The organism is uncultured Imperialibacter sp., from assembly GCF_963974565.1.
In the GTDB taxonomy this organism is placed as follows: domain Bacteria; phylum Bacteroidota; class Bacteroidia; order Cytophagales; family Cyclobacteriaceae; genus Imperialibacter; species Imperialibacter roseus.
Genome location: NZ_CAXBCJ010000015.1, coordinates 1 through 57,671, shown reverse-complemented (window position 1 = coordinate 57,671; position 57,671 = coordinate 1). Strand labels below are relative to the sequence as shown.

Here is a 57,671-nt window from a genome sequence, read left to right as displayed (position 1 = left end):
GTGTTTCGTCCGGCCGCTGATTTTCACCCGGAAAGGGCTGATAGAGGTGAACTTAACCGTGTCACCAATTCTGTATCTCCAGAGCCCAGCGTTGGTGGTGATAATCATCGCATAATTAACCCCAATTTCTACCTGTTCCAACGTTAGTGCCTTGGGGTGATCGTTGCCAATTTCTTCAAAAGGGACAAATTCATAAAAAATGCCGTAGTCGAGCATCAACAGCATCTCGTCGGAGTTCCTTTGGTCTTGTATGCCAAAAAAGCCTTCGGACGCATTATAGGTTTCCATGTAGCGCATGCCATCGGAGGGAATGAGCGCCTTAAAGAGGTCTTTGTACGGGGGGAAAGCTACTGCGCCGTGGAAGAAGACTTCCAGGTTTGGCCACACTTCCAGGATATTGGTTTTGCCTGTTAGTTCCAATATTCGCTGTAGTAAGACGACCGTCCATGTGGGCACGCCACTGATGCTGGTCACGTTTTCCTCCAGAGTGGTGGTGGCCATCATCTCAATTTTTTCTTCCCACTCGTCCATCAGCGCAATTTCCATGCTTGGTGTGCGCACAAACTGAACCCATAGAGGAAGGTTCTTGATGATGACAGCGGAAACGTCGCCATAATAGGAGTTGGCGTTTTTATCAAACTGATTGATCTGCTGACTGCCGCCAATGGTGAGGCCCTTGCCTGTAAAAAGCTTGGATTCGGGGTAGTTGTTAACGTAGATGGAAATGAGATCTTTGCCACCCTTAAAATGGCAGTCTTCAAGTGCCTCGGGAGAAACGGGGATGAATTTGCTGCGTGCATTGGTAGTGCCCGACGACTTGGCAAACCACTTTACCTCGCTTGGCCAGAGCACATTTTGCTCCCCCTTCATTAATCGGTCAATGTAGGGTGCCAGTTCTTCGTAAGACACGATCGGCACCCGCTTTTGAAAGTCCTCATGATTTCGAAAATCCACAAAGCCGTATTTGTTGCCGTATTCTGTGTCCTTACCCCGCTGAATCAGCCTCTGGAAAAGCTCCTCCTGCACCTCAAAGGGATACTTCATGAAAAGCTCGATCTGGTGGATTCGCTTTTTCATGACCCAGGTCATTATAGAATTGAGAATTTCCATTGGTGTTGTTGACTAAACTTTTCTTTTCAACTCGAAGTGCTTGCCCAGGTACACCCTTCTTACCTGTTCGTCAGCAGCCAGCTCTTCTGCAGTCCCTGATTTTAGCAGTTTTCCTTCAAACATCAAATAGGCCCTGTCAGTTATCGACAGCGTTTCATTCACATTGTGGTCCGTGATGAGGATTCCAATGTCCTTTTTCTTGAGCTGTGCCACAATAGTTTGGATCTCTTCCACAGCGATTGGGTCTACCCCTGCAAAAGGCTCATCTAATAATACAAAATTGGGATCAACTGCCAAAGCCCTGGCAATCTCCGTCCTTCTTCTCTCTCCTCCGGAAAGCACCATGCCGAGGTTTTTGCGCACATGCCCGAGGCTAAATTCCTCCAGCAGGCTCTCAAGCTTTTCTTTTTGCTCAGCCTTCGGAATATTTCTCATTTCGAGAACAGCCATGATATTTTCTTCCACACTTAATTTTCTGAATACGGAGGCTTCTTGTGCTAAATAACCAATGCCAAGCTTGGCTCGCCGGTACATCGGCAGGTCGGTGATGTTCTGGTCATCCAGAAAAATTTCCCCGTCGTTGGGCTTTATCAAACCTACGATCATGTAAAAGGAAGTCGTTTTTCCGGCGCCATTGGGACCAAGCAAGCCGACAATTTCTCCTTGCGAAACCTCAACCGACACATTGTTGACAACGCTTCTTCCTTTATACTTTTTTACCAGGTTGTGTGCACTTAGTTTCATTGATCCTTTCAGGTATTAATCAAGCTTCAAATCTTTGATGTGTAATTGCATGGTTTTGTTTCCCATAAAGTCATTCTCTTCAATAGTATAGGCCACATTGAAAGGTGTGCCATTTGCAATAGCATCATAGTACTCGCCAAATCCAAAAGCAATAGCCTCAAGGGAAGCCTTGGAGCCTTCCTGGCTCAAAAACATTTTCAGGTGTATGTCTTTCAGCTGCTTTACCGATTTGGCAACTACGTTGGTGGAGACAAACACCGGTTGCATGTTACCTGGCCCAAAAGGAGCCATTTGCCTTAATATATTGAAAAACTTGTGGTTGATACCCTCTATTGGAATCGCCAGGTCGATGTCAATGATTGGCTCCAGCATTTCTGGCGTAATTCTTCTGGCCACCACCTCTTCGAACCGTTCCTTAAAGGCCTCAACCTTATCCAAATTCATCGTTAGCCCGGCGGCGTACTTATGGCCGCCGTACTGATCTAGTAAGTCAGCGCATTCTGCAATGGCTTCGTACACATCGAAGCCAACTACTGACCTGGCACTGCCCGTTGCTTTGCTATTTGATTCAGTCAGGATAATGGTTGGCCGGTAAAACTTTTCTATACAACGGGACGCTACAATGCCTATAACGCCCTTGTGCCAGTTTTCTCTATAAAGCACGGTCGAAAAAGATTTCTTGAGTTGATCTTCCTCTTCAATTATTGCCAGTGCTTCTTTGGTAATATTTTCGTCAAAGCCCTTTCTAAGGTCATTTTTGATGTCAAGCTGGGCTGCCAGTTCTTCGGCCTCTTCCTCGGTTCTGGCCAGCAATAGCTCCACTGCCGCACCGGCGTGATCGATTCGCCCGGCGGCGTTGATGCGAGGCCCGATGCCAAAAACTACTCGGGTCACTGTAACGTCTCCCCGGATACCCGAAAGGTTTTTCAAAGCTTTCAGACCAGGCAAAGGCGATTTATTAAGCTTCTGCAAGCCAAAGTAGGCCAGCACCCTGTTTTCGCCTACAACAGGCACGATGTCGGAAGCAATGCTGACAGCCACCAGGTCGAGGTAGAGATAAAGCTCCTGAATGTCGACAGTGTTCTGAATGGCAAAGGCCTGCATGAGCTTGAAACCTACTCCACAGCCGCTGAGCCCATCAAACGGGTAATCGCAATCGAGGCGCTTTGGGTCAAGCACGGCAAATGCCTTGGGCAGCTCCGGGCCCGGAAGGTGGTGGTCGCAAATGATGAAATCGACCCCCAGGGAATTGGCCAACTCTACTTTTGAAACTGCTTTTATGCCACAGTCAAGCGCAATGACAAGCGTAAAACCCTGCTCGGCTGCCCAGCGGACGCCAGTTTCTGAAATGCCGTAGCCCTCATCGTAACGGTCGGGGATGTAGTAGTCAATATTAGAATGATACTTGCGGAGAAAGCCATAAGCCAGTGCCACAGAAGTGGTGCCATCCACATCGTAGTCACCATAGATAAGTATTTTCTCTTTTTTGAAAATCGCCTCACTCAACCTGTTCACGGCCTTTTCCATGTCCTTCATCAGAAATGGATCGTGTAGCTGGCCGAGGTGTGGCCTGAAGAAGGCACGGGTCTCTTCGAATGTGGAATAGCCTCTTTGCACCAGCAATGCTGCCAGGGTATCGCTTACCTTGATGCCTGAAGCCAGCGAATGCACTGTTTCGGGATTAGGTAGGTCTTTGTATACCCATCTTTTGCTCATTTATTGCTGCGATTGAAGTACTTGGGAAATATGAAAAACAGGTTATTTCCAAAAATACAAATTCAATCGATTGATGAGCGATAGTCTGTAAAGAAATGAGGAGAATAAGGTCACATGCCCGACGGAGGCGTCGGGAGGGAGTATCTTAATTCGAAAAAATATCAAAAGTCCAGCTCGAACTCTCTCTTTTTGAAGTAAGTATCGAACCAATATTCATAGTTGGAATAGTCGATACAGTCCTCAAGCTCAACGCCGTCGTTGATCAGGCGCATGATACTTTTACCTGGCAGCCACGACAACAAAGCGTTGGCCTGGCGCATTGGCAACTGAGAAAGTTGAATGAACTTTTTACCGTTAAGGTAGATGGGTTTTAACTTAAACATGACCCTTTGATTTATTATGCAAGCATACTATTTTATTTTTCCCAGGACGTTAAAATCATGTTAAAGGTTGGTTAATTTTAACGTGTACTCACCTGAAAGACAAGAAATTATAGCTAATCCCCTAAAGCCTGCGAAAATAAACTATTGTGAGGGAGCGTTTGACTCCAACTCGGCGATCCACTGACGGATAAGCGCCACTCCTTCTTTGTGAGGCAAAGACCTGCCAAGTTCTGGCATCATTATACCAGGATCAGTAGACTCCATTCTGAACACAAGAATAGACTCTTCCGGTTTGCCAGGCACTATAGCGTAAAGCCGCCCGCCTGATCCCTTGCCTGCTGCAACGGGTTTTTTCATAATGCCATACTTGCTTCTGTCGCTGACGTCAAAGGTGAGGAATAGCCCCGACGTGTTGGCCGAACCTTCCGGGTGATGGCAGGAACCACAGTTGGCGTCGAGATAGGCCCTGGCGGCCAGACTGACGTTGGCATGTGCGGAGTTCCAGTCAGGAAATGCCCCCAATGCGGCGGCTTCGTCCCGAAGGTCAAGAAGTCCCTTGCTTTTCCAGTAACTCAATTGATTTTGAGTAGTGCCTTCGGGGTAGGTGTAGTCTCTATTTAGCTGCGAAATTTTTGGGCCGAGTGGAATCACGGCGTTGGATCGGCCGTGGCATGTTTTGCACTGATTAACATCTGGCACAGAGTAGCTTACCTTTTGCAGCACGCCATCTTGCTCTAGTTCAACATCGATATTTCCGCCAGCTACTTCAAGAAAAGCTTCCGTTTGTTCATCGTTCCAAATATAGGTCAGGGCCTTCCATTCTTTGTCCGTCTTTTCTATCACCCTCGTTTCCATCAGCTTTCTGCCAGCCTCGTTTTTAGCGGGATAGTGGAAAGTTTTGATGAGCCTGGTGCCAACAGGAAAATCAAGAGAGCCATCGTCCAACACTGTGATTACTTTCTCTGGAGGCAAGGCCACAAACCTGCTTTTATCGGCATAGTCAGAGAACAATGGCATGTTGAGGTCGTAGGGCACAATGCCTTTGCCTGGCACCAAATCCGATAGTTTTCCTTCGAAGAACCCGAACTCCGACAGCTTGTCGGGGCCAAGTGAAAGAGGTTGCCTGTTTTGCCGGATATTGTCGTTGTTCGTTCTTAAAGAAGCAGGGACAAGTCTTTGACTTGCTTCTTTTTTCTGGCCTGAGTCACAGGCAGCAAAAAAAGCAAACAAGAAAAGGACTGGAACAAAAAACCTCATAGCGAAGCAACTGCTTTTTCTAAAACGACGGGTGGAAGCACATTTCCTGAACAGGTGTGTGCATCAATATCCCGGTTGCTGTCTTCAAAATCATTGGCTGCATCCATATTGGCAAACGATGCGTCACCATTGGCTTGCACGCAAATGACCTTGTCAGAGGGTGCGGCGGTAATTCCATCCCAAAGGATGTCAGGAATGGAGAGTCCGAATTGCCATACGAGCAGATAGCCAATATCACTTTTAAGAGAGGGCAAAGTAAAGCTGTTGGCGATGCTGTTATCGTGGATAAAGACACCAGAGGGGATAGGGTTGTAGTTTTTGTCGGCCTTATAAGCAGCTTCATTCTGCGACATCTGTGCATCGCCGTCATTCGAATCGTCCATGGCTGCTGCTGCCATCACAAAGTCATAGCTGATAACAGACACTCCTGCCGTTCTGTTTTCAGATACTTTATTGTTAAAAATTTCTACTGATGTCATTGCCAGCACCATCACGCCTGTGCCGGGAGGCACCGAGGCCACTATGTTCCCTTTAGGGGCGAAGTTTCGGAAATTATTGCTACTTACTTTGTTGTCGAACACTCTGACGTTTCCCCCTAATTGGGAAAGACCCGGCAGGTCGAAAACAAGGATGCCTCCGGTATTGTCGTAAGCTTCATTGTTGAAAACGTCTGCGCTCGTGGTATTCTCTATTTCGATGCCAGCCACGTTATTGTAGGCAGTAGAGTTGCTCACTATAACGTTGTGCGACTGCCCCACATAAATGCCAGCATCTGAGGCGCCAATGGCGACACACCGGTCGATCAAAACATTTTTGCACATCACAGGGTAGATCGCATAAGCGCCGTTGGTTTCTTCAGGCTCACCTGTCCATTCCGATTTCACGTTGATCAGCTCCAGCCCGTTGATGTCTTGTATCTTGATATTGTCGCCAACGGCATCTCTGATCGTCAAATCTTTGAGCACTATCTGGTTTCCGTTTTGGATCCTCAATCCCTCAGCTCCTTCTGTTTGTTCATGAAAGGAGAGAATGGTTTTGTCCATTCCAGCGCCCATAATGGTGATGCTGTCTTTTCCTTCCAAAGTAAGGCTCCTTTTAAATACATAATGGCCGGGTAGTATAACGATAGTATCCCCAGCTTCGGCCATAATGAGCCTGGTCTGCAGATCCTGAGAAATATCCTTGTAGTCGGTATCTTCAAAGGGGATAGCCCTTGTAACAGGGTCGCCACAGGAGGCGACTACCAAAGCTATGAGGGCCAAATAAAAAAAGTGCTTCATGAGTAAGTGTTGTTCAAAATGTTTCTGGGCGCAGGGTAAAAATAAGAAACATCAGCAAAATTGACACGGCTGTAGCTATGAATGAAGCCCCACTTTTTTCTTTTTGCTTACCTTCCTATCTTTCCAAATGCCTATGAAACTTGATTTCGGTGAGATATGGCCTTTTCTGAAAATAATTGGGGAAGAGGCATCAGAATGGTCTTTCAATCTGGTAGCGGGAAATTTTGTGAGTGAAAAGGTTTCCCTAGCGCTCATTCATCAGCTTGAGAATGACCCTTATTATGATGCAGAGATGCTCCCGAATTTATTTACGTTCAGAGAAATATTTTGGCAGCCCAATGTGTACCCCACCTTGAATGCCTGCCTGACAGGGCTGAAACTGGTGGCTAACTACAGCAATGAGCTGACCGAAGAGTATGCGAACTCCACTCGGGAAACGCAGCAATTGTATGTTCATTTGGTGAAACACATCGGCGAACTCGCCCGGCAGGCGAATGAGCAATTGGCGGGCAGCGAGCAGGCGAATGACCAGATTCCTTCGGTTTTGGGGGAGTTTAGAAAGCAGTCTTTTCCCGTTATCATGCTGTTTATTCACCATCCGATGAATAGGGTCGACTACAAGGAAGACGCCTTAAGAAGGATCAATTTTATGGTGAAAACGCTGATAGAGCAATATCAGCTCAGGTTCAACGACTTGCTGCTGCCTCATTGGGAGCTGGACAGGCTTTCTGGCTCGAAAAAAACCGACAGCAAACAGACTGGCGATCAGTCACCCGAACCGTCTTCTGAAGCAAGCACTGAATCGCCCACCTGAATCACCCCCTCCTGTATTACCTTTGCTGTGATGCCCCCATGGCCTCTCATGGCATTGTAACCACCAAAGCCCAATGCCTTCTCCATTTTTGAGCATGGATGGCACAAGCCGGTCATCTCCAGAACAGCAGTGCCAATGGCAAAGGTTTTATCCTTTAGCGCCAGCAGGTTGATGCCCTGCACTACAATATTTCTCCTTAACAACCCCGGATCAACACTTTCTTTGTTCATCATGGAAGCCACAGTTGCCAGATGCTCAGCCTGAATAAGCGTCACCTGCCTGGGGTTGTTGGCGGGCCCTTTGAACCGATCACCCTCCAGCCCCTTTCCGGGTGTTGCTTTCACATTTTTAACTGATAAAACGGCTTCATTCCTTGCCGGACGAACGCCAATCCATGCTACAGTGCCCTTTTGGCTAAAGTGCCTCATAAGCTCTGCCATTGGTGTATTTTGATTTAGCTCTTTCACGGGCGATGGGTAAGGTGAACCGAAGTGCTTCAAACTATTCCAGCTAAATTCAATGAAAGACTTTGAATGATAGTGGAATACAGCTTCTGATAGGTAAATTTATGCAATAGAGTTCTATTTTTGTAGTGAGGAAAACATTGAAAAACTTGTTGAATAAGATGAAGAGAGTGATTCTGGTTGTAGTTCTATCAATGGCGTTATCCTGTTTTACCAACGCACAAACGGCCCCGCCCATCCCCCCATTCCAGCATGTGAGTGTCGAAACAATTGACTACTCGGGCATCAAGGATATGTTTCAGGTGAGTTTGTACGCCAGAAGATGGCTTACCATAGAGCAGTTTCACTTGATTGGAGACACCCGGGAGAATTGGGATGCCGAGATCAGGCAGGACTCTTGCAGTGTAATGACATTCAAACTTGAGACACACGAAAGGATAAGTGGAAAATACCATACATCGCTGTACCTGGTAGACTGCAAAAGTGACACTGTTTATCAGAGCGATGGCAAGGCCATGGGTTCCTCACCGGCACAAGGCTTCCAGTATGCGGCGGAAGCTGCTCTGAAAGACTTTAAGAAGGATTGGGAAAAAGGTCAGGAGCCAGCCAAAAAGTCGAAGAAAGGGAAGAATTAGATGTCCGTTATTCATTTTGCTCATTCCAATGGGTTTACAGCGCTCACTTACCGCTATTTCCTTGAGCAACTAGCGCCGAACGATGTGCAATATTTGGAAAAGTTTGGGCACGACAAGAGGTTCGAACCCAGGTTTTCCTGGGCACCGTTGACTAATCAGCTCATTGAATCAATTGAAAAGCAACGGAAGCCAGTCATTGGCCTCGGTCACTCACTTGGGGCCGTGGTTACACTGAACGCCTACTACAAGCGACCAGACTTATTCAAAGGGTTGATCATGATGGATCCACCATTTTTCGGCAAAAAAATGCGCCTCCTCTTATTAGGCGCAAGGATAGTTGGCGTTTCCGGCAAACTTGTGCCGCCGGCTGTAAAAGCAAAAAAGAGAAAGTGGGAATGGGAGAGTAAGGCGGTGGTTGCTGAAAGTTTCAGAAATAAGCCACTGTTCAAAGATTTTCACCCCGAGGCTTTTAAAGACTATATTGAGCACGGTCTTGTAGAGACGGAGCAGGGCAGGGCGAAACTGGATTTTTCAACGAAAGAAGAGTACAGGATTTTTAAGCACACACCATTTTCATTAGGAAGCGGGAAGATTGATGTACCAAGTTTTTATCTCTACTCCAGCCGTTTTGAAATAGGTTCTGCAGCTTCCATTGAGGAGCACAAAAAGAGGTTCAAGCAAACTGAGTTCATCGCTGTGGATGCTGGTCATATGTTTCCCATGGAGCAGCCAGAAAAAACGGCGCAGCTGGTAAAAGACCTTATTAAACGGGCAATGTAATCGTGAACCGACTGCCGCTGCCAGGCGTGCTCACCACTTCAATGTTGCCGCCGTGTCGCTCAATAATGCCGAAGGTGATGGACAAGCCCAGCCCTGTGCCTTTTCCATAGCCTTTGGTTGTGAAGAAGGGTTCAAATATCTTGTTCTGAATGCCGTCCGACATCCCGCAGCCGTCGTCTTCTACATAAATCTTTACCTTATCGCCAAAACCTTCTGTTCTGATGGTTACGATGCCTTTTTCTGCCACTGCGTCCAGTGCATTTGAGATAAGGTTCATAAACACCTGATTGATTTGGCCGGGAAAACACTCAACTGGCCTCATCGAATCTCCGTATTCCTTCTTTATCCGAACCCTCTTTTCTTTGATCTTTGGAGAAAGTAGAACCAATGAATTGTCGATGCCTATATGAAGGTTAGTCAGCTGCTTATCGCCCTTATCGTTCATGGAGAAGGTTCGCAGCCCATGGACTATCTGCGACGTTCTAACAGCCCCCTCACGAATAGCCTCCACCACCTGGAACATGCCCTCTTTGGTTTCATTGAAATACAGCTGCTCTTTAAGGGCGGTTATTTCCTGCAAAAAGGCAGGCGAAATATTTGGCTCGTCTGACTCCTCCAGCTCGGCGTACTTGTTTAGCACCGTAATAAGATCTTGCAGGGAATTCTTAAGGCCATCCACACCTGCGTAGACAAAGTTGACGGGGTTGTTGATCTCATGAGCAATGCCGGCAGTAAGCTCACCCAGGGAAGCCATTTTTTCAGCTTGAATAAGCTTCGCCTGTGCAGCCTTCAAATCCATCAGCGCTTTTTCAAGGTTGTGGGTCTTTTCAGCAATTTGTTGGTAAGCCGAGGCATTCTCAAGGGCAATGGCCACATGTAATGCCAGGCTTCTCAGTATATTGATCTGATAGGTTTGGTATTGCTCGGCTTCCAGGTGCTGCACTGTTAATACACCTATGCGCTTATTCTTCACCACAAGCGGGAGATAAATCACCGATCTGTAAACCGAATGATTGGCAGAGAAGCCCACGAAATCTGGTTGCAGGGTTGTGTCGAAGAAAATTTCTTCCCGTGAATTTTCAAGACAAGCAATGGCTGGGTGATCAGCCTTTTTATGCGATACATTTATCTTTTCTATTGAGGCAGAGCCTTTGCTTATCACCTGAAACTTCAGCTTGTGGCTGTCTTCTTCAAAGAGACCCACCCCGGCAATTGAGTAGTCCATCAGGCCATGTATATACCTGAACACAATTTGGACGATATCGCTTACCGAAAGGTGAGAGTTGATTTCTTTAGCCACCTCACTTAGGCGCTTAATGTCATTGTAAGATTCTTCGAGCTTGTCCTTTTGGGTTTCAATTTCCTCCTTTTGGTAGTTGATCTCTTCGTTCTGGCCTTGCAGCAGTTTTTTGGCTCGTGCATTGATGCGGTAGCTCCTCAGAATAAGGAATAAAATGACCAGCACAAGGGAAGTGACGCCAATGAAGAAATTTCTCAGGCTTTTAATCTTGGTCAGCTCAAGATCCTGAATGGCCTGCTCCTGAAGGAGGATTTCGATCTCTTTCTGGTTCTCTTTTTCTTCCAGCTCCTTTTTCTTGAGAGCAAGATCCTGGATGAACTTGTTTTTTTGCAACAACTCTATGTCGTTGTCTTTGTTTTGTGCCTCTAGTCTGGCCTGCTCCAGCTTAAGTTTCTGTTCTTCCTGGATTTTCTCTGCCAACTGTTTTCCCAGAATAATCCGCTGGATTTCATTGTCACGTTGCAGCAGCTCAATGTCCCTTTGCTTTTCCTGAGATTCGAGCTGAAGCTCTTTCAACGCCAGGTCTTTGATTTCCTTTTCTACCATCAGCAGCCTGATCTCATTCTCTTTTTTGTCGAGCGTAAGCAGCTGATTGAGCTGAGACTTGGCATGTAGTTGTCGGTCAGTGGAAATTGAATCGGACAACCAGGCAAATTTTTTGAAGAAACTCAGAGACTGTTTGTAATCGCCAAGATGTTCGTGAATGTCGGAAAGGCGCTTGTAGGTGACAATAAGGTCTTCGGACTTTTGCGGGAGCTTCTCCCCAATTTGAATGGCAGTTTCGGCAAATGTTCTTGCTTTTTCCCACTGATCCATTTTCATATAGGTGGCCACTACCTCGTTGTATAGCGGAAGTGTCTTTGAAGGAGTCTTTCGTGCTTCGTTCGATTTGATGGCTTCGAAGAAGTAGTTCAGCGCCCTGGAATTGTCGCCCATGTCATGGTAAATGCTCCCGATATTTGCGAGCAGCACCATGTCTCCCACATAGAAAGGATCATTGTTATGATGCTTTAGGTCAAGTTCGAGCGACTCTTTGAAGTATTCCAGCGCCAGCATTTTTTCATCGAGGTACTGATAGAGGTAGCCGATATTATTGAGAGAGGCGATGATGCCGGGAGTATCTTTTAAAGCCTGGTAAATCGACAATACCTGCAGGTCGTAAGCCAGGGCGAGTGTGTGTTTCTTTTCGTCAATATGCAGAAGGGCAAGCCTTCGCAGTAGGGTCAGCTCAGCTTGTTTGTCGTCGTCTTTAATGAGTTGAAGCATGAGCTGATAATTCTCAATGGCTTTCTGATTGTTTCCGGCCAGCTCAAACGCCGTGGCAGCCTTTCCCAGGCTATATTTCATCCCCAGCGTGTCGCTGATCCCTTTTTTCTCTTCGTAGGCCTTCATGAAATATACCCAGGCTTTCTGTGGCACTTTCCATTCGTCGTATAGCTCGCCGATAAGGTCATTGCTCTGCGATGCTTCCATATGTTTACCCAGGAGTTCAAACTCACGCAGGGCAACGAGATAGTGATTAAGTGAGGAAGCGAATTGTTCTTTCTGCTTGTAGCTGTCGCCGATCACAATATTGCTTCTTGCAATGAGGCACCGGATGGCCCTCGATTCCGCCATGGCGAGTGCGTTGTTGCCATAAAAAATCGCTGAGTCCAGTCTCTTTTCCGAAAGGGCTATTTCCGCTTTTAGCAAGAAAGAAGTAGCCTTCAGGCTATCTTCTGTGTAGGGATAGGGGGTTTCCTGAGAGAAAGCTGTTTCCCACACTAAAGGTGCTAACAAGAGCAGTATGTAAGCTTTTCTAAGCAATTTCCTTTTGGGTTACAACCTCATAGAGAGGAAGGTATACTTTTACTTTAGTCCCCTTGTTCACGCTGCTGTCGATAATAAGCTGCCCGTGCATTTTTTCTATGAACTCCTTGCCCAGCCTGAGTCCCAGGCCAGCCCCTTTTTCATTCATCGTGCCCCTTCTTGGCTCACTCCAGGTATTTCCCTGTAGCTTTTCTATCAGCTCTTGCGGGATTCCCACGCCAGCATCGACAATCGAAATGACAACGGCGTCTTTCTCTCTCCTGAATGACAAGTGAATTTCTCCCTTTTCGTGGGAGTATTTGATAGCGTTGCTGATCAGGTTTCGCAGCACCAGACTTACCATATTTTCGTCCACCATTGACCACAAAGGACTTCCGTCAGTTTCCATGACGATACGGATGTCTTTCTGTGAAGCCAGAAAATCAAATAGGTCCACCTGACCTTTGGCCACCTTCACGAGGTCCGTCTTTTTATTACTGATTTTAATATCGCCAGTTTGCGACAATGACCAGTGAAGCAGATTGTCGAGCAGTTGAGTAACGTGTTGGAGGTATTCCTTTGCTTTTTCACCCAGATCATGCACTTTTTGCTCATCAAGCTGGTGCTTAAAGCTGAGCATAATTTCAAGCAGGATGTTGAGCGAAGCGATGGGCAGCTTCAGGTCATGAGAAATGATCGAGAAGAATTTGTCCTTGACTTCATTGAGAGTGGAGAGCTCTTTGTTTTTTGTAGCCAGCTCCTGTGTGCGCTCAATCACTTTTTGTTCGAGGTTGGCCTTGGCCTTGCCCAGGTCGTCAATCAGGGCTTTGTTTTGAGTGCTGAGTTCGTATTTCTGTATAGCGTTGTTAAGGGTGAGCAGCAGGTGATTGGAATCCCATGGTTTGAGGATGAACTGATAAATGCCGACCTCATTGACAGCTTTGAGTATCACGTCAATATCGCTGTAGGCTGTGAGTATCATCTTGATAGAATCGGGCGATATCTGGTTCGCTTTCGACAGAAAATCGATACCAGTCATGCCCGGCATTCTTTGGTCAGAAATGATCACCTGAACCACCTCAGTCTTCAAAATATCCAGGGCCTCCTCCGCTGAATTGGACGTGATTACCTTAAAATTCCTGAAAAAGGCGTTGCGAAATACGATGAGGTTGTTTGACTCATCGTCTACATATAAAATAGAATACTTTTTTTCTTGCAAGGTGGTTTGATTAGGTAGTTGCTAAGTCTTAAACATTCAGACGGAAAAGAACCCCCATATTGTTACAAAACTTTAGCTTTACTACCTTCTTTTTAGCGAATAGTTAACGTGTACAGCAACATTTTTCATTCTATTCATACTTTTTTTGGGCAATGGTGATAATAATGGGCAAACTAACTTTTATGTTTGCCCGGGAAGAATAGACCAGGTATGAACAGACAAGGTTTTCTGCTACAGAATCTTTTAAAGGGCTTGGCTTGGTTTGCCCTTTTGGTAGTAGTTTACCTCGTGGTGAAGCGATATGTGGATGTTGACTACCTGGATTGGTTGTCTCCCATTTACGAAAAACCCCTCTACGTATTTTCCATTTTCACAGTCTCCGAGGTTGTAGTGGGCATTATTCCCCCCGAGGTATTTATGATCTGGTCGCTCAGAGAAGGAGTGGCAGCCATTTACATCTCCAACGTTTTGATTTTGGCGGCGTTGTCCTACGCTGCGGGGGTGATTGGATACTTTATTGGTTCGTATCTCAATCAGACCCAGTTCTACAAAGCGCTCGAGAAAAACTTTTTTGGCAAGTACACCACCTACCTTGACGAATATGGCGGCTTTTTGATCATTGTCGCTGCGCTCACGCCACTCCCTTTTTCAGGTATTTGTATGCTGGTGGGAGCGGTGAAGTATTCCTTCAAAAAGATGTTGCTGTTTTCGCTCACCCGCTTTATACGCTTTAGTGCGTATGCTTATGTTATATGGGCCGCCCACAACTTTTGATTTGGCTCTAGTTCATAGAATTTATTTTGTTGATAATGGCCACGTAATCTTCAACATCCTTAGGCTTGATCTTGTTGGCCTTGGCATACGCTTTTAATTCATTTTCTTTTCCCGGCAAAAGTGAAAACACATTTGAGTTCTTGCCCTTGGTTAGCTCGATAGCTTTGCCATCTACAATGGAGAGGTAAACAGGCTTTTTCAGAATTTGATCGTTTTTGTTGCCCACATTGAGGGCTACGTTGTAGTCTGCTTTCTTAATTGTGATCTTTTCATAAGAATAAAGCGGCACAGCGCCGTCAAGGATCACCTCCAGAAAAATATTCGTTGGCATATCGTCACCACTACCCTTGAGCTGATTCACATTGACATACCTTTTGTACTTATTGGTAGAAGTTTTCAGGTCAAAATATTTTACCTTATTTCCGTCAAGCCCTCTTACGCCGTCGTCATAGTTGATTTCAATAAGGTTACTCCTGAGGTCGTATCTGATCACCATATCATCATAAACTTTGGGAGACACGGTCAATTCGAAGCTTCCTTCTTTGAACTCTGAATCGAGATAGAAATCGCCTTCAAGAGACGCAGGGGGCAGGGGTATTCCGAAAGTTGCCGTGTTGGGGTTAACCGCCGCAAGTCGGTCAACGGCATTTTGCTTTTGCAGGTATTCGTTGCCCGCTGTGGAGGCGGTATTTCCAACATTTGAGCCCTGAGCGAAGGATGAAGAAACTGCTGTGGATAGTACGAGTGATAGCGTTATTTGAGCTACGTGTTTTCTCATGATTGCATTTTGTTTAACTAAATTAATTAAAAGAATTCGGCAACCATCCTTAAAAAATCCTGTTAGTCTATAAATTTGAAATATGAATAACAAGAAAGGGAAAAAGGGAGTGTTGCTGGTCAATTTAGGAACACCAGATCAGCCAGATACCCCTAATGTAAGGAAATACCTGAGAGAATTTTTAATGGACGGCAGGGTAATTGATATTCCTTTTGCCCAGAGATGGATGCTTGTTAACCTTATCATAGCTCCTTTTCGTGCGCCCAAGTCAGCGGCGGAATATCAAAAGTTATGGGATGAGAGAGGCTCTCCGCTCAAGTATTATGGGGAGGATGTGAGAGACTTGCTTCAGAAAGAACTGAACGGCGATTACGTGGTGGCACTGGCCATGCGATATCAAAATCCGAGTATTGCATCGGGGCTGGACGAGTTAAAAAAAGCGCATGTTAGCGAAATAATTGTGGTGCCTCTTTTTCCACAATATGCCTCCGCCAGCACCGGCTCAGTGGCTGATAAAGTAATGGAGCTTGTTCGGAAATGGCAGATTATACCCAACATTCGTTTCATCAACCAGTTTGCGGACGACCCGATGTTCATAGAAGTGATTGCTCAACGGGCAAAGAAGTGGATGGAGCAGCATGACTACGATCACTACTTATTCAGCTACCACGGGTTGCCCGAAAGACAGATTCTCAAAGGGTCGGTTGGTTCACAGTGCCAGCTGGGCAAGTGCTGCAACAACTGCCACGATAAGAACCGGTATTGCTACCGTGCTCAGTGTTTTCTTACCTCACGGTTAATCGCTGAAAGCCTGGGTATTCCTGAGGACAAATATACCGTTGCGTTTCAAAGCCGGCTGGGGAAAACTCCCTGGATACAGCCCTATACAGACGAGAAGCTGGTAGAGTTTGCTGAAAAGGGCTACAAAAAAGTACTCGCCTTTTCTCCGGCTTTTGTGTCGGACTGCCTCGAAACGACTGTTGAAGTAGGAGAAACCTATCAGGAACAATTTTTAGAGGCTGGCGGAGAACGCTGGGACTTGGTGGAAAGCCTCAATGATCACCCGCTCTGGATAGAATGCCTTAAAAACCTGGTGTTGGAAAAAGCTTCTTAGATCAGGCTCTGACAGCCACAAGCTCAGTCAGTTTTTGAACGGTGAAGTCTATGTCTTGTTGGGTGGTGAAGCGGGAGAAAGAAAAACGGATATTTCCCCGCATGGGATCTACTCCCAAAGCACCCAACACATGTGAGCCAACGTTCGAACCGCTGGAGCAAGCGCTGCCGCCAGAGGCAGAAACCCCTTCAATATCAAGGCTGAATAGAAGCATGTCGTTGTCTTCGTTGGGAGGAAGGCTGACACTGAGCACAGTGTAAAGGCTGTTATTGAGATTGGCCGAGTCGCCGTTAAATGTGATGCCCTCAATGTTGGCGGATAACTGGCGGATCATGCTTTCTTTCAAGGCTTCCATGTGCTTTCGGTGCTCGTCCATGTGCTCATAAGCAAGGTCCAGTGCTTTGGCCAGGCCAATGATGCCCGGAACGTTTTCAGTGCCCCCCCGCATATTTCTCTCTTGTGCTCCGCCATGGATGAAGGGATGAATCTTGCAGTTATGGTTGATGTGCAGGAAGCCAACGCCTTTTGGCCCGTGAAATTTGTGAGCCGCACCCACCATCATGTTCAGGTTGAGCGCCTGCAGGTCGTGGCGGTAGTGCCCTACTGCCTGCACGGTATCAGTATGGAAAACGGCTTGGTACTCCTTAGCCAGCTGGCCTATTTTCTCAATATCATTCAGGTTGCCAATTTCATTGTTGGCATGCATCAGGCTGACCAAAGCCTTGCCGGGATGGTCTTTCAGAAACGCCTCCAGGTGATCCAGGCTTACATGACCTTTTTCGTCAAGCTCCACATAGGTTAGGTCAATCTTGCCCTGCTCGTGAAGATACTCAAGTGTGTGAAGCACAGCGTGGTGCTCGATTTTTGACGTGATGGCATGCGTGAGGCCATAGGCTTCAATTGACTTCGTCAGCGCAGTATTGTCAGCCTCGGTGCCGCCGGAAGTAAAAAAGATTTCTGAAGGGGAGGTATTCAGTAGCTCAGCCACTTTTTTCCTTGACCTTTCAATCGCCGACCGCACCAGTCTCCCATGCCCGTGTATGGAACTTGGGTTGCCGAAGTGCTCGGTCAGGTAGGGTAGCATCGCCTCCAGCACTTCTTTATCGAGTGGTGTGGTGGCAGCGTTGTCAAGGTATACTCGCATGGCTTCAGATTTTTTCTGAAATAATCTCTTTGATGTCCATCATGATTTTATGGGCCAGGTGCTCGGCTGTCGCCTGACTTTCTGACTCAGAATAAATCCGGATGATGGGCTCGGTGTTCGATTTACGAAGATGCACCCATTCTTTGTCAAATTCAATTTTGACACCATCCACAGTATTGATCGGCTGACGCTGATATTTGTCTTTTATCTCGTGCAATACAAGATCAACATCCATTTCAGGGGAAAGCTCAATCTTGTTTTTCGAAATATGGTAGTTAGGATATTTTGACCGAAGCATCGACACGCTTTTCCCAAACTTGGCCAGGTGGGTAAGAAAAAGGGCGATGCCTACGAGCGCATCCCGACCATAGTGAAGCTCAGGAAGGATCACTCCGCCATTGCCTTCGCCACCGATCACAGCGCCGATTGCTTTCATTTTTTCGACAACGTTCACTTCGCCGACTGCAGCCGCCTCATATTTCTGTCCGTATTTTTCGGTCACATCTCGCAATGCTCTGGTTGATGAAAGGTTGGAAACGGTTGACCCTGGCTTTTGCGACAGCACATAGTCAGCAATGGCTACCAGGGTGTATTCTTCGCCGAAAGTATTGCCGTCCTCGCAAATCAGTGCAAGGCGATCCACGTCAGGATCGACCACAATACCCAGATCGAACTGGCCATTTTCTATTTCACCACAAATGTGGGTAAGGTTCTCAGGCAATGGTTCGGGGTTGTGAGGGAAATGGCCATTGGGTTCACCGTAGAAAACTTCGACCCGGTCTACTCCCAGTTTCTTCAGCAGCATGGGTACTGCTATGCCTCCTGTTGAATTCACTGCATCCACAGCAACAGAGAAGTTGCGTAGCCTGATGGCTTCAACATCTACCATCGGCAGCGCAAGAATTTTTTCGATGTGTTTTTCTATGGTGCCTTCTCTGAAGGTGTAGCTGCCGAGTTTTTTAACGTCAACGAAGTCGAAGGCCTCTTCATCCGCTATAGATAAGATGTTTTCGCCGTCACTTCCCGACAGAAACTCTCCCTTGTTGTTAAGCAGCTTAAGCGCATTCCATTGTATCGGGTTGTGGCTGGCAGTGATAATAATTCCCCCACCGGCTTTTTCTTCCACTACCATCATTTCTACAGTGGGAGTAGTTGAAAGACCGAGGTCAATTACATCGATGCCAAGCGACTGTAGTGTAGACGCCACGAGGCTGGAGACGATTTCGCCGGAAATCCGTGCATCTCGTCCGATCACCACCATTGGATGAGCCTTTTGTGTCAATAGCCACTGGCCATAGGCCGCGGCAAACTTAACAGTATCCAGAGGAGTCAAGCCGTCACCAACTTTGCCACCTATTGTTCCTCTGATTCCAGATATTGATTTAATTAAAGTCACTTTTCCAGGTTTAATTACTTGCGGGCGCAAATTTACTGAAAAAATACCGTGATAAAATGGTAGAATTCAAAGATAGTGCCTTTCGCAAGGTGGATACCACCGTTAATCGATTGAAAGCCTTAAAATTTCGACAAAACTTTGTTGACTTCTGAGTCTGGATTCCCCCCTGCAGGGTCAGCGCAAGCATCTCCGGGCTGTAGATTCTTGCCGCAATAGCCACATGTTACACCTTCCTTATTTAGGAACGGGCTCTGTGAAGCACATGTGCCCTTGAACTCTCCATTTTTTAAAAATATCAGCCGTACCGACATCAAAATGAAGAACAGTGCTATAAATCCAATCCCCAATAAAACTGTTACCATGGCATTCTATATCTTTATGCAAAGAAAAAAGAGCGGCTTTACAATACCTAATCAGCCGCCTGTTTGTTGAACAAGTCGCTGCAAAGGAAAATTCATTTGATGGAAAAAATACCCGCCCCAGATTTACGAAGAGAAGAAAAATTGAAAGCCTTTGACAGGTTGCTTACCATTATGGATGAGCTGCGTGAAAACTGCCCGTGGGACAAAAAGCAGACCTTTGAAACGCTCCGCCACCTGACAATAGAGGAAACCTATGAATTGTCAGATGCCATTCTGGAGGGAGATAAGGATGAGATCAAAAAAGAGGTGGGTGATTTGATGCTTCACCTGGTTTTTTACTCAAGGATTGGGTCGGAAACTGGCAGCTTTGATGTGGCCGATGTCATTGATGCATTGTGTGAAAAGCTAATCAACCGGCACCCACATATTTATGGCGATGTGAAGGCCGACAACGAAGAAGTAGTCAAGCAAAACTGGGAGAAGATCAAGCTAAAAGAAAAGGGCAATAAGTCTGTGCTAGGTGGCGTGCCAAAAACCCTGCCTGCGCTGGTAAAAGCGATCAGGATCCAGGATAAAGCCAGAGGTGTTGGTTTTGACTGGGAAGAGAAGCAGCAGGTGTGGGAAAAGGTTGAAGAAGAAATGCAGGAGTTCAAAGAAGAATTCAATGTGAGCGGCGAAAAGGAAATTGACAGGGAGAAGGCACAAGGTGAATTTGGTGATTTGCTTTTTTCACTCGTCAATTATGCACGATTTATTGATATCGATCCTGAGGAGGCCCTGGAGCGAACCAATAAGAAATTCATTAAGCGATTCCAATACCTCGAGCAGGAGTCGGCTAAAGAAGGAAAGAGTCTTGGGGAAATGACGCTGGCAGAAATGGACGAATACTGGAACCGGGCGAAGAAATTGTGATTCGGGTAAAAATGGTTAATTTGATATAGCTTATCACACTAACCTACTTACTATGAAAATACTGAAAATCAATCACTGGGCCATTTTGGTCATTGTTGTGCTTGGTCAGGTTATTCCTGCCCTGTGGTATGGGATGTTTGCAGAAACCTGGATGCGGCTTAATAACCTTACCGAAGCTGATGTGATGTCGGGAGGATCCACGCCCTACATTTCGAGTGTAGTTACTGCCGTTGTTTTTGCCTATGTGTTGGCATGGCTTTTCAAAAGAATGAATGTCGGGTCGGCTGCCGATGGCGCAAAAACAGCCTTTATTATGGCTGTTTCGTTTTCGCTGCTCATGCACATGACAGTAAATTTCTTTTCGATGAGACCTTACGGCTTAGCCTGGGTCGACGGGGGAGCGGATCTTGTGGTTTGGACGCTAGCCGGCACTATTCTGGGCGGCTGGAGAAAGTACGAAAACTAGCTTTCAGCAATGTTGTTGCAGCCTGATATGCCCTATACCGAATTTCGTCCGAACCTCAGGCTGCAGCAGTTTGTAGAGTGCTATTGGTGTGTCAAAAGTGCCACTCAGCTCAGTAGCTTCAGGCCCGTGTTTCCCGACGCCTGTTCCGACGTTATTTTCAACTTCTCTGCCCCACTTCTCTACGAGGAGCATGGCAAAATTTCCTGTAACAAGTTTCAGTCCTTTTATGTCGGCATCCAAACCGCACCTATTTTCACAAAAGCAGGCGGTGCAACAGATTTATTGGGTGTGAGGTTTAAAAACCAGGGAGCGTGGAGGTTTCTGAGGCGTCCGCTGGCGGAATTTAGCAACAAGACCGCCTCACTTAAGGAACTGGACGAGGGTGATTTGCACAACCTGACTGAGCAAATGGCTTTTTTGCCGGTTTCAGAAAGGATCAACCTGATTGAGCTTCGATTGCTTGAACGATTGGGAAATGAGAGCCAGTATGATTTGGTGGATCAGTTCTTCAACAGGCCATCAGAGTCGATCCATGCATTTTGCAAAGCAAATCACCTGAGTGAGCGAACTTTGGAAAGAAAGTCCCGGGAAAGGGTAGGCGTGTCTCCAAAAATGTACCAGCGCATCGTTCGCTTCAGAAAGGCCTCCGGAAAGCTTTCAGGCTTCGATGGGTCGTTGATGGAATTTGCCTGGGATATGGGCTACTACGATCATGCTCACCTTGCCAAAGATTTCCGGGAATTTGGACACTTTTTGCCATCCAGCCTTATGCATTAATTCGTCAATTGTCGGGTTTTTACAAAAGCTGATGAGCTGGCTAGCCCTAACTTGTGGCCACAAACAAACCATTAGAAGATGCAAAAATTTCAACAGCTTTCACCAAACATGATGGTCGCAAGTGTGGAGGAGTCCATGGCCTACTATTCGACAATTTTTGGCTTTAGCGAAGGGCCGAGCGTGCCTGCCCCGAGCGGTGGTCTTCAATGGGGAATGGTGATGCATGGAGCGGTGCAGCTCATGTTTCAGACCGCTGCAAGTATTGGCGAAGATCTTCCAGGCTTCAATACTGAAAAAACTGGCGGCAGTCTCTCGTTATTCATCGAAGTGGACGATGCCGCTGCGCTGTTTCGGGAGGTAGAGGCAAAAGTGGAGGTCTTTATGCCACTAAAAGACACCTTCTATGGGAAGCGGGAATTTGGTATCCGTGATCTCAACGGATACCTGTTGGTGTTTGCAAGCGACATCAAGTAACTGCTAGCTCATCTTGATGGGCAGTTCTTTGCTTCTCTTTCCTGTAGCCGCAAACACGGCATTGGCCAGAGCAGGCGCAAAAGGTGGGACGGGCGGTTCTCCCACACCTGTCGGTTTTTCGTCACTTTCTACCAGGTGAACAAATATCTCTTTGGCGGCATCCTGCATGCGGGCCACTTCAAATTGGTCGAAGTTTTTAGCGACCGTTTGTCCATCTTTGAAAGCAATACCCCCTTTCAGGGCAAGGCTGGAGGCAAATGTTCCACCTCCTTCAAACTGGTTTTTGACAGAGTTTTGGTTCACAACAATGCCACAGTCAACAGCGAAGTGAACTTCCGGAATGGTGAGCTTGCCGGCATCGTCAACCGCCACATGCACCACGCAGGCCACATAGGTAAGGAAGCTGCGATGCGCACAAATGCCCATGCCGTGCCCTTTAGGCAGTTCTTTGCCCCACCCCGACTTTTCGGCAGCGAGCTTAACCACGTTTTTGAGGCGTGCTGTTTTCATCGGAAACTTCTCAACAGGCTCGCCATAGTTGCCAAAGCCTTCCATCAGCTTGTCAAAGGGGATTTCCCTGTCCGACCCGATCAAATCCAGCAGGTTTTCTACCGGATCCATTTGTCGGGCTGTTGCAATTTCATCCACCATGCTGCCGATGGCAAAGGCGTGCTGGATGTTGCTCACTGACCGAAGCCAGCCAATACGGGTCATGGCCTTCGCCTCGTGCGACTGACAAGAGATGTTGGGGATATCAAAAGGCATGTCGACCATGCCGAGCTGGAGCTCATCAAAACTTGGCCCCGTTGCATCTGGTGAGAAAGTACCACCGATGGGAGGGAAAACACTGTGGTGCTCCCAGCCCGTCACTTTGTTGTTGTTGTCTAGCGCCACTTTGATCCGCTGCACACTGCAGGCGTGAAAGAAGTCGTGCTGAATATCATCTTCTCTTGTCCAAATGACTTTGACGGGAAAGCCACTCATCTGAGAGGCTAGTGCAGCTTCCACGATAAAGTCAGGCTTTGATTTCCGTCCGAAGCCGCCGCCAAGTAAGGTGACATTTACTGTGACATTGGCTTTGTCTATTTTCAACGCCTCAGCCAGGGCATCGTTGGCCCCCTGGGGGTTTTGGGTGGGAGCCCACACTTCACACTTTCCATCTTTAAAATGCGCTACGGCACAAGGCGGCTCCATGGGTGCATGAGAAAGATGGGGTATCAGGTAGGTGGAGTCAATGGTTTTCGCTGCATTTTTAAAGGATGTCTCTACCGACCCTTCCTCTCTGTGCACCTGACCTTTGCTTTTCACCCTTCCCAGCATATCTTTGAAATAGTCGGCTGTGCTGTATTTGGCATTGGGGCCAAAGTCCCATTCTACTTCCAGCGCATCTCGCCCTTTGATGGCTGCCCAGGTGCTGTCCGCCACCACGAGCAGACCACCCAACGGGGCGTTTATACCGCCAGGGAAAGCTGTGAAAGGCATTTCATACACCTTTTGTACACCAGCTACCTGCATAGCTTTGTCTGCATTGAAGGTTTTTACCTTTCCTCCCGCCACCGGGCAACGGAGGACCGTGGCGTATTTCATGCCAGCTACCTTTTTATCCAGGCCAAACCCGCCCTTGCCACTAATAATGTCTTCAATGTCAACGATGGGCGTGGACTTGCCAATGAATTTCCACTCTGACTTTTTCTTCAGGGTGATTTTGTCTTCGGCAGGCATTTCCAGTTTTGACGCCGCTTCAGTTAACTCGCCAAAGCCTAGCTTTTTGCCACTGCCCTCATGTGCCACTTCGCCGTTTTTCGCTTTGCACTCGCCAACAGGAACACCCCACTCGTTGGCCGCAGCTTGCTCCAGCATCATTCGGGCTGTGGCGCCTGCCTTCCGCATAGGCTCAAAAAACATGCGCACAGAAAATGACCCATCAGTATTTTGGTTGCCATATTTGGCTTCGTCGCCTATAGCCTGAACAATCTTCACTTTGCTCCAGTCGGCTTCCAGCTCGTCGGCCACAATGAGCGGCAATCCCGTACGAATACCGGTTCCCATCTCCGACCTGTGGGCCACTATGGTCACCGTGCCGTCGCTGTTCACCGTCAGGTAAACATTGGGGGAGAAAGGAATGCCGCTATCTTTCTTTTTCGAAGGAGAGCACCCTATCTGCATACCGATGATAATGCCTGTGGCGCTGATGCCGCTAATTTTCAGAAAAGAACGGCGAGCAACTTTTTTGAGAATGGATGGTTCCAGGGAGTTGTGCAGAGGCTTCATAAACAAAGTTTTGTGGAATAATAAAGCTAATTAAAATATGCTGAAAAGTTGACGGGGTTGCGGATATTTCCAGGGACTCCCTTTTGGCCGACTTCGCCCAATCGATGGCACCCTTCTAAATGTGCCTAACACAGGAGCATTAAAAAAAGGAAATTTAATAGAACTTTTTAAATGACGAAGAGAGATTTAGTTTCTTCAATTTTCACCATCCCTACTGTAAATATTTATGCGCTATAGCGCTTACATTTCACCGCCATATTTGTTATATTTAATCTAGTCTCCGACTGTCTAAACTTGGATTTATATCGAGTTTTACTAACATTGCAGAGTTCTACCTACTTGAAAATGAAAGTGCTTTCGTCCAGCTATGCCAATGACAACGAACTCCTGGAAGCTTTCCAGAGGGGAGAAAAAGACGCATTCATCGTCATATACGAACGGTTTTGGAATAGGATTTTTTTGATAGCCTACAAAAGCACAAGAAACAAGGAGGTGTCTGAAGACCTTGTTCAAAACCTATTTCTGAAGCTTTGGGACAAAAGAGATTTGCTGCATATAAAGCAGATTGAAGCATATTTGCATTCTTCCATCAGAAACAGTGTGATCGACTACATACACAGCCAGGTAGTAAGAAATAAATACCTCGATTACCTTAAAGTTTCGCCTCCGACCGGCGAGAATAATACAGACCGCATGATGGCAGTAAGTGATCTTTCTAAGCTGATAGAAGAGGGGCTTACTCAGCTGCCGGAAAAGTCAAGGAGTATTTTTAGAATGAACCGGCTTGATCATTCACCAGTGGAAGAAATTGCGCAAAAGCTGAAGATTTCGGAAAAGGCAGTTCAGTACCACCTGACGAAATCTCTGAAGGTCATGCGGCTCTATTTGAGAAGCATTATTTTTAGTCTTCTGCTTATTTTTCTGGGCTAGGTTTTTCGACAGAACTCACTCCATTATTGCGACCTCATCCGACGAAAACAATAAATCTGATATTTTTCACATTCCTTTTAGGAAAAACAGTGAGTTGCCCGTCTAGTTGGTAGGCGTGGACATATTTAAACAATTAGTATATCCTTTTTGATGCCGGGCGTGCGCCATGAAAATGAAACAAAAAGAACTTGAACAATTGCTAAAACGCTATTTGAAGGACAGTAGCTCTGAGTTTGAAAAGCTTGAAGTAGAAAGATGGTTTGAAGATATAAGCAATAACGACATTGATTTGAGCGAATCTGAAAAAATTGAAATAAAGGACAGAATGCTTGCGAGAATTCTGGAGGCCAGGGAACAGGGGGGGAGCGAGCCTGCCGTTCGGGGTCGGCAGTTGATTTTCAGAGTGGCTGCTTCACTTCTTTTGATGATCGTATCTTTTGTAGCATACCAGCAGCTGTCTCAGAGCGAACCTGAAACTATCGCCGTCACCACGGCGATGCTTTCTGACGAGGTTGTGATTGAGAATAACTCAAAGGGTCCCAGGGAGATTTGGCTTCCGGATGGTACCCAGGTGATACTAAAAGGAGAAAGCAAGATCAGCTACGCCAGGCATTTTTCCGGAAAGAAGAGGGAGGTAAACCTGGTAGGCGAGGCTTTTTTTGATGTGATCAGAAACCCCGACAGGCCGTTCTTTGTGTACAGCGGCAATGTCGTCACCAGGGTGCTGGGCACAAGTTTCAGCATGGTAGCACCTGAAAACGCTTCTACAATCGAAGTAAATGTGGTGTCGGGGAGAGTTTCGGTTTACGAATCGGAAGAAGGTGAAACTGATGAGACTGAGCAGAAGAAGGTGAAGAAAGGTGTTATTCTCACCAGAAATCAAAAGGCAACCTTCTTCGTCAAAGAAACGCACCTGGTTACCTCGCTGGTTGAGCAACCCAGGCCTGTAAAGGTGCCAACGAGGGAAAATAAGCTATTGGTATTTGAAGACAATACCCTGAGCGAGATTGCCTCCAAACTTGAAGAGAATTACTCGATAGAGTTTGTGATGGAAAATGCATCAATCAGCAACTGTACTTTCACCGGAGACCTGTCCGACATGTCTCTTTTCGATTTATTGTCTGTGATTGGGAAGTCGGTTGGGGTTGAGTATGAAGTGATGGGCACTAAAATCCTGCTAAACGGACAAGGTTGCCAGAAACAAATTGTGAACTAAAAAAAGAGGAATGATATGAAACAAAAATCTACTTAGAAAATGACCCTTGGTACCACGAGTACCTTTGGAGGCAGCCCTTTTTATGAAACCGTAAGGTTAAAAAAGGCCTGATCGAAAAATTCACTACCCTACAAACTTACATACTTATGAAACTACTAAACCTACTTCATGCAAGGAGAAAGTACTTTTCTCAGGGCATGAAGATATTTATTACCCAAATGGTTGTCGTTGCTTTGTCAACATCCATTTCGTCGGCCAATGAGCTCATTGGCCAGGCACTTCTGGACAAGGAGGTATCGCTCAAAGCTGAGGATGTTGAACTTAAAAGTGCCATTTCAGAAATTGAAAGAATCGCCAACGTGAAATTCGCTTACAGCCCCAAGCGAATCAAAGACAGGCAAAAGGTGTCCGTGGATGTGGAGAACAAGAAGTTGAGCGAAGTGCTTGACGGAATGCTCCAGCCGCTCGACATTTCCTATGAAGTTATTTCAGACAGAATCTCTCTCTACAAGCCTGAAACAAACAGAGGCCCCGAAAAAGCATCTGCTGAAAACGAAATTTTGGCTCCTGAATTCACGGTATCGGGATCTGTCAGGGATGAAAATGGACAATCGCTTCCCGGTGTGAACGTTGTCGAGAAAGGCACCACCAACGGTACCATTACGGACGCTGACGGTGGATACAGGTTGAGTGTTACAGACGAAAATTCAGTGCTCGTCTTCTCATTCATTGGCTTCGCTACACAGGAAGTAATTGTCGGTGGCAGGTCATCTGTCGAAGTAACCCTGGCTACCGACACTAAAACACTTGGCGAAGTGGTGGTTGTGGGTTACGGTGAGCAAAAGAAGGTCACTGTTACCGGATCTGTGGTGTCGGCTAAAGGCGTTGACCTGGTGAAGTCGCCTGCCGTTGATCTTTCGAATTCACTTTCTGGCCGTTTGCCTGGTTTGGTGGTAATTCAAACAAGCGGCGAGCCTGGTAACGATGGTGCTCAAATCAATATCAGAGGGATCAACACTTTAGGAAACAGCTCCCCACTAATAGTAATTGACGGGATTCCTGACAGGGATGGCGGACTTGGTCGTCTGTCACCTCAGGATGTCGAATCCATCACTGTGTTGAAGGATGCTGCTGCCGCAATTTACGGTGCAAGAGCTGCCAATGGTGCCATTATTGTGACAACCAAAAGAGGCACAACTGGAAAACCAACAGTCTCTTATGACTTTAACCAGGGCTGGGCTCAGCCTACGGTAATTCCCGACATGTCGAATGCCCCGGAATACGCCGAAATCATGAACCAACTTCCCATCTACAAGTCGATTCCGGCAAGTGAATGGGAGGCTGCTTGGCAGGGAATTCAGCAGAGTGGGACTTTTACCTCCCCTTCAACTGGAACGTCACTAAGTGCTCAATTCAGCCCTTCTGATGTGCAAAAGTACAAGGACGGCTCTGACCCCTGGGGTCACCCCGACACCGACTGGTTCGGCGATGCGTTTAGAACGTGGACTCCTCAGAACAGACACAACCTACAGGTGAGCGGCGGCACTGAGAATGTGAAGTATCTGTCGTCTATTGGTGTAGTGAATCAGGACGCTTATTATAAAAACTCCGCTACTAACTATCAACAGTACAACCTCAGGCTGAACCTTGATGCGAAGATCAATAAGTACATCAGCACGCAAACAGGCATCATGTTCAGAGAGGAAGTGAGAAACTTCCCTACGGAGTCAGCCGGATCAATTTTTAGAATGTTGATGAGGGGTCGTCCGACCGAGCCTGAAGTATGGCCCAACGGCCTTCCGGGTCCGGATATTGAAAATGGCCAAAACCCGTACGTGGTCACTACCAATGCCACTGGTTATGTGAAGAACCCAACCGATTATATCCAGACCAATTCCAGAGTTGACATTACTAACCCATGGGTAGACGGCCTTACTTTTACGTTGCAGGGCTCTGTTGATAAGCAAATCGACAGAAACAAGAGATGGCAAACTCCCTGGTACCTGTATACCTGGGATGGAACAGGAACAGGGCCAAATGCGTCAAACCTCAATAGATCGTTGAGATCAACTTTTTCCGATCCCAGACTATCTCAGTTTGAGGAGGCCATATTGAATACGAACATAACCGGAATGTTGAGTTACGAGAAGACATTCGCCGACGACCACACCATCAACCTGATGGCTGGTATGACCAAGGAAACTTTTAAAGGAGAGTTCTTTTCAGCGTATAGAAGAAACTATATTTCTCCGGCCATTGACCAGTTGTTTGCAGGCGGGTCAGAGGCTCAGAACACCAACGGCGGTGGCTACGAAAGGGCTCGTTTGGGTAACTACGGAAGAGCTGCTTACAACTACAAAGAAAAGTATCTGGCGGAGTTTATCTGGAGATATGACGGCTCTTATATTTTCCCTGAGTCTGACAGGTTTGGTTTTTTCCCCGGCGTATTGGCGGGCTGGAATATTTCGAATGAAGACTTCTTCCAGAACAATATCAGCTTCGTCAACTTCCTGAAGATTCGTGGTTCGTACGGTCAAATGGGTAACGACCAGGTTTATTTCAATAACCAGCTTCAGGAGTATGCCTATCTGGCTACTTATGGATTTGGCGAATACCCCATCAATAGCCAGGTGGTTAAAACCCTTGTTGAGAGACAGCTGTCTAACCCTAGCTTTACATGGGAGAGGGCCAACAACCTGAACATCGGACTTGATGGAACCATGTTGAATGGAGCGCTGACCTTTGCATTCGAGTATTTCTATAATAAAAGAGATCAGATTTTGATTCAGAAAACCGGATCAACCCCAGCCTCTTCTGGCATTAGCTCACTACTGCCCCCGGTAAATGCCGGAAAAATAGATAACAAAGGGTTTGAGTACACAGTTGGGTACAACAATGTGGCAGGTGGCTTGACTTATGCGTTTGGTATCAATGGTGGTTACTCACGAAACAAAGTGGTATTCATGGACGAAATCCCGGGGGCACCTGCTTATCAGCTTCAGGAGGGAAAGCCATATGGTGCGTATTTAGTTTATGAATCTGATGGAGTTTTTCGGGATTTGAGCGATATCAATGACAACACCCTTGACTACAGTGCAGTTACACCTCAATTGATACCTGGTGATATGAAGTTTAAGGATATCAACGGAGACGGCAAAATTGATGGTGATGACCAGACAAGACTGGATAAAACCAATACGCCAACTTTCAACTTTGGGGCAACCATGAATTTCCAGTACCGGAATTTTGACTTGTCTCTGTTGTTTCAGGGAGCCATGGGAGCGATGCTAAGGTTGTCTACAGAATCAGGAGATATTGGTAACTACCTGAAGTATAGCTATGACAACCGCTGGTCAATCGACAACCCAAGCAGCACCGATCCGAGATTGGCAAGCAGGGGTGACACGTACTTTACGGGCGGAAACTATGGTAACAATACTTACTTCCTGCTCAACAAGAATTACCTGAGATTGAAGAATATCGAACTCGGGTATAACTTCCCATCTAGCATAGGTGAACGAATTGGCATCAGTAATTTCCGATTGTATGTGAACGGTCTTAACCTGATCACATTTGGGTATTTGAGTAAAAACGGAATCTTTGACCCGGAATCAACCAATCAGGCTGGTACCTACTATCCGCAGGCAAGGGTTATCAACACCGGACTTCGTTTAACCTTTTAAATGACAATGATGATGAAAAGAATAACGATAACAATATGGGTGTTTGCTGTGGGCATGATGCTTCCCATGGCTTGCAACACGGACTTCTTGAATACAGAGCCACTGGATAAAATTTCCAGCGACTTGACATGGAGCGATGGGCCATTGGCTGAGGCGTTTGTTTACAATGTATATGCCTCCCTGGGGTATGGCGGTTTCGAAGAACAGATGCTGGCAGCCTATACAGATGAAGCTATGTTTACACATGCGGGAAGAAACATCAACCCCTTCACGGAAGGTGCGGAGAGTCCTGCTAACCTGGCATGGATGAGTCCAACGTATGAGTGGAATAATATGTACCTGGCCATCAGAAAGGCCAATGTGGCCATTGAGAATCTCCCAATTGCAACTTTTGACAATGAAGATTTAAAAGACAGACTTCTGGGAGAGTCGTATTTTCTGAGGGCCTATTACTACCATCAGCTGCTGAGGTTCTATGGCGGGGTTCCTATTATTGACAGACCTTATGGTCTTGATGAAGACTATACCATCGTAAGAAGCTCATTTGCAGAATGTGTAGATTTTATTATTTCTGATTTGGATCAGGCCGCTACATTGCTTGACGGAAAACCTATCACGCCTGGTCGCACATCCAAGATCGCAGCTATGGCCCTTAAGGCACGAGTGTTGATCTATGCTGCCAGCGATTTGCATGATATTCCAACAGCCTCTGCTTCGGTATCGGGGCTTACCGATCTTCATGGGTATACAAGCGGAGATCAAACTGCCAGATGGACAGCGGCGAGAGCCGCCGCCAAGGCTGTGATGGATGCAGGCAGTGGTTATAAGCTGGATCTTACAGTGCCGGTTTCTCCGGAAGAGGGAAAGGCTAATTACGTAGCCCTGTCTTATGGGGGAGGAAGTGCTGTGGCAGATGCGTCTGCAGCCGTAGAGTTGATTTTCCAGAGAACGCAGACTCCATTATACACCGTAGAGAATAACTGGCCGCTGGGTGGCATCCATTTTGGCATTAACAATGGGCCTAACGGCTATCACAACTGGGCTGGTAACACACCAATTCAGCAGTTGGTAGACGACTATGAGATGATGGACGGCTCTAAGTTTGACTGGAATAATGCAACCCATGCGAGCGCTCCCTACGATGACCGTGACCCTCGTTTGTATGCTACTGTACTTTATGATGGTGCTGGCTGGAAGCCAAGGCCCTCTGATGTGGCGGGCATTGACCCTATGGATCAAATTCAAACAGGTTACTATGATGATGGCGCAGGTGGAGTTATCAATGGTGTGGACACCAGAGAGTCTCCCATCGAGAACTGGAATGGTAGCCGTACGCATTACTATGTGAGGAAGTTTATCGATTCTGATCCGGCAGTCATTGACAATCAGTCGGGTGCGCAGGTGGTTCCCTGGCCATTTATTCGCTATACGGAAATGGTACTGAATTATATCGAGGCATCTATTGAGTTGGGTGATGAGGCTGAAGCCAGAAACTGGCTGAACAAAATACGGTTCAGGGCTGGTATGCCAGCCGTGACCGATGCCGGCGACGCCCTGAGAGATCGATACAGAAATGAACGCAGGATTGAGCTGGCCTATGAGGAGCACAGGTACCATGATGCCAGAAGATGGCTGATAGCGCCAACAACCCTTGGCCGTGGCATCAAAGACATACAGGTGGAAGCTACTTTGAAGCCAGGTGCTACGCCACATGAGCCATATCGCTACGATCCGGCTGTGTATGACTACACCTATACGCCTCAGAATAATACAGAAAACGAAACCCGTACTTGGGTCGACAAAATGTATTTCCGCCCTATAAGCCGGGGGGAGATGAACAGGAACGATAAACTAGTTCAGAATCCGGGATACTAAAGTTTCAGTAAGTTGTATCTAAGTTTTAAAAACCTATGCCGGAGTATTTCGGTGTAGGTTTTTATATTTTTGTTTAAGACCGATCCAAATGCTTAACAACCCTGCACGATTTCTTCTGGCCATTTTTATAGTGATTTTTTGCGGATGCAAAAACGAAACCAAAGAGGAACGAACCGAACCTGTTGTTCCGGATACTCCGCCTCTTTTCAAGCTGCTTCCCCAGCAGGAGACGGGCGTAGATTTTATTAACCAGCTTGAGGAAGGATTGAATACCAACATCCTGATGTACGAGTACTTCTACAACGGAGGTGGCGTTGCGGCGGGCGACATCAATGGTGACGACCTGATCGACCTCTACTTCACCTCCAATATGGGAGAAAGCAAGCTCTACCTGAATGAGGGGGGTATGCGTTTCAAAGATATTACCGCTGAGGCGGGAGTTGGCGGAAGGTCCGGGCCCTGGAAGACCGGCGTAGCCATGGCTGATGTGAATGGCGATGGCAAGCTGGATATTCATGTTTCTTACTCAGGCCAAATGAAAGAAGAAAGTCGGCAAAACCAGTTGTTCATCAATAGGGGCAACGATGCCAATGGAATGCCCACGTTCGAAGACCAAGGGAGAGAACTGGGTTTGGCCAGTGCAGGCTACAGCAACCAAATTTACTTTTTTGACTACGACAGGGACGGCGACCTTGATGCATTGTTGCTCAACCACAACCCGAGTTCAATGCCCGTCCTCAATGAAGTGAAGACGGCCGAAATTTTAAAAGTAGATGATGAGCTAAGAGGCGTAAGGCTTTTCAGGCAAGCCAATGGGCATTTTGATGACGTCACTACGAAGGCTGGCATCAGCAGCTCAGCACTCACCTACGGACTGGGCGTTGGCATTTCTGACATCAACAACGATGGTTGGCCGGATATCTATATTTCCAACGATTATGCCGTGCCCGACTTTCTTTACATAAACAATGGAAACGGAACGTTTACCGACAAGTTGAAGGAAAGCGTAGGCCACAATAGCCAATTTTCAATGGGCAACGATGTGGCCGATATTAATAATGACGGCTGGAATGATATAGTGACCCTCGACATGCTGCCAGAAGACAATTTCAGGCAAAAGCTATTACTCGCCCCTGATAACTACTCCAAGTTCGAATTGAACATTAAGTCTGGCTTCCATTATCAGTACATGCGCAACATGCTGCAGTTGAGCAATGGAAATGACCTCACCGGGAACCCCACTTTCAGTGAGGTGGGGCAAATTGCGGGTATTTCTAATACCGACTGGAGCTGGGCGGCACTCCTGGCCGATTTTGACAACAACGGTTGGAAAGATCTTCATGTGACCAATGGGTATTTCAGGGACTATACCAACCTGGATTTCATCAAATACATGGACGATTTTGTGAAGAGCAAGGGCAGGCTGCAGCGGGAGGATGTGCTGGAAATCATCAGTCACATGCCGGCATCTAATGTAGTCAACTACATTTTTTCAAATGTCGATGGGCTGAATTTCACTAATCAGACGCAAGCATGGGGATTGAGTCGGCCGTCCAACAGCAACGGTGCTGCCTATGCCGATCTTGATAATGACGGCGACCTCGACATCATCGTTAACAATATCAACCAGCCTGCATTTATTTATCAAAATGAAGCTGATAAGAATGGCGATAACAACTATCTCGACATCAAGCTCCTGGGCGAGACGCCCAATACCCAGGGATTAGGCGCAAAAGTGACCATTTCCATCAAGGGCAAAAAGCAGTCGGTGGAGCAAATAACTGCCAGGGGCTATCTGTCGTCTGTGTCGCCCGTTCTTCATTTTGGCCTGGGTGAAGCTGCAAATGTGGATACGCTGATTGTAGCCTGGCCCAGAGGAAAGATACAGATTCTTACAAATGTAGCAAGCAATCAGGTGTTGGCTTTGTCGGAGGCCGATGCATCGGAAGTTTCGATGCCAGCCAAAGTCATAAAACCACTTTTTGTGGAGACGGCCTCTCCTATCAATCATCAGGACAAGCCACTCAACGCCAACGATTTTAAAAGACAAACACTCCTGATCAATCAGCTGTCGTTTGGAGGGCCCGCCATGGCCAAAGGCGATGTAAATGGAGACGGCCTTGAAGACGTATATGTAGGAGGAGGGGTGGGTCAACCAGGCGAATTGTGGTTGCAAAGTGCAGGGGGCACCTTTCGCAAAAGGGCAACCGCAGCTTTTGACCTTGACAGTGCCAGTATGGATGCGGATGCCGCTATGTTCGATGCCAACAACGACGGCCACATGGATATTTATGTGGCCAGTGGAGGCTATCACACCTTCACATCAAATAATGTAGCGCTCCTGGATCGGCTATATATCAACGATGGAAAGGGTAATTTCAGAAAAGACAAAGATGCCCTACCCCAGGTAGGCGGCAGCAATGCGACAGTGGCAGTGGCTGACGTAAACGGAGACGGCTCCAATGATATTTTCGTCGGGGGGCGTGTGGTGCCGGGAAGGTATCCGGAGGCTCCGCAAAGCTACCTGTTGATCAATAAAGGATCAGGCAAATTTTCGGACCAGACAGCATCACTGGCACCGGGCGTCGAAAGATTAGGTATGGTCACCGATGCCGCCTGGCTCGACATCAACAAGGACGGAAGGCAGGACCTGATCGTCGTGGGTGAATGGATGCCAGTCACAGTATTTGAAAATACTGACAAAGGCTTTTTGCTTGCTACCGAAAAGTACTTTGACAAATCTTACGAGGGGTGGTGGAATACCCTCACTGTTGCCGACATCAACGACGACGAGGTTGCCGATTTGCTGGTGGGCAACCTCGGAATAAATACACAGTTTGGCGTCTCCGAAGCCACGCCGGCAGAAATTTACTTCGACGACTTCGACAATAACGGATCTGTCGACCCCATCTTTTGCTACTTCGTGCAAGGCAAAAGTTATCCAAGTGCCACCAGAGATGAGCTGCTCGATCAGCTCAGCTCATTTCGGCGAAAATTCAATAATTATAAAAGCTATGCCGGAGTTACTCTGGCCGACATTTTCTCGCCGGAAGAGCTTGAAAACGCCGGACACATGCAAGCCAATTTTATGAAGACGTCAGTCTTTCTGGGCCAGGTCAATGGCAAGTTTACTGAGAAGCCGCTGCCTGTGGAGGCGCAATACTCGCCCGTTCATACCATCACAGTCCTGGACTTTGACGCCGATGGCAAGGACGACATTTTACTTTGTGGCAACAATAGCTACAGCAAGCTGAGGGTAGGGAAATTTGACGCCAATTACGGTGCGCTGTTCAAAGGCAAGGGGAACGGGGAATTTGCCTATGTGAGCCAGCCGGGTTCAGGTTTCAATCTGAAGGGCGATGTGCGCAACGTAGTGCAAGTTGACAAGTTCCTGTTGTTTGGGGTTTGCCAGGGAAAAATGAAAGCTTATATTTTTAATGACTAAAAACCATTGAAGACTTATGGAACGCTTCAATCACCATTTCTTCCGCCTTTGCTCAATAGTGGCCATAGGCCTTGTTTTCGGCTGTTCCGCTGGCAAGAGGAAAATATTTACGCCGCAGGAAATGGCAACCGGGTGGGGAGAGCTCTCTATTTACATCACCAAAAACACCCCAGCCAATTCGCCGACTTATGCCTCACGATGCTTTGGGTATATAGGGTTGACGATGTACGAGTCCATTGTGCACGGCTATCCTTCGTACCATAGCATGGCCGGGCAGCTAAATGAACTGGAAGCCTTGCCTCTGCCTGAAAATGGAGCCGAGTATGATTGGCTTGCGGCGCTCAACGCAGGTCAGGCTTTGATCATCAAGCGCATCTACAACCAAACTTCTGATGAGAACAAGTTGAAGGTAGATTCACTGGAGGCCTTGTTTTTTGATCAGATTTCCGGGGAGGTTGATGCTGAAGTTGCGGAGCGGTCTGTGGCATATGGCAGGGAAATAGCTGAAGCCATTTTTGAATGGTCAAAGACGGACGGGGGTCACAGGGGCTACTTGAAAAACTTCGATAAAAACCTGAAGCTTCCTACTGGCGAAGGGCGTTGGGAGCCGCCGCTGTATGCGCAATCTATCAGCCATTATCCGTTGCACCCCCATTGGGGAGACAACCGCACTTTTTTAGAGAAAAACAGCCGTATTCCTACGCCGGAGTTGATTCCACACGATACAACACCAGGTTCCCCCTATTACACGCAGTTCATGGAGGTGTACGAAAAGGACAAAGAGCTAACGCAGGAGGAAAAGGAAGCGGCGCTATGGTGGGGAGATGATCCGGCTGATACATTTACACCGCCGGGCCACTCTTATTATATAGCTACTGCGGTTTTGAAAGCAAAGAACCCGGATTTGATCAAATGCGCCGAAACCTATGCCAAAATGGGTATTGCTGTGGCCGATGCATTCATTGAATGCTGGAAGTGGAAGTACGAACATGTATCGGAGCGGCCGTCAAGTTTTATCAACCACCATGTGGAGCCCGGTTGGGTGTCATTTTGGCCCGACCCGCCCTTTCCCGCATTTCCATCCGGGCACGCCACCAATGCCGGAACCGCTGCCACTATCCTCATTTATCAGTTCGGTGAGCGATTTTCGTTTACCGATAGCTCTCATGTGGGGCGCAAAAGAGATGAGCTCAGAGACGTGGACTTTAAGCCGAGGCAATACGACTCCTTCTGGCAGGTAGCTGAGGAAACAGCCAACTCCCGGTTTTATGGTGGCATTCATTCTCATTACGACAATGAAATAGGGCTTACTGAGGGAGCCAGAATTGCGGAGAACGTGAATACATTGATTTGGAAAAACGAATAAGTTAGCTCGTGCGCACTATTATGAATAAACTGAAGGTCATCTGGTTGGTTTGCCTTGCTCTGGTAACTTGCACTGCCCAGGCTCAGTTGAGCTTCAAGGATGTAACCGAAGAGGCCGGCATTGACTATCACCAGTTTGTGGTTTATGAGGGGATGTTTGGCGGAGGTATTTGTGTGTTTGATTTCAATAATGACGGCTGGGACGATTTTTTTCTCACTAGTGGAATGGAAAAAGATCGCCTTTACCTGAACAACAGAGACGGCACTTTTAAGGACGTTTATGCCTCATCCGGCCTGGTTGTTACGGGTGCTTACGTGACCCAGGGCGCCGCAAGCGCCGACGTCAACAGAGACGGCTGGACGGATTTGCTCGTCACGACCATTACTTTAAAAGACAGTTCTCAACAAATTCCCAGGGCGGAGAATCTTTTGTTTATTAACAATGGCAATTCAACCTTTCGGGATGCTACTGAGGAATACGGGCTAAAGGACCTGCAGTCATTTAGCACCGGGGCCAGCTTTGGAGACTTCAATCTCGATGGTTATCCTGACATTTACATCGGCAACTACTTTCTGGCCTATGAGGGAAAATTGAGTGCCATCAACGATGCCACCATCGTTAATGCCAGCTCAACAGCAGAGGGGTATCTGATGGTTAACCATGGCGGCGAATACTTCACCAATGAATATGAGGATTATGGATTAAAATTCCGTGGTTTCGGTTTTGGAGGAGTATTTACTGACTACGACAACGATCATGATCCGGATATATTTGTCAGCCACGACTTTGGGTACAAAGCCACCCCCAATGTGCTGTTGAATAACCGCTACCCCGACGACAGGTTTGTTGATGTTGCTGAGGAGGTTGGGATGGATCTCAAAATCAATTCCATGGGGATTGCAGTCGGGGATTACGACAACAACGGCCTTCTCGACTACTATGTCACCAATATTCGCTTCAACCGCTTCATGGTGAATCAAGGGGCTGGCAAGCCATTTATAGATAAAGCCCGGGACTTGGGGATGGGCTTTGTGAGCATTAGCTGGGGGGCCAACTTTGCCGATTTTGATCATGATATGGATGTTGATTTGTTCGTGACCAACGGCGACCTCAATCCCAACGACGTGCCCATGGCCAACTTCTTTTTCGAGAATGACAAAGGGGCGTTCACCGACAAGGCCCATTTGCTCGGCCTCAACGATTACGGCGTGGGCAGGGGGTCGGTGGTGTTCGACATGGACAACGATGGCGACCTCGATATTCTGTATGTAAGCCAAAAGCCAGTGCTAGATTTCCCTGTGGAGTCCCGCACACGGCTGTTTCGAAACGATAGCAAGGGCGGCAACTGGCTCAAGATTGCTTTGAAAGGAACAGACTCCGAATTAAATGGGCTGGGCTCCAGAGTGGAGGTAGTAGCAGGCGGTGTAAAGATGATGCGGGAAATAGATGGAGGTTCCAGCCATTTGTCGCAAAACTCGCTGCAAGCCCACTTCGGATTGGGAGCCTCGGCGGTCGCCGACTCGGTCATCGTTACCTGGCTGGGGGGAAAGAGGCAGGTGTTGGTCAACCAAGCGGCCAATCAATTGCTCACAGTGACCGAGGAAGAAAGCAAAGGCCTCGGCTGGCCAGTGATGGTTGGGTTGGGTTTTGTCACAGCGGTACTGGCGGCTTTTGTTATGGGGAAAATAGGTCGAAAGTAGCTCCGCCAGAAAAGATAGCTATCTTTCGCCCTAAACATAGTTAACTTTCTTCCTAAAAATAGCCATGTTTGACCCCAAACATGGCTATGTTTGGGGTGAATTATGGCTATGATTTGAGTTTCGCTTGATTCGCCAATGTTGCGAGGATATTTAGACGGATTTGAACCTATTTTTTCTTGGTGGTCTTTTCGGTTTTTTCGAGGGCTTCAATGCGTTTTTGCTGCTCTTGAATTTGTTTATTTTGCTCAATCAAATGCAACGTCAGCTCCTCCACCTTTTCCAGCAGCTTCATATTCATTTCCAGCAGGTTCACTCCGTTTTGCTGCATTTCATCGGAGGAAGGAATGCCCGGCAGGTGCTTGTTTTGGTCAATGTAGGCTTTGGTGTCTTCAAGGGAGGAAAGGAGGTAATTAGCCTCAAACACGTAATCTGGGCCTGGAACGTTGAGATCTACTTTTACCTCTTCGGCGTGGATAACACCTTTGACTGTGAGTTTGGAGTCGGGGTCAGAGGTGCCGATGCCGACATTTCCGTCGATTTGGGCATAAATAGCAAGGGAACCTCCTGGTTTAACAGAAATATTGGAATAGCTCCACAAATATGTCTCTGAACTTAGGTTATGTATCGCAAATGATCCATTTGTGTTGCTGACAACAAGGTCATTACCATTGTACATATTTGGGTTAGGGCCAATTTGGAGTCTGTTCAGTGGGTTTGTAGTTCCTAGTCCAATATTTCCGTCATATTTTGCGAAAAGTGCATCATTGTATCCAGTTCCATTCCAGTTTCGCAGAAGAACATTTCCTGGGTGTGTACCAGTTGGGTTGTTCTCCAAAAAGACATCGGATAATCCAAACTCCAATTGTCCTTTATGGGTTGCGGCATCGTCGTGCAACCTTATAATGTTATTTACCTGCAATCTTCTAACTGGATTCGCCGTACCAATACCAATTTTCCCTTTTACCACCAGATCATTTCTTTCGGGATTTGCATAGGCGTAAGTGTCTGCCACCAGCATACCTCCGGCTTTTATCCCAGCGGCACTTCCATAATACACAGAATTCAGAAATTGGACATATCTATATTGATCAACACTTGAAGTGCTTGTGAAGAGATATGGGTCTGCTCCCCTTTCCAGGGTCAGCTCCCCATTCACTTGTAATTTCGTCGAGGGCATAATAGTCCCAATCCCTACGTTTCCTGAAGAAGGAAAAGTATTGGTCTGAGCAAAACTCGGAATAACAAACACACATAAGGCAACCGAGGCAATGATCGATGATAGTTTCATGGCTTGTGTTTTTTTAGTTGATCGATTTTATTTTGCATTTCTATCAAATACAGTGTCAGCTCCTCCACCTTCTCCAGCAGCTTCATATTCATTTCCAGCAGGTTCACACCGTTTTGCTGCATTGCAGCGGAGGAGGGGATACCCGGCAGGTGCTTTTTTTGCTCGATGTATTTTTTGGTATCTTCCAGAGAGGCGAGGGGATAGTCTTCTTCAAAGACGTAGTCGGGGCCGGGCACGCTGAGGTCTACTTTTACTTCTTCAGCATGGATGATTCCTTTTACTGTGAGCTTGGAGTCGGGGTTAATGGTTCCGATCCCGACGTTTCCATTTCGCCCGCTTCCTGCGCCTGTAGCCAGAGCTACATCGCCATCAGTTTGAATAATAATTGGACTGGTATAAGTGCTGTTGTCATTGGCGTATAAGACAAGGTCGCCTTGATATCCACTCCACGTATCCGTTCTGAAGCTCCAATACCAGTATTTTGTGTCCCCTACCTTGTTTCCATCATTTGTTTTAAAGATTAAATCGGCCACAGCACCTTGTGACGTGCTTGGCCCACCTAATTGAATGCCCATTCTGTCAACATCGGTAACATGCAGTCTGGACTCTGGTATCATTGTTCCAACCCCGACTTTCCCATTTCCATCCGGCATCAGGGCTATGTCATTGCCATCAGTGTTTAGTGAGAGTTTATTCCCATTCTCAGCCGTCAGAGAAAATTCGTTGGTTACATTATTTGCCCCACTCCAAGCTCCGTCGTAAAGAATAATTCCCTGGCGGCTCATCCCTGAATAAAACCCGATCCATTCATAGTTATTATCGTCGGTTCCAGAACCATGCATTAGCTGTATATTGTTGGTGGAAGAGCCAATGAGACCTGATCCAGTTCGAATGGAGCCATTTGATGTGAAGTCGCCAGCGATGGTCAGATGCCCGACGTTACTTAGACCTGCAATAGGGGCCTGTCCGGCAATGCCCCAGGTCCAGCCCCTTCCAATCGGAGTCGGGCTCATATTCATTTTAATGCTATAGTCGGTGACTGGCCCAAAATGGTATTCACTGCTATTCCCCATGTGAATCTTATACAAATCACTTGACCAAAACCTGGCTCCATAGCCATCTCCTGGAGTGATGTCGTAGTAATTTTGCTGCGAATAGGTGATTTGGTATGCAAAAAGAAAAATGGAAAGAATAGCTGATTTTTTCATGGTGTGCTACTTAAGATCGTTGAGTTTTTTCTCTAGGGCTTCAATTTTTTGAAGGAGTGTTGATTCGAGGTTGGTATGCATTTCTTTTTGCTCAATCAAATACAACGTCAGCTCTTCCACCTTTTCCAGCAGCTTCATATTCATTTCGAGCAGGTTCACTCCGTTTTGCTGCATTTCATCGGACGATGGTATTCCGGGAAGGTGCTTGTTTTGCTCGATGTAGGCTTTGGTGTCTTCGAGAGAGGCGAGGGGGTAGTCTTCTTTAAAGACGTAGTCGGGGCCGGGCACGTTGAGGTCTACTTTCACCTCTTCAGCGTGGATTCCCCCTTTGACGGTGAGTTTGTAGCCGGGAGATATGGTGGAAGTACCGATAGCGACTTCGCCAGTGTTTTTAAATATTACTCGTGTTGGAAGACTATTGGGGTCTGATGATGCCCCACCTTTAAATAACAAATCCCCTAAAGTACTTCCACTTCTTGATATTGCCCACACATAACTGCTTCCTGAGTTCTGGAATAATATTGACTGCTGGTCATTATTTGATTTGACCCTTAGCGAGATATTCCCGTCAAAAATGTTGAGTTTTTGGTTTGGAGTACTCGTTCCAATGCCCACAAATCCGTCACTACGCCTAAAGTAGGTCATTTTAGCCTGATCATTGTAAACACCAAGTGTTACTGCTGTGGCACCGTCTATGTTAATAGCCCCGGCGGAGTTGAAGGGTTGCGAAGAGCCCCAACCGGTATCAAAAAAATGAATTTTACCAAGCTCTGTCGTCCCTTTCCAAGTTCTTATTGCATTGTATGAATTGTTAGAAATTTCCATTTCGATGGCAGCGTCATATTGTCCAACATTGTACACGCCCGGAATTCTAATGCCTTTTAAGGTAGAGACTCCATTTACATCCAGTTGACCCATCATGGAGAAGTTACCCGCTATTTTCAAATGCCCTGCATTACTTAGTCCTGCAACAGGCGTTTGTCCATTAACTCCCCACGTCCAACCCCTCCCAGCATCTGCTGTCATATTTGACTTAATACTATGTGAAGTGACCGGGCCAAAATGATACTCGTTCCCATTTCCCATGTGTATTTTATACCAATCGCTTGCCCAGAACCTGAGTCCATAGCCGTCGCCTGGAGTGACATCGTAGTAGTTTTGCTGGGAGTAAGCTAAATGGCTTGCTATCGCAAGCAAACTGAATAGAAGTGCCTTTCTCATTTTTCTGATGTTTTAAGCGTGATACCTTCCCTTGGTTGAGTGCTAGTGATTATGGCTGCCAGCTCTTGAATTTGTTTTTGAAGCGAGGCAATAGATAGTTGCTGCTGATCATCCGATTTTTTTAACTCTAAGGCTGTTGCTCTAAGAGTTTCGTTTTCCACCTCAAGTCTCTCAATCTTCTCATTCAGCGCCCTGAGCGCCTCAATCAGCATAGCATCATAAGTGCCGTAGGCCGTTTGCAAGTAGCCCAAGTTGTCTTCTTCCACGAGTTCTGGAAACACTTCCTGGATGTTTTGAGCGGTGAAGCCGTACTGGATACCAATTGGGCGATTGATGCCGGTTTTGTCGTCGGCCCATTCGTAGGTGACGCCTTTGAGCTGGAGAAGTTTATCAAGCGTTTCGGGGGCGCTGAGTTGAGTGATTTTCTTTTTTAGCCTGGCGTCTGAATTGGCTACCCAGTCACCAGCCGAAGATTTGGAAGCGTTGCCGTTAACGGAGAGTGTTTCAGAGGGATTGGCAAGGCCGATGCCAACGTTCCCGTTGTGCTTGATGGTCAGTCTTTCAATCAGCGTATTTCCATTAGAGGTAAAAAAACTTAACCCGGCATCGTACCGATAATCTATGCCGTACCAACCGGTGCCTTCTGTATTATGGTTGACCAGTGCAATCTTTCCAACTACTGAGTTTGGAGCGGCTCCGGAATAGTAGAATTCTATTGACTGCATTTCTGCTCCTGCAGTTGCGAGGGCTCCAGTAACTCCATTTGCAGTATTTTGGTTAGACTGAGAAATCCGCAAAGCGCTGGCATCGGCACTGCTACCAAAAACGTCCAAAATAGCCCCTGGAGTACTTCTTCCTATCCCCACCTTGCCCCCCAACCCCTCCACCACCTGCACTTCGTCAGTATAGATTTGCCCAAATGATTGATTGAAAAACAGAAATATGATGGTGCTAGCTAGTTGAAGTGGTTTTTTCATGTCATTTGTGTTTTGAGAGTTCCTTTTTTTCCAGCGCTTCTATCCTTTTGTTCTGATCGATGATGTAGAGCGTTAGCTCTTCCACCTTCTGTAGGAGCTTCACATTCATCGCTGCGAGATCCATACCGTTTTGCATTACTTCGGCTTCGGCGGGGATGTCCGGGAGGTGTTGGTTCGCCTTGATAAATTGCTCCACATCCTTTAGCTCCGGGAGTTTGTATTCGGGCTTAAAGACGAAGTCGGCATAGGTTTGGGTATCCGAGACAAAGTGCTTTGCCCTAATGCCGGCATCTGGCAAGTACATTCTGTTTTTGGCATTTGATACAATGCCTGTTTGGGACGTAATGGCCCCCCAGGTTCGGTTGGAACTGTCGACTATGTTACTACCACCGGTGTTCGCATTGGCTAACGTCCATGGCCCGGTTGGTCCGGTATTATTCCATTCATAAGTTGCCCCACCCCTCAGCCAGACTATCAGGTCACGTCCGCCTCCCGAGTTACTCCCATCTTTAATGTCTCCTACGGGGTCATGGTACGGGCTCCCATTTCCGGTTTGATAAATGATTCTTTCAAGGTTTTGTCCAAAATGACCGTATTGCGTTGGGTGAAATTGGATGTAAATGCTGAAGGTTCCTTTCCAACTCCCATTGGTATGCACGTTGCTTCTATAAATGTGCAGCTCATTGGAACTTGCCGTCCCGGGGGCATCAGATTGAAACTGCACCGGATAAAACGAGCTACTACTGCCACCCACCGTAAAAGACCCCCTGGTAGAAACTGATCTGCCCAGGGCCACCACATTGCTGAAGGTTCCGGTAGAGGCCGAGACGCTTGAAGAAGAAATTGCTCCGCTTGCACTTATGTCTCCATTTACAGTGGTACTCCCCTCCACAGTCAGTGTGGCATTGGGATCCAATACTTCGGTGCCAATGGCCGCCCGGCCGTTGAGCCCCTCAATCACTTTCACTTGGTCAGTCACTACCTGTGCACTGGCATTGGGTGCGAACGCCCACAATAGGAGCGAAACAACAAAATAGCTGGTCTTCTTCATCTCAATAGGTACTAGGTTGAAAAGGTCTTGGCGGCTACGCAGGTTTTGCCTTCAATATTGGAATAAGCCAAACCAGAGAAGCTGCAAAGAGTAAGTTATATATTACACTTATTATAGCAAAATTGTAAAACAATAAATAGAAAAATAATTACAAAATGGCAGTGCACAGACTATAAATTCAACCCTCACCTATATTTTCATGTACTACAGATAGTTGGAAATTTTTTATCAACAGACCATAAAAAGGCTAAAATAATGTCTTTAATGGGTGAAATGGGGCTTTTTCATTGATAACTAAGCTGTTTTTACACCCATGTGAATAGGATACCAGGGAGTATATTTTGTCTTATTCAATCAGAATAGTTGTAAAAACTGATGCAGCGTATTGATTTTTAAAATTAATTAAAGCTAATTGTAAAGGTTATTTTTCGCACATATTCAACTTCCCTGCTTCTGGCTATGAAAGAAGGGTCGTGCCGAAAGTGACTGACCTAATTTTCAACCTACTGCTATGAAAGATGTTCCAAATTCCTCCAAGCTGGAGCGAATACAGCGAAGTGGTTTCTGCCCACTACTGAGCGACCGTTTGCTGAAATGCTCAAGATGCTTCTTAATTTTATTACTGGCGTATTATGTGACGCCCCAGTTAGTTTTGGCACAGGAAAGTATTGCGGTGCCATCAGTCATACCACCCTCTCCCGACGCTGCTGCCCTTGGTAAATACGGCAGCATCCCTGTGGGACTTCATACAGGGGTTCCACAAATAGATATCCCCTTGTACACCATAAAGACTAAGAGTTTGCAGGTGCCAATCTCAGTGAGCTATCATGCCTCTGGTGTTAAGGTAAATGAGATTGCATCCTGGGTAGGGCTCGGTTGGTCATTAAATGCAGGGGGTGTAATCACCAGAAGTGTGGTTGGTAAATCTGACGAGGGTGGGTTTTGGAGCAATAATATTAAAAGCCACTCTCAAGTTGGAATCGACGATGAGGAGTATTTGCTAACCTATGCTGATCACAGCGGAGATGGTGAGAGCGACTACTATTTTTATAATTTTAACGGCCGTTCAGGCAAGTTTGTTTACGCTCAAAATGACAGCCAAAACCCTGTTCTGATTCCACAAGAGCCGCTGGATATAAAGTTTGTTAATGGACATTTTGAGATTAGAGATGAAGTTGGCACACGCTATGTCTTCGGAAGTGTGGAAACGACGACCCTCGGACCTGACAATGAAACATACAATAGCAGCTACTACCTGTCAGATATTTACTCAGTGGATGGTACTGATCACATTGAATTTCACTATTCTTCTGCTGAGCCAGCCTATATTGATTATAGTGTCAACTATAGTGAAACCATCGGCGCAATTTGCGCAACTGCTGGCCCTCCTACAGCCCCCAATACTCATGATACACCAACACCAAACTCAACTTCGAGATCTTATGCGCCGCTTAGGCTGACTGAAATAGTTTTTTCCAATGGGAAAGTGGTTTTTACCTCTCTTACCGGACGTCAGGATGCCCCGGGATCCAGACTTGGCAGTATTGGTATTTATTCGATGGGTCCGGTTGGAGGGCTGATTTTAGCCAAAAAATTTATATTTGAAACAGACCACTTCGTGTCAGCTACTGGGTCTGGTTATAGTAAGTATCGGTTAAGACTGGACGGAATTCATGAAAAGGGGACTCAACCAGATACGATCAAAAGCCATAGGTTTTCCTACAACGAAACCGTAAACCTGCCCTCTGTTGGAAGCCTCAATCAAGATTGGTGGGGCCTCTCAAATGGCCAAACTGCAAATCAAAGCTTTATCCCATCTGAAACTATTGTATTGGCCGGTTATCCATTTAACGTGGGAAGCGGTAGCAGAAACCCAAATGCGACTGCGATGCAGGCTGGAATTTTGAACAGGATAGATTACCCAACAGGCGGTTATTCTGAAATTGACTATGAGCCTCATCAATATATCGGCCCTAAAAAGTATTCTAAGACCATAGAGGCAGTTTCAGGCCAAGTTGGCGATACAACTAACCTGTTAGACAGTGTCACTTTTTTCACTGCTAAGCAAACCGGATGGGCTAAAATAACCGCCACTTGCTCAGATGATATTGACGGGAGCCCTTCTCCCTCAACCGTTACTTTTAGAAAGGTTGGAGGCTCTTTGCTAGTCAACCATATCTATGACAGATCAATATATGAGCCAGCTTACCCAAGTGTATTCACTCAAGACTATTGGGTGCTACTTAACGTAGGACAGACCTATGAATTAAAAGTTACATCGAAGGGAACAACTAACTCTCCTCTCTTACAAGGGGCTGCTTATTCCAAGGGGAAAGTTTTTTGGGATGAATATGAGGACGACCTAAAGATCGCCGGGGGGCTAAGGGTCAAGGAAATGAGGGATTATACTTCAGTGGGCGCCACACCGATCACTAGAAAATATAAATATGGCGAGTTGGAAGACGGTATAGGAACCTTGTTAATTCCAACAGATGGTTTGGCCACTTCGAAACAAAAGTTGGTGGTAAACCTTACCCACCTGGGGGCGACAGATTGCCAACTTGACTGTGCCACAGAAAGGTTGCTCATCACCGGGAGACCGGTTTATGACTTGAGTACGTTGAACGGTGCACCGGTCATTTATTCCCAGGTAACTGTTTATGAGGGAGGAGAGGACGCCCCTATTGGAAGGACTGTTCACTATTTTGATGTCGAAGAAGATGAATTTATGGGAACCGATGAAGCCTATAATAATGGGCGATATCAAATGAACAACAGTTGGCGGGGGGGAGATGAAGTACTTGCTTCCGTTTTTTCTGCGAAAGGGTCGAAGGTGAAAGAAACGTCAAGCGGTTACACAATTTTTGGTCAAACTTCAGTCATCGGAACTAAAGTCGGACGAAAGATATCAATGACTGGAGATTGCGATTTGGGAGCCCAACAGGCCTCTGATCCTTCTACATATTTCTACTACTTCGACTACAATATTTACTCTGGGATAAAGAAAATGACGTCGTCAACGGAGCGGCTCTACTCTGTTGTTGACCCGTCCAATTCCACAGAGGTAACCACCAATTATTTTTATGATAATTTGAATAACGATCATCAGCAACTTAGCCGCAAAGTAACGTCTGACAGCGAGGGCAATACCTATCAAACAAGTTATTGGTACACCGCCGATTTTGACAACACAGTTTGGGACGTTGCTGAGCTAAAGGATAACCACATCATAGGGATTCCAATCAAGGAAGAGTACTACAAAAACAATCAGCTAATCGCCGGCAAGGTCAGTCACCTTAATGAATACGGGAAGCCTGTGGAGGTTTATCAATTGGAAACCAATGTGCCAAAAACACCGGTGATACATAATAGAGCAATTCCGATTCCAAGCGGATTGTCGTACATAAAAAAATTGGATATTAACTATGATGCCGCTACACAGAACATTATTGAAGCCAGCTTGACCGATAATGTGAATACGGTTTATCTATGGGGGTACGACAATACTTACCCTGTCGCTAAAATTGAAAACAGCGATTCTAGCACCGTAGTGTCGAACCTGGGCATTACGCTCTCTGCGCTACAAAACCTGGATGAACAGGCCCTAAGAGATAGGCTGGACATTCTCAGGCATGCTTTGCCTTACGCCATGGTGACATCGTACACCTATGATCCTTTGTATGGAAAAACATCGGAAACAGACCCTAATGGGTTTACGACCTACTTCTACTATGATAACCTAGGGAGATTGACGAGGATAGAAGATGCCAAAAAGAATGTCCTGAAGAAGCTCGAGTATCATTATACAACCTCAACTAACTAGGCCAACAACTATGCATTCACTAACTAAGAAAATACTTGGGTTAGGGCTAGTCATACTGGTCTTAACAATGGTTTGTTTTGGTGCAGCCGCACAATCAGGCTTGGCGCTCGATAAGCAGATAACTGGACTCCCAAAAGTTACTTGCCCCTATAATACTGTGACATTTACGATTGACTACAATCAGGATATTGCGCCTAGCCAAATCAATTACTATACTGACCTACCAGGAGCTGTCCCAACGGTGACTTTTCCGGCATCTTCCTCAACTGCCGATGATATTCACACAGTCACTGTTTCTTTTCACCAAGGAGGTTCGTTTAAGTTGTACGCTCAAGAAATAAATGGAAGCGGACAATTTCAATCTCCTGCAATTACTGTCAGCAGCCTTGTGAGCATGGATGAAATATCTTCGCCAATAAGTACCAGATGCCAGGGAGGAGGAACTACTAGTTTAAGTGTCGGTGTATACAATAACAGTACCGCCGTAAGTTGGTCTGTGACGGGAAGCGGGAATTCAATCAGCACATCAGGTGTTGTCACCTGGGGCGCTAGTTTCCAGGGAACGGCGACAATTACTGCCTCGTCAACCGGAGCGTGTTCTTCGAGTGTTTCCAAGACCAAAAACATCGTTGTTTACCCAAGCTTTTCATCCGGAACAATATCACATAATGGAGGTGAATACTGTGCAAATAGTACCGTATCACTTACCAGTACTGCTAATGCTTCCGGTGGAAATGGAGGCATCTCTTACCTTTGGCAATACAAAACCAGCCCAGCAAGTTCTTATCAAAACACTTCGGGCCCAGGCTCCGATCAACCATCGTATACCGTTCCTGTAGGTCAAATACCTGCAGGGAGCACCTATTACTATCGAAGACTTGCTCATGATCTCACTTGTAATCCGTCATGGAGCGCATCAAACGAACTCACGGTAACAGTAGGTGCCAACCTTACTGCGGGAACACTTAATAATCTTTCTGCCATTTGTAGCGGAACCTCGCCAGGGGTCTTTTCTGGCGCTGCACCAACGGGAGGTGGTGGAACCTATTATTATACATGGCAAAAATCCAATGATGGAGTTAATTGGTCAAGTAATATTGGTGCCACGGGGGCAAGCTATGATCCTCCTGAAAACATCACTTCAAAGACATGGTATAGAAGAACCGTTACATCAAATTGTGGGTTCGGCCCGTTGAGTACTTCTGCCTATGTTGATGTATACACGACAACGGCAGGAACTATATCCATTGGCAACAGCGATATCTGCTATAACACAGGAGGAAGCTTCAGTATAACCGGCAACTCAGGTGCTGTCACCTGGCAAAAGTGTACCGCTGGATGCTCCACAACAACTGACAGTGGGTGGTCAACTGCTGCCAGCAGCTTTAGCAACCTTACTACAAACACTCAGTTTAGAGCCAAACTAAATGACGGCTCTTGTGGGGTAAGGTACAGTAATGCAATCACTGTAACGGTGAGTCAACCATTTAGTCCAGGGAGTGTCAGTCATGGTGGGGGTACTTACTGTGCTAATAGCACAATACAACTAACCAGTACAGCCAATGGTGCTGGGGGTAAAGGAACGATTAGCTACCAATGGCAAAACAAAACGTCAGCAGGTGGTACTTATCAAAATATTAATTTGGCCGGTGCTGATCAGCCGTCATATACCATCCCTGTTGGTCAAATTCCAGCTGGAAATACCTATTACTATCGAAGGCTTGCGCATGACGTTACTTGCAATCCTTCATGGAGTGCATCTAACGAGCTGACTATAGTCGTTGGGGCTAGTCTCGTCGCAGGCACCCTCAACTATATGCCAAACATATGTACAGGTACTTCGCCGGGGCTCATTTCGGGAGCCACTCCGACAGGCGGGGGAGGTGGTTACACATATACCTGGCAAAAGTCAAACGATGGTGTTAATTGGTCTGCAAATCTCGGCATTACGACAGCATCCTATGATCCACCTGAGACCATTACCTCAAAAACGTGGTATAGAAGAAATGTTTATTCAAGTTGCGGTTATGGTCCGCTTAGTTCAGATATGTCTGTGGATGTATACTCTACGTCGGCTGGCAGTATAGGCGGTGGCAGTTCCGTAACTGTTTGCGCTGGGTCAAACAAAACGTTCACCATTTCTGGTAACTCTGGCCCTGTGACTTGGCAGCTTTGTACAAGTGGTTGCGGGAATGAAAGTAATTGGAGTAATAACCCGGGTTCTGGCTCAACCTATAATAATATAACACAAACAACATATGTGAGAGCTACCATCAACGATAGTTCTTGTGGAGTTAAAAACACATCTCAGGTAACAATTAACGTGTACCCAGCTTTGACCGCTGGCTCAATCCCCACCGACACCAGAAATATTTGTCTGGGAGAGAACACGAATCTGATCTCCAACGTGGACGCAAGCGGTGGCGATGGCAATATCACTTACAGATGGCGTTATAATTCCGGGTCAGGTTACCAAACATTGGTAACAAACGATTCAGCCTCAATGCACAATGTATTCAATTTGATTAGTAATGTGACCGCAGGCACTACTTATACCTTTCAACGCCAGGTTAAATCGGGCTGTCAAAGTAGCTTTACGAATTCAGGAGGTACGGTAACAGTAAACATCGCAGGCACGCTGACCGGCGGCAGCATTAGCGCTATTGATCCGATTTGCGATACCGGCCAACCCGTATCAATCAGCATATCATCGACTGGCCCGGCAGTAGGCGGAGGAGGCAACTATCACTACAGCTGGTACGCTTCAAATGTTGCCAACCCAGACGTTAACAATCCTGCACATTGGTCAAGCACGCCAATTGCAGATGGGGTAAGCTCTCTCTCGAGTTTTTCAGTTTCGTCCGACACTTGGTTCAAAAGAACCGTCACCTCGGAATGTGGAGGTGCGGAAAAGTATTCCAATGTAGTAAAGGCCGATTTTAGACTACTGGAGGCCGGTAGCATCGACCAACCATCAATGAATTACATCTGCACAGGCGACAACATTACGCTCACCGTCTCGGGTGCAGTTTATGAGCCAACTGATGCTAGCTTTTTTTGGCAAATATGTAGTGGGGGAAGCTGCCCAACGAACACTGATGTAAATTGGACAACGAATCTTACCGGTGTCTTTGAAAATATCACAGTAGACAGCAAGGTAAGAGTAAGGTATAATAGTATTGCCTGCGGTATTGCCTACAGCGACGAGGTGCAAATTATTGCGAAGCCTCGCCCATTAGCTCCCGATGCATCCGACGTTTTTACCTACTGCGAATACGCTGCCTTACCCGCATTTGCTGTAACAACAACAACAGACCCAGGGGCCACGGTTTTCCATCAATGGTACCATAGCGGTCAGCCGTTGGGCTCTTCTGTAACTACGAGTGAATCATCTGGAGTCTACACATCAAGCTTTAAGCCAGACGCTGGCTTCTTTTCTAATCCTGTTGACAGTGCTACTTTTGAGGTGAGGGCAATTCTAAACGGATGTGAAGGCCCGGGCACAACTGTCACAGCCGCTATCTATATTCCGGATACTTTATCACTTTCAATAGATTCAGCCCCTTACTCTGCACCAATTTCCATCTGCCCGGGACAGTCTCTGGCCATGGAGTTGGCAGGAGGAAATGATACGCCTGTTTGGAAAGACCCCGACAACATTACCATCGCTACTGGCACACCCTACAGCTTTAGTTTTGTCCCCACCAAGTCGGGAGCATACACGGTTTCAAATGTCCACAATACAGCCTGTTTTAATTTTCCGCTCAGCACAACATTCGAAGTAAATATTGTGGAGCTGGAGGAAGTGACCTTCATCGTTGAGGAGAGCTGTGGCGAGGACGTGCTTTCCAAACACCCCGACCGCACCAATTGGTACTGGCAGACGGAAAACCTCGGAGTGGCAACGACAAACAACAGCCCGACGATCACAGTCCCCCAGAATCAGACCATCTATTTGAGATCACTGGTGAGCAACTGCTGGGGCCCTCAGCTGAGCTATACTGGCACAGGGCTTCCGCTGGCTGCTACTCCTGTGGTTAGCGATGTCTATCGATTTGCTCAGGGCCCAGTTACTTTTTCTGCCAATGGGGGGCAGGAATGTGTTTGGTACGCAGCGGCCGACACCACCATTTTGCAAGAAGGCGGAAGCAAGTTTACCATAGACGTAACAGCTGCCACCACGCAGTTCCTGGTAAAGTCACTGTCTGGCGATGGATGCCCCGGCACAACTTTCGTGACGATTGCGGCCTATGTGTACGACCTGCCTCTGGTTACTCAAACTGGGCCGCAGTATCTGGAAGTAAATGAAACTGCCACCCTACAGCTTTCAACCTCAAACTATCCAGCGATAGCGTGGTACAAAGATGGATCAGCGATAAGTGGTCAAACCAGTTCTTCCCTTACTGTAAGTGAAAGTGGCCGCTACAAAACTGAGATAGAACTTCCAGACGGGCAAACCGCTGAAAGTGTTGTCGTTTCGTTTTTTAAATGGAATAATAGGCCCGATGCTGGCAATAATTCTTTGCCGCCGATTCCTAACCTGACACCGGCAACGGTCAGCTCGACACCGGAAATGAACTATGTGCGCAGTTTTGTTCCCAGAGATTCCATTAAAGATGCAGGTAGTATCAAATTTACCTCTTCGCCGGATTCGGTCAGTATTGTAACGACCTACCTTGACGGCCTGGGCAGAGCGGTGCAAACTGTTGCCAAAGGTGCTTCGCCTTTGTACAATGACATGATCACGGTAACAGCTTACGACTCTCTTGGCAGAGTGGTGAGAGAATATCTGCCTTATGCTGAGCAGGGCGTTACTTCTGGCGGCTATCGCATGAATGCACTGGCCGAGCAATACAATTTTTACAAAAATCCTACAACAGTAGGCACAGTAACTGAAACCGTTCCCTTCGGAAGCATACGGTACGACAATTCTCCCTTGAACGAAGTATTGGAAAAAGCAGCCCCTGGAAGGGCCTGGTACCCCGGCGGCACTGACGCTGGTGAGGATTTCAGCCTCGCTGGCCGCCACACCCAGCAGAGCAACTTAAGAAGTAACACGATGCTGCTTGACGACTCTATCAAGGTATTGAGTGTGCAAGGGGTTGGTGCTAGTGCCGTTTATCGAGTGACCGGTGCTTACACTGAGGGTGCGCTGTTGGTAAGCGAAACCTTCGATGAAAACGGAACCCGGTCAGTTGGCTACAAAGACAAGCTGGGACGCAACGTCCTGAGCCGGACTTACGATGCCAACAGGGCGCTTGATACCTATTATGCTTATGATGATATGGGGCAGTTGAGACTGGTTTTACCTCCTCAAGTTTCGAAACTCGATAGTATCTCTGGTGTGTTCCCGTTTTCCAATGTGATTAATAGTGGCGACTATGAGATAGTGACTGAAAACCATGATGTTTCATCATATCAGGGCAAGTCCATTCTGATACAACAAGGTGCACAATTGACACTTAAGCCTGGCTTTTCATTTAAAGCCGAAAATGGACAGAAATTTACAGCTGGATTTATCACCAGCCAAGCACTTGACTCTGAGGTTATCACGGATATGGTCTACTTCTACGAGTACGACGAGCGTGGCCGCATGATAGCCAAAAAAGTACCGGGTGCCGCCTGGGTGTACATGGTGTACGACAAATGGGACCGACTCGTGCTTACACAAGATGGTAACCTTCGAAGCAAAAATGAATGGCTTTTCACTAAATATGACACACTCAACCGGCCTGTTATCACAGGCATCAAGGTGCTGAGCGACTCGGTAGAAGCGGTGCGTGCAAGCGCCATGGCATCTACAGTTCGCAGTGTTGACAAAGGGAGTGGAGGAGGCTACACCTACGGCTACAAAATTGGAGCGGCATATCCTCCGGGAGTAGCCGAAGCCGACCTGCGCACTGTTGCCTATTACGATACCTATGCCTATCTATCTGATACTGTAGCATTCGACACCAATCTGGATGCTGTTACCGAAAGGCTGGACACAGTAAGAGGCCTTCCAACTGGCGGCAGAACGAGGGTGCTGAACCCAGAGGGCACCGAATCTCAATGGCTTCTATCTGCTACTTACTACGAGTACCGCTACAGGCCCATTCAAAACATCAGTACTAACCTGGAAGGTGGGGTCGACAAACAAGCCATGTTCTACGATTTTAGTGGGAACGTAATTAACACCGTAAGTAAACACCAGAGGACGCTGACAGACAACGTGCGTACTATCGTGAAAGCCATGGACTATGACCATGCCAACCGCCTCAAAACCGTGACGCACAAGCTCGACACGGGCAGTGCAGTGCTGCTGGCAAAGGCCGACTACAATGAGCTGGGGCAGCTTATGGCCAAGAACCTCCATAGCACCGACAATGGTGCCACTTTCAAACAAAGCATCGACTACCGCTACAATGCCCGGGGTTGGCTCACCTCCATCAACGATCCCGAGCTGGAAGGCAACGACTATTTTGGGATGGAACTCCACTACAACAGCGGGTTCGACGTATTGCAATTCAATGGCAATATTGCCGGTGTCACCTGGCGCAATGTGCTTGATGAGCGCAAGCAGGCTTTTGGCTTCCTGTACGACGACATGCAGCGGATCAAAATGGCCGACTATGTGGCTAACAACATTGGCTGGACACACGACGCAACCGGCTATCAGGTGAAGCTGAGAGGCTACGACGACAACGGCAATATCCTGGCTCTGGAACGAAATGGCCTCACCGCTCAGAATGGCATCACTTTCGAGAATACCTTTGGCATGATCGATAACCTTGCCTACAATTACTTTGGTAATAAGCTAACCAAGGTAACTGACTCAGGCGATGCGGCCAGGGGATTCAAAAACACGATCGACGTCGAAAATGAATACAGTTATGATGCCAACGGCAACCTTGATCGGGACTTGAACAAAGACATCAAAAGTATCAGGTATAACTACCTGAACCTGCCCGACACCATCGAGTGGAACAATGGCAACAAGATCGTGAACACCTACACGGCCGCTGGTGCCAAGCTCAAGCAAAAGACCATGGAGGACACTGTGACGAGGAAAAAATTCTACCATGGCCAATTCCTGTATCAGGACAGTGTGCTCCATACGATCTTCACCGATGAGGGCAGAATTGTCAACTACCTGGCCACCGAAAACAGTCAACCAGCTGGGCCCTGGATGCCCGACTACCAGTACCACCTGAAGGATCATTTGGGTAACACCCGGACTACGTTTTCTGCATTGCGGGGGAATGATGAAATCGTGTACCTGGCCACCATGGAGACTTATAATGCTCAGAAGGAAGCGAACGAAGACATGTTTGACAACCTTGGCACACGGCACCAGGACATGCTCCACAACCATACCGACTCTACTGCTGCCTCTTATGCAGCCTATTTATATGGAGACACTACGCTGGTAGGCCCTGCCAAAGTGCTGAAGGTAAACAAAGGCGACACCGTGAGAATAGAAGTGTTTGCTCAGTTTGTGGACATGCCGGGTAACGAAACCATAGTAAACCCCTTCCTGCTGGGCAATGCCATAGCCGGGGCCTTTTCGGGTACCTTTGGCTTAACAGAAGGTGGCGGACCGCTGCTGACAGCCCTGGGCAACTACGCAGGCGCACTGGGTGTGCTCGGAAACGACTCGCCCGATGGGGTACCCAACGCCACACTGAACTACATGTTCTTTGGGGAGAATTTTGAATTCGACTCGGCTATGTACAACGGCTACGACTTTGATGTGATGACCAGCGGAGCGGCCGCCAATAACTGGGAAATGCTGACGCTGGAAAAAGTGGCCAACAGGAAGGGCTACCTCTTTATCTACGTGGCCAACGAAAGCCCCGGAGATAAGGTATACTTCGACGACCTGAAGATCACCCATATTGAACACCCGGTGGTGCAGTATGATGATTACAATTTGGGAGGCGACACCTTCAATAGCTATGTTTCGGGCGTTGCCAACAAGTACCTTTACCAGAACAAGGAGTTGATATCAGAGCTGGATTTGGATATCTTTGACTTTGAATGGAGGGGGCTGGACAGGAAGCTAATGCGCACCTGGCAGATAGACCCCATGGCGGAGAAGTTCTATTCTCAAAGCCCATATAGTTGGGCACTGAACAACCCGCTGAGGTTCATTGACCCAGATGGAAGGACTGCAAAAGAGAACCTGGAAAGACATCGGGAAGATATGGGCGGAAGAGCGGAGAGGTTTGCTAATAGGAGTGTTGGGCTCACAGGAATAGATACGGAGAAAATAAATTACACTTCGAGCTCAGATAAGAGTGGTGATAAAACAAAAAATGATTCTTCGAACGGAGACTCTGATGGGAAATCCACTGAACAAAGTGAAGATCAACCAAATGGGGAGATCGAACAGGGCGGTAATCTGTATGAGGAACAAACCTTAAATTTCAATTTCTTTCAAAAAGCATTTCTACCGGTAGAAGGCATAGGAGTGGCTGGGTCATTTACAGCTAAAGGGAGTTACAGAATTGTAAGTAACCCTGATGGTACATGGTCTGTTCATATTGGTGCTTCTGGGAAAACTTCTGCAAGTTTAGCTGGTGATGTGACTTTTACAGGAAGTGTAAATCTTGTTGTGAATGGTGTTGCTGGTAAATCACAAAGTTTAGTTGTTCCGAATAATTTGGTTTATGAAACCGGAATGACCCCAATAGGGCTTTCCTCATTCACATTGCCTCATAGCGGAAATGTTAGTTTGCAATTGAATATTAGCTACATTTTCAGAGGGCCAGAAGGAGCGGCAGTTCCAATGCCAGGGTTGAGTAGGACTCTAAATATTCCCTTTTACAACCCAGGTTATCTGTCACCTAAGTAATTTGAATTATGAAGAACGTTGATCTAATACTTTTAGCTTTTTTGTTTGGTGTCATTTCTTGCAACTCGCAAGAAATGAAAGAGAAATCCTCTGTTGCTCAAGATTCTGTTGTGGTTTATGATTCCATGGCGATTGCATTGAATAATAAGGCTATGAGGGTATTTTTTCAATCGCAAGAAAATGATTCTATTCAAAATGTGGCAAAATCATATTTGGCGAAAGCCATTCAAATAGATAGTAGCTATTATATGGGTTATGCTAATCTGGCGACACTTTTAATAAAACAAGGAAAACGAGACTCTGCAATCCAAGTACTCCAAATCATCATTGACAAGAAACCATACTATGCTGAAGGGCTATCCATTCAGGGATATATTTATGATCGATTGGAGAAGTTTGACTCTGCAGATTTAAAATACAGACAGGCCTTAGAAGCATATGACCAGAGGATTGAAGCAAATGAGGATAATGTCAATGCAAGAGTTAGTAGGGTTTTTTTGATAATGCTTATGCAAGGCAAGGAAGTCGGGTTTAGGGAAGTTGAAGCAGTATTGGAAAAATACCCCTATGACCCTTTTGCTCTCATGATGAAAAATGAAATTATCCCCTATTTTGATCGAGAGGAGTTTTTGAGTTCTTACTAGATCAGCGCAGCCTTTTTAAGCAGTTCGATAGTCTGGTCTTTGGTCAGATTATCGAGTTGGCTTTTATCGTGGATATGCACTAGGTAGACTTCCAAATCATACTTTGTGTCAGCCCCCCGCTAGTCCTAGCAGCAAGGTTCAACAACAGCAGCGAACGCTGGTGCGAGTCTTTGACTCGTATCATTTATAACTATAACGAGGGAGGCTACACCCCCAATGCCGCAAGTTTAGCGACTAGTGCCCCGGTCGGACTGGGCAGGCCTACGGTTTTTTTCCTGAAACTTGTAGCTTCTTTACTTTTCGCTATTAGCCAATATATGACTTCGGCCAGGGGTGATTTTGAAATTTAACGAGTATGACCCTGGAACCAACATGGGAGATGTTTTAATATATTTCACTTCTGTCCGAACATTTTGCTGAGTTTCGTGTAAAGTTGTGATTAAACGACTT

The 57,671-nt window shown here is 46.8% G+C and carries 38 protein-coding genes (1 of these 38 running past the window's edge); 19 read left to right on the top strand and 19 right to left on the bottom strand.

The annotated features are described in order from the left end of the window. The 6 genes from AAC052_RS19320 to AAC052_RS19295 all read right to left on the bottom strand — a co-directional run. Window positions 1-1,077 carry the 5' portion of a GH3 auxin-responsive promoter family protein gene (locus AAC052_RS19320; RefSeq protein ID WP_317488810.1) on the bottom strand. It extends 417 nt beyond the left edge of the window, so the window shows 1,077 of its 1,494 coding nt (coding positions 1-1,077); the start codon lies at window positions 1,075-1,077; its stop codon lies beyond the left edge, outside the window. A 45-nt stretch (window positions 1,078-1,122) separates the two neighbouring features. Then, window positions 1,123-1,854 carry an LPS export ABC transporter ATP-binding protein gene (gene lptB / locus AAC052_RS19315; protein WP_339815111.1) on the bottom strand — a complete coding sequence of 244 codons (732 nt, stop codon included), beginning with the start codon at window positions 1,852-1,854 and terminating at the stop codon, window positions 1,123-1,125. 15 nt (window positions 1,855-1,869) lie between these two features. Next, a complete protein-coding gene (gene recJ, locus AAC052_RS19310) occupies window positions 1,870-3,570 on the bottom strand; it encodes a single-stranded-DNA-specific exonuclease RecJ (RefSeq protein ID WP_339815109.1) in 1,701 nt (566 codons plus the stop codon). Window positions 3,571-3,731: 161 nt separating this feature from the next. Continuing rightward, entirely contained in the window at window positions 3,732-3,953 is a 222-nt protein-coding gene (locus tag AAC052_RS19305; RefSeq protein ID WP_152001549.1) for a hypothetical protein, read from the bottom strand. 141 nt (window positions 3,954-4,094) lie between these two features. Beyond that, on the bottom strand, window positions 4,095-5,210 hold the full coding sequence (locus AAC052_RS19300; RefSeq protein ID WP_339815107.1) for an SO2930 family diheme c-type cytochrome: 1,116 nt from the start codon (window positions 5,208-5,210) through the stop codon (window positions 4,095-4,097). Continuing rightward, window positions 5,207-6,490 (bottom strand): parallel beta-helix domain-containing protein, encoded by a 1,284-nt coding sequence (locus AAC052_RS19295; protein ID WP_339815106.1) that lies wholly within the window; start codon window positions 6,488-6,490, stop codon window positions 5,207-5,209. The genes AAC052_RS19300 and AAC052_RS19295 overlap by 4 nt, the downstream gene beginning before the upstream one ends. Window positions 6,491-6,623: 133 nt before the next feature. On the opposite strand from AAC052_RS19295, the gene AAC052_RS19290 reads away from it, so the two are divergent. After that, the gene (locus AAC052_RS19290; protein WP_339815105.1) at window positions 6,624-7,304 is read left to right on the top strand and encodes a hypothetical protein; all 681 of its coding nucleotides are present in this window, start codon (window positions 6,624-6,626) and stop codon (window positions 7,302-7,304) included. Here AAC052_RS19290 and AAC052_RS19285 read toward each other — a convergent pair. Then, on the bottom strand, window positions 7,256-7,744 hold the full coding sequence (locus AAC052_RS19285) for an MOSC domain-containing protein (protein WP_339815104.1): 489 nt from the start codon (window positions 7,742-7,744) through the stop codon (window positions 7,256-7,258). The two genes, AAC052_RS19290 and AAC052_RS19285, sit on opposite strands and share 49 nt — an antisense overlap. 185 nt (window positions 7,745-7,929) lie before the next feature. Here AAC052_RS19285 and AAC052_RS19280 point away from each other — a divergent pair, with 185 nt between their 5' ends. Next, window positions 7,930-8,403 (top strand): hypothetical protein, encoded by a 474-nt coding sequence (locus tag AAC052_RS19280; protein ID WP_317488803.1) that lies wholly within the window; start codon window positions 7,930-7,932, stop codon window positions 8,401-8,403. After that, complete coding sequence (locus AAC052_RS19275) at window positions 8,404-9,183, top strand: alpha/beta hydrolase (RefSeq protein WP_339815103.1); 780 nt, start codon at window positions 8,404-8,406, stop codon at window positions 9,181-9,183. Here AAC052_RS19275 and AAC052_RS19270 read toward each other — a convergent pair. Together AAC052_RS19270 and AAC052_RS19265 are read right to left on the bottom strand one after the other, a co-directional pair. After that, window positions 9,167-12,262 carry a tetratricopeptide repeat protein gene (locus tag AAC052_RS19270; RefSeq protein ID WP_339815102.1) on the bottom strand — a complete coding sequence of 1,032 codons (3,096 nt, stop codon included), beginning with the start codon at window positions 12,260-12,262 and terminating at the stop codon, window positions 9,167-9,169. The two genes, AAC052_RS19275 and AAC052_RS19270, sit on opposite strands and share 17 nt — an antisense overlap. 19 nt (window positions 12,263-12,281) lie before the next feature. After that, window positions 12,282-13,490 carry a hybrid sensor histidine kinase/response regulator gene (locus AAC052_RS19265; protein ID WP_339815101.1) on the bottom strand — a complete coding sequence of 403 codons (1,209 nt, stop codon included), beginning with the start codon at window positions 13,488-13,490 and terminating at the stop codon, window positions 12,282-12,284. A 210-nt stretch (window positions 13,491-13,700) separates the two neighbouring features. Between AAC052_RS19265 and AAC052_RS19260 the strand changes: the two genes are divergently transcribed. Continuing rightward, a complete protein-coding gene (locus AAC052_RS19260; protein WP_317488799.1) occupies window positions 13,701-14,264 on the top strand; it encodes a VTT domain-containing protein in 564 nt (187 codons plus the stop codon). Window positions 14,265-14,271: 7 nt separating this feature from the next. On the opposite strand, the gene AAC052_RS19255 is transcribed toward AAC052_RS19260, so the two are convergent. Further along, a complete protein-coding gene (locus AAC052_RS19255; RefSeq protein ID WP_317488798.1) occupies window positions 14,272-15,042 on the bottom strand; it encodes a hypothetical protein in 771 nt (256 codons plus the stop codon). An 82-nt stretch (window positions 15,043-15,124) separates the two neighbouring features. Here AAC052_RS19255 and hemH point away from each other — a divergent pair, with 82 nt between their 5' ends. Continuing rightward, the gene (gene hemH, locus AAC052_RS19250; protein WP_339815099.1) at window positions 15,125-16,156 is read left to right on the top strand and encodes a ferrochelatase; all 1,032 of its coding nucleotides are present in this window, start codon (window positions 15,125-15,127) and stop codon (window positions 16,154-16,156) included. A gap of 1 nt (window position 16,157) precedes the next feature. On the opposite strand, the gene AAC052_RS19245 is transcribed toward hemH, so the two are convergent. The 3 genes from AAC052_RS19245 to AAC052_RS19235 form a co-directional block, all read right to left on the bottom strand. Beyond that, complete coding sequence (locus AAC052_RS19245) at window positions 16,158-17,300, bottom strand: cysteine desulfurase family protein (RefSeq protein ID WP_339815097.1); 1,143 nt, start codon at window positions 17,298-17,300, stop codon at window positions 16,158-16,160. A 4-nt stretch (window positions 17,301-17,304) separates the two neighbouring features. Continuing rightward, window positions 17,305-18,696 carry a phosphoglucosamine mutase gene (gene glmM / locus AAC052_RS19240; RefSeq protein WP_339815096.1) on the bottom strand — a complete coding sequence of 464 codons (1,392 nt, stop codon included), beginning with the start codon at window positions 18,694-18,696 and terminating at the stop codon, window positions 17,305-17,307. A gap of 119 nt (window positions 18,697-18,815) precedes the next feature. Beyond that, entirely contained in the window at window positions 18,816-19,058 is a 243-nt protein-coding gene (locus AAC052_RS19235) for a hypothetical protein (RefSeq protein WP_152001563.1), read from the bottom strand. Between the two features lie 99 nt (window positions 19,059-19,157). Here AAC052_RS19235 and mazG point away from each other — a divergent pair, with 99 nt between their 5' ends. The 4 genes from mazG (at window position 19,158) to AAC052_RS19215 (ending at window position 21,687) form a co-directional block, all read left to right on the top strand. Continuing rightward, entirely contained in the window at window positions 19,158-19,970 is an 813-nt protein-coding gene (gene mazG / locus AAC052_RS19230) for a nucleoside triphosphate pyrophosphohydrolase (RefSeq protein ID WP_339815094.1), read from the top strand. A 52-nt stretch (window positions 19,971-20,022) separates the two neighbouring features. Beyond that, window positions 20,023-20,436 (top strand): DUF1761 domain-containing protein, encoded by a 414-nt coding sequence (locus AAC052_RS19225; protein ID WP_339815092.1) that lies wholly within the window; start codon window positions 20,023-20,025, stop codon window positions 20,434-20,436. 9 nt (window positions 20,437-20,445) lie between these two features. After that, window positions 20,446-21,213 (top strand): helix-turn-helix domain-containing protein, encoded by a 768-nt coding sequence (locus AAC052_RS19220; RefSeq protein ID WP_339815091.1) that lies wholly within the window; start codon window positions 20,446-20,448, stop codon window positions 21,211-21,213. A gap of 78 nt (window positions 21,214-21,291) precedes the next feature. Then, on the top strand, window positions 21,292-21,687 hold the full coding sequence (locus AAC052_RS19215) for a VOC family protein (protein WP_339815089.1): 396 nt from the start codon (window positions 21,292-21,294) through the stop codon (window positions 21,685-21,687). A 3-nt stretch (window positions 21,688-21,690) separates the two neighbouring features. On the opposite strand, the gene AAC052_RS19210 is transcribed toward AAC052_RS19215, so the two are convergent. After that, a complete protein-coding gene (locus AAC052_RS19210; RefSeq protein WP_339815088.1) occupies window positions 21,691-23,958 on the bottom strand; it encodes a molybdopterin cofactor-binding domain-containing protein in 2,268 nt (755 codons plus the stop codon). Window positions 23,959-24,303: 345 nt separating this feature from the next. Here AAC052_RS19210 and AAC052_RS19205 point away from each other — a divergent pair, with 345 nt between their 5' ends. From AAC052_RS19205 to AAC052_RS19175, 7 genes are all read left to right on the top strand, one after another. Beyond that, complete coding sequence (locus tag AAC052_RS19205) at window positions 24,304-24,888, top strand: RNA polymerase sigma-70 factor (RefSeq protein WP_317488789.1); 585 nt, start codon at window positions 24,304-24,306, stop codon at window positions 24,886-24,888. Between the two features lie 172 nt (window positions 24,889-25,060). Next, a complete protein-coding gene (locus AAC052_RS19200; RefSeq protein ID WP_339815085.1) occupies window positions 25,061-26,104 on the top strand; it encodes a FecR family protein in 1,044 nt (347 codons plus the stop codon). A gap of 146 nt (window positions 26,105-26,250) precedes the next feature. Further along, entirely contained in the window at window positions 26,251-29,787 is a 3,537-nt protein-coding gene (locus tag AAC052_RS19195; protein ID WP_339815083.1) for a TonB-dependent receptor, read from the top strand. A 12-nt stretch (window positions 29,788-29,799) separates the two neighbouring features. Then, on the top strand, window positions 29,800-31,662 hold the full coding sequence (locus AAC052_RS19190) for a RagB/SusD family nutrient uptake outer membrane protein (protein ID WP_339815154.1): 1,863 nt from the start codon (window positions 29,800-29,802) through the stop codon (window positions 31,660-31,662). Between the two features lie 88 nt (window positions 31,663-31,750). Then, window positions 31,751-35,107 carry a VCBS repeat-containing protein gene (locus AAC052_RS19185; protein WP_339815081.1) on the top strand — a complete coding sequence of 1,119 codons (3,357 nt, stop codon included), beginning with the start codon at window positions 31,751-31,753 and terminating at the stop codon, window positions 35,105-35,107. A gap of 16 nt (window positions 35,108-35,123) precedes the next feature. Continuing rightward, entirely contained in the window at window positions 35,124-36,473 is a 1,350-nt protein-coding gene (locus tag AAC052_RS19180; RefSeq protein WP_339815080.1) for a vanadium-dependent haloperoxidase, read from the top strand. Between the two features lie 20 nt (window positions 36,474-36,493). Beyond that, the gene (locus AAC052_RS19175; protein WP_339815079.1) at window positions 36,494-38,173 is read left to right on the top strand and encodes a CRTAC1 family protein; all 1,680 of its coding nucleotides are present in this window, start codon (window positions 36,494-36,496) and stop codon (window positions 38,171-38,173) included. Window positions 38,174-38,339: 166 nt separating this feature from the next. Here AAC052_RS19175 and AAC052_RS19170 read toward each other — a convergent pair whose 3' ends face one another. Genes AAC052_RS19170 through AAC052_RS19150 form a run of 5 tightly spaced genes read right to left on the bottom strand, consistent with a single transcriptional unit; the run spans window position 38,340 to window position 43,918 of the window. Then, entirely contained in the window at window positions 38,340-39,461 is a 1,122-nt protein-coding gene (locus AAC052_RS19170; RefSeq protein WP_339815078.1) for a hypothetical protein, read from the bottom strand. Further along, a complete protein-coding gene (locus AAC052_RS19165; protein WP_339815076.1) occupies window positions 39,458-40,669 on the bottom strand; it encodes a hypothetical protein in 1,212 nt (403 codons plus the stop codon). Before AAC052_RS19165 ends, AAC052_RS19170 begins: the two co-directional genes overlap by 4 nt. Before the next feature lie 6 nt (window positions 40,670-40,675). Continuing rightward, window positions 40,676-41,890 carry a hypothetical protein gene (locus tag AAC052_RS19160; RefSeq protein ID WP_339815074.1) on the bottom strand — a complete coding sequence of 405 codons (1,215 nt, stop codon included), beginning with the start codon at window positions 41,888-41,890 and terminating at the stop codon, window positions 40,676-40,678. Beyond that, the gene (locus AAC052_RS19155) at window positions 41,887-42,867 is read right to left on the bottom strand and encodes a tail fiber domain-containing protein (protein WP_339815072.1); all 981 of its coding nucleotides are present in this window, start codon (window positions 42,865-42,867) and stop codon (window positions 41,887-41,889) included. The genes AAC052_RS19160 and AAC052_RS19155 overlap by 4 nt, the downstream gene beginning before the upstream one ends. A gap of 1 nt (window position 42,868) precedes the next feature. After that, a complete protein-coding gene (locus AAC052_RS19150; RefSeq protein ID WP_339815070.1) occupies window positions 42,869-43,918 on the bottom strand; it encodes a hypothetical protein in 1,050 nt (349 codons plus the stop codon). Window positions 43,919-44,429: 511 nt separating this feature from the next. On the opposite strand from AAC052_RS19150, the gene AAC052_RS19145 reads away from it, so the two are divergent. The 3 genes from AAC052_RS19145 to AAC052_RS19135 all read left to right on the top strand — a co-directional run bounded on the left by AAC052_RS19145 (window position 44,430) and on the right by AAC052_RS19135 (window position 57,221). Then, entirely contained in the window at window positions 44,430-47,741 is a 3,312-nt protein-coding gene (locus AAC052_RS19145) for an RHS repeat domain-containing protein (RefSeq protein WP_339815069.1), read from the top strand. A gap of 157 nt (window positions 47,742-47,898) precedes the next feature. Further along, a complete protein-coding gene (locus AAC052_RS19140) occupies window positions 47,899-56,577 on the top strand; it encodes a DUF6443 domain-containing protein (protein WP_339815068.1) in 8,679 nt (2,892 codons plus the stop codon). Between the two features lie 8 nt (window positions 56,578-56,585). Next, on the top strand, window positions 56,586-57,221 hold the full coding sequence (locus tag AAC052_RS19135; protein ID WP_339815067.1) for a hypothetical protein: 636 nt from the start codon (window positions 56,586-56,588) through the stop codon (window positions 57,219-57,221). The last annotated feature ends 450 nt before the right edge of the window (window positions 57,222-57,671 follow it).

Excerpts from the sequence above, each read along its gene's own strand:
- AAC052_RS19145 (WP_339815069.1), top strand. The coding sequence starts at position 44,430 with ATGAAAGATGTTCCAAATTCCTCCAAGCTGGAGCGAATACAGCGAAGT.
- AAC052_RS19305 (WP_152001549.1), bottom strand. The coding sequence starts at position 3,953 with ATGTTTAAGTTAAAACCCATCTACCTTAACGGTAAAAAGTTCATTCAA.
- recJ (WP_339815109.1), bottom strand. The coding sequence starts at position 3,570 with ATGAGCAAAAGATGGGTATACAAAGACCTACCTAATCCCGAAACAGTG.
- AAC052_RS19165 (WP_339815076.1), bottom strand. The coding sequence starts at position 40,669 with ATGAAAAAATCAGCTATTCTTTCCATTTTTCTTTTTGCATACCAAATC.
- lptB (WP_339815111.1), bottom strand. The coding sequence starts at position 1,854 with ATGAAACTAAGTGCACACAACCTGGTAAAAAAGTATAAAGGAAGAAGC.
- AAC052_RS19275 (WP_339815103.1), top strand. The coding sequence starts at position 8,404 with ATGTCCGTTATTCATTTTGCTCATTCCAATGGGTTTACAGCGCTCACT.
- AAC052_RS19280 (WP_317488803.1), top strand. The coding sequence starts at position 7,930 with ATGAAGAGAGTGATTCTGGTTGTAGTTCTATCAATGGCGTTATCCTGT.
- AAC052_RS19235 (WP_152001563.1), bottom strand. The coding sequence starts at position 19,058 with ATGGTAACAGTTTTATTGGGGATTGGATTTATAGCACTGTTCTTCATT.
- AAC052_RS19215 (WP_339815089.1), top strand. The coding sequence starts at position 21,292 with ATGCAAAAATTTCAACAGCTTTCACCAAACATGATGGTCGCAAGTGTG.
- AAC052_RS19255 (WP_317488798.1), bottom strand. The coding sequence starts at position 15,042 with ATGAGAAAACACGTAGCTCAAATAACGCTATCACTCGTACTATCCACA.
- AAC052_RS19190 (WP_339815154.1), top strand. The coding sequence starts at position 29,800 with ATGAAAAGAATAACGATAACAATATGGGTGTTTGCTGTGGGCATGATG.
- AAC052_RS19175 (WP_339815079.1), top strand. The coding sequence starts at position 36,494 with ATGAATAAACTGAAGGTCATCTGGTTGGTTTGCCTTGCTCTGGTAACT.
- AAC052_RS19245 (WP_339815097.1), bottom strand. The coding sequence starts at position 17,300 with ATGCGAGTATACCTTGACAACGCTGCCACCACACCACTCGATAAAGAA.
- AAC052_RS19225 (WP_339815092.1), top strand. The coding sequence starts at position 20,023 with ATGAAAATACTGAAAATCAATCACTGGGCCATTTTGGTCATTGTTGTG.
- AAC052_RS19150 (WP_339815070.1), bottom strand. The coding sequence starts at position 43,918 with ATGAAGAAGACCAGCTATTTTGTTGTTTCGCTCCTATTGTGGGCGTTC.
- AAC052_RS19180 (WP_339815080.1), top strand. The coding sequence starts at position 35,124 with ATGGAACGCTTCAATCACCATTTCTTCCGCCTTTGCTCAATAGTGGCC.
- AAC052_RS19160 (WP_339815074.1), bottom strand. The coding sequence starts at position 41,890 with ATGAGAAAGGCACTTCTATTCAGTTTGCTTGCGATAGCAAGCCATTTA.
- AAC052_RS19220 (WP_339815091.1), top strand. The coding sequence starts at position 20,446 with ATGTTGTTGCAGCCTGATATGCCCTATACCGAATTTCGTCCGAACCTC.
- AAC052_RS19195 (WP_339815083.1), top strand. The coding sequence starts at position 26,251 with ATGAAACTACTAAACCTACTTCATGCAAGGAGAAAGTACTTTTCTCAG.
- AAC052_RS19260 (WP_317488799.1), top strand. The coding sequence starts at position 13,701 with ATGAACAGACAAGGTTTTCTGCTACAGAATCTTTTAAAGGGCTTGGCT.
- mazG (WP_339815094.1), top strand. The coding sequence starts at position 19,158 with ATGGAAAAAATACCCGCCCCAGATTTACGAAGAGAAGAAAAATTGAAA.
- AAC052_RS19300 (WP_339815107.1), bottom strand. The coding sequence starts at position 5,210 with ATGAGGTTTTTTGTTCCAGTCCTTTTCTTGTTTGCTTTTTTTGCTGCC.
- AAC052_RS19285 (WP_339815104.1), bottom strand. The coding sequence starts at position 7,744 with ATGGCAGAGCTTATGAGGCACTTTAGCCAAAAGGGCACTGTAGCATGG.
- AAC052_RS19170 (WP_339815078.1), bottom strand. The coding sequence starts at position 39,461 with ATGAAACTATCATCGATCATTGCCTCGGTTGCCTTATGTGTGTTTGTT.
- AAC052_RS19200 (WP_339815085.1), top strand. The coding sequence starts at position 25,061 with ATGAAACAAAAAGAACTTGAACAATTGCTAAAACGCTATTTGAAGGAC.
- AAC052_RS19210 (WP_339815088.1), bottom strand. The coding sequence starts at position 23,958 with ATGAAGCCTCTGCACAACTCCCTGGAACCATCCATTCTCAAAAAAGTT.
- AAC052_RS19185 (WP_339815081.1), top strand. The coding sequence starts at position 31,751 with ATGCTTAACAACCCTGCACGATTTCTTCTGGCCATTTTTATAGTGATT.
- hemH (WP_339815099.1), top strand. The coding sequence starts at position 15,125 with ATGAATAACAAGAAAGGGAAAAAGGGAGTGTTGCTGGTCAATTTAGGA.
- AAC052_RS19295 (WP_339815106.1), bottom strand. The coding sequence starts at position 6,490 with ATGAAGCACTTTTTTTATTTGGCCCTCATAGCTTTGGTAGTCGCCTCC.
- AAC052_RS19290 (WP_339815105.1), top strand. The coding sequence starts at position 6,624 with ATGAAACTTGATTTCGGTGAGATATGGCCTTTTCTGAAAATAATTGGG.
- AAC052_RS19205 (WP_317488789.1), top strand. The coding sequence starts at position 24,304 with ATGAAAGTGCTTTCGTCCAGCTATGCCAATGACAACGAACTCCTGGAA.
- AAC052_RS19155 (WP_339815072.1), bottom strand. The coding sequence starts at position 42,867 with ATGAAAAAACCACTTCAACTAGCTAGCACCATCATATTTCTGTTTTTC.
- AAC052_RS19135 (WP_339815067.1), top strand. The coding sequence starts at position 56,586 with ATGAAGAACGTTGATCTAATACTTTTAGCTTTTTTGTTTGGTGTCATT.